This is a genomic window from Geobacter grbiciae, from assembly GCF_018531165.1.
In the GTDB taxonomy this organism is placed as follows: domain Bacteria; phylum Desulfobacterota; class Desulfuromonadia; order Geobacterales; family Geobacteraceae; genus Geobacter; species Geobacter metallireducens.
Map to the genome: position 1 here is coordinate 227043 of NZ_JAHDIW010000002.1, position 57671 is coordinate 284713.

At 56.9% G+C, this 57671-nt stretch carries 49 protein-coding genes, 8 tRNA genes and 1 pseudogene (2 of these 58 cut by a window edge); 3 read left to right on the plus strand and 55 right to left on the minus strand.

Annotated features, from left to right (window positions below):
* From KJB29_RS04450 to recC, 39 genes are all read right to left on the minus strand, one after another.
* Nucleotides 1–854: the 5' portion of a type II secretion system F family protein gene (locus KJB29_RS04450; RefSeq protein ID WP_215733562.1), read on the minus strand. 355 nt of this gene lie to the left of the window's left edge; only the first 854 of its 1209 coding nucleotides appear in the window; the start codon lies at nucleotides 852–854; its stop codon lies off the left edge, out of view.
* A 101-nt stretch (nucleotides 855–955) separates the two neighbouring features.
* Nucleotides 956–1384: a cytochrome C gene (locus tag KJB29_RS04455; protein WP_215733563.1), complete on the minus strand. Its 429-nt coding sequence runs from the start codon at nucleotides 1382–1384 to the stop codon at nucleotides 956–958.
* A 20-nt stretch (nucleotides 1385–1404) separates the two neighbouring features.
* A complete protein-coding gene (locus tag KJB29_RS04460) occupies nucleotides 1405–2508 on the minus strand; it encodes a cytochrome c3 family protein (protein ID WP_215733564.1) in 1104 nt (367 codons plus the stop codon).
* Nucleotides 2509–2518: 10 nt separating this feature from the next.
* Entirely contained in the window at nucleotides 2519–3283 is a 765-nt protein-coding gene (locus KJB29_RS04465; protein WP_215733565.1) for a cytochrome C, read from the minus strand.
* On the minus strand, nucleotides 3280–4086 hold the full coding sequence (locus tag KJB29_RS04470; protein ID WP_246560478.1) for a 6-bladed beta-propeller: 807 nt from the start codon (nucleotides 4084–4086) through the stop codon (nucleotides 3280–3282). The genes KJB29_RS04465 and KJB29_RS04470 overlap by 4 nt, the downstream gene beginning before the upstream one ends.
* 251 nt (nucleotides 4087–4337) lie before the next feature.
* Nucleotides 4338–4523: a hypothetical protein gene (locus KJB29_RS04475; protein ID WP_215733567.1), complete on the minus strand. Its 186-nt coding sequence runs from the start codon at nucleotides 4521–4523 to the stop codon at nucleotides 4338–4340.
* The gene (locus KJB29_RS04480) at nucleotides 4513–5253 is read right to left on the minus strand and encodes a polyprenol monophosphomannose synthase (protein WP_215733568.1); all 741 of its coding nucleotides are present in this window, start codon (nucleotides 5251–5253) and stop codon (nucleotides 4513–4515) included. Before KJB29_RS04480 ends, KJB29_RS04475 begins: the two co-directional genes overlap by 11 nt.
* Nucleotides 5254–5461: 208 nt before the next feature.
* A tRNA-Asp gene (locus KJB29_RS04485) sits at nucleotides 5462–5538 on the minus strand.
* Nucleotides 5539–5599: 61 nt separating this feature from the next.
* Nucleotides 5600–5675, minus strand: a tRNA-Val gene (locus KJB29_RS04490).
* Between the two features lie 7 nt (nucleotides 5676–5682).
* Nucleotides 5683–5759: transfer RNA gene (locus KJB29_RS04495), tRNA-Asp, on the minus strand.
* A gap of 124 nt (nucleotides 5760–5883) precedes the next feature.
* Nucleotides 5884–8301, minus strand: coding sequence for an endopeptidase La (gene lon / locus KJB29_RS04500; RefSeq protein WP_215733569.1), 2418 nt, complete (start codon nucleotides 8299–8301; stop codon nucleotides 5884–5886).
* 13 nt (nucleotides 8302–8314) lie between these two features.
* The gene (clpX, locus tag KJB29_RS04505; RefSeq protein ID WP_004511973.1) at nucleotides 8315–9568 is read right to left on the minus strand and encodes an ATP-dependent Clp protease ATP-binding subunit ClpX; all 1254 of its coding nucleotides are present in this window, start codon (nucleotides 9566–9568) and stop codon (nucleotides 8315–8317) included.
* A complete protein-coding gene (gene clpP / locus KJB29_RS04510; protein ID WP_004511972.1) occupies nucleotides 9565–10164 on the minus strand; it encodes an ATP-dependent Clp endopeptidase proteolytic subunit ClpP in 600 nt (199 codons plus the stop codon). Before clpP ends, clpX begins: the two co-directional genes overlap by 4 nt.
* A gap of 24 nt (nucleotides 10165–10188) precedes the next feature.
* The gene (gene tig, locus KJB29_RS04515; protein WP_215733570.1) at nucleotides 10189–11490 is read right to left on the minus strand and encodes a trigger factor; all 1302 of its coding nucleotides are present in this window, start codon (nucleotides 11488–11490) and stop codon (nucleotides 10189–10191) included.
* A 115-nt stretch (nucleotides 11491–11605) separates the two neighbouring features.
* Nucleotides 11606–11688, minus strand: a tRNA-Leu gene (locus KJB29_RS04520).
* A 59-nt stretch (nucleotides 11689–11747) separates the two neighbouring features.
* Nucleotides 11748–11824, minus strand: a tRNA-His gene (locus tag KJB29_RS04525).
* Between the two features lie 13 nt (nucleotides 11825–11837).
* Nucleotides 11838–11914, minus strand: a tRNA-Arg gene (locus KJB29_RS04530).
* 5 nt (nucleotides 11915–11919) lie between these two features.
* Nucleotides 11920–11997, minus strand: a tRNA-Pro gene (locus KJB29_RS04535).
* 54 nt (nucleotides 11998–12051) lie between these two features.
* On the minus strand, nucleotides 12052–12642 hold the full coding sequence (locus KJB29_RS04540) for an XTP/dITP diphosphatase (protein ID WP_215733571.1): 591 nt from the start codon (nucleotides 12640–12642) through the stop codon (nucleotides 12052–12054).
* Nucleotides 12639–13355 (minus strand): ribonuclease PH, encoded by a 717-nt coding sequence (rph, locus tag KJB29_RS04545; RefSeq protein WP_215733572.1) that lies wholly within the window; start codon nucleotides 13353–13355, stop codon nucleotides 12639–12641. The genes KJB29_RS04540 and rph overlap by 4 nt, the downstream gene beginning before the upstream one ends.
* Before the next feature lie 84 nt (nucleotides 13356–13439).
* Complete coding sequence (locus KJB29_RS04550) at nucleotides 13440–14522, minus strand: DHH family phosphoesterase (RefSeq protein WP_215733573.1); 1083 nt, start codon at nucleotides 14520–14522, stop codon at nucleotides 13440–13442.
* A 372-nt stretch (nucleotides 14523–14894) separates the two neighbouring features.
* Nucleotides 14895–15473: a ComEA family DNA-binding protein gene (locus tag KJB29_RS04555; RefSeq protein WP_215733574.1), complete on the minus strand. Its 579-nt coding sequence runs from the start codon at nucleotides 15471–15473 to the stop codon at nucleotides 14895–14897.
* Nucleotides 15470–17056 carry a citramalate synthase gene (cimA, locus tag KJB29_RS04560; protein WP_215733575.1) on the minus strand — a complete coding sequence of 529 codons (1587 nt, stop codon included), beginning with the start codon at nucleotides 17054–17056 and terminating at the stop codon, nucleotides 15470–15472. Before cimA ends, KJB29_RS04555 begins: the two co-directional genes overlap by 4 nt.
* 106 nt (nucleotides 17057–17162) lie before the next feature.
* Nucleotides 17163–18380, minus strand: coding sequence for an aspartate kinase (locus tag KJB29_RS04565; protein ID WP_004511964.1), 1218 nt, complete (start codon nucleotides 18378–18380; stop codon nucleotides 17163–17165).
* A gap of 57 nt (nucleotides 18381–18437) precedes the next feature.
* Nucleotides 18438–18920, minus strand: a complete 483-nt coding sequence (gene tsaE / locus KJB29_RS04570) for a tRNA (adenosine(37)-N6)-threonylcarbamoyltransferase complex ATPase subunit type 1 TsaE (protein ID WP_215733576.1) — start codon at nucleotides 18918–18920, stop codon at nucleotides 18438–18440.
* A gap of 6 nt (nucleotides 18921–18926) precedes the next feature.
* Nucleotides 18927–19376 carry a CBS domain-containing protein gene (locus tag KJB29_RS04575; RefSeq protein WP_004511962.1) on the minus strand — a complete coding sequence of 150 codons (450 nt, stop codon included), beginning with the start codon at nucleotides 19374–19376 and terminating at the stop codon, nucleotides 18927–18929.
* A gap of 20 nt (nucleotides 19377–19396) precedes the next feature.
* Nucleotides 19397–20941, minus strand: coding sequence for an NAD(P)H-hydrate dehydratase (locus KJB29_RS04580; RefSeq protein ID WP_215733577.1), 1545 nt, complete (start codon nucleotides 20939–20941; stop codon nucleotides 19397–19399).
* Nucleotides 20938–21318 carry a holo-[acyl-carrier-protein] synthase gene (locus tag KJB29_RS04585; protein WP_215733578.1) on the minus strand — a complete coding sequence of 127 codons (381 nt, stop codon included), beginning with the start codon at nucleotides 21316–21318 and terminating at the stop codon, nucleotides 20938–20940. The genes KJB29_RS04580 and KJB29_RS04585 overlap by 4 nt, the downstream gene beginning before the upstream one ends.
* 7 nt (nucleotides 21319–21325) lie before the next feature.
* Nucleotides 21326–22045: a pyridoxine 5'-phosphate synthase gene (locus KJB29_RS04590; protein WP_004511959.1), complete on the minus strand. Its 720-nt coding sequence runs from the start codon at nucleotides 22043–22045 to the stop codon at nucleotides 21326–21328.
* Nucleotides 22046–23401: a phosphoglucosamine mutase gene (glmM, locus tag KJB29_RS04595; protein WP_215733579.1), complete on the minus strand. Its 1356-nt coding sequence runs from the start codon at nucleotides 23399–23401 to the stop codon at nucleotides 22046–22048.
* A 23-nt stretch (nucleotides 23402–23424) separates the two neighbouring features.
* A complete protein-coding gene (locus KJB29_RS04600; RefSeq protein WP_246560356.1) occupies nucleotides 23425–23832 on the minus strand; it encodes a CdaR family protein in 408 nt (135 codons plus the stop codon).
* Nucleotides 23817–24584: a diadenylate cyclase CdaA gene (gene cdaA / locus KJB29_RS04605; RefSeq protein ID WP_215733580.1), complete on the minus strand. Its 768-nt coding sequence runs from the start codon at nucleotides 24582–24584 to the stop codon at nucleotides 23817–23819. The genes KJB29_RS04600 and cdaA overlap by 16 nt, the downstream gene beginning before the upstream one ends.
* A gap of 62 nt (nucleotides 24585–24646) precedes the next feature.
* Nucleotides 24647–25519: a dihydropteroate synthase gene (gene folP / locus KJB29_RS04610; RefSeq protein ID WP_215733581.1), complete on the minus strand. Its 873-nt coding sequence runs from the start codon at nucleotides 25517–25519 to the stop codon at nucleotides 24647–24649.
* On the minus strand, nucleotides 25519–27345 hold the full coding sequence (gene ftsH, locus KJB29_RS04615; RefSeq protein WP_215733582.1) for an ATP-dependent zinc metalloprotease FtsH: 1827 nt from the start codon (nucleotides 27343–27345) through the stop codon (nucleotides 25519–25521). Before ftsH ends, folP begins: the two co-directional genes overlap by 1 nt.
* Nucleotides 27346–27446: 101 nt before the next feature.
* A complete protein-coding gene (gene tilS, locus KJB29_RS04620) occupies nucleotides 27447–28877 on the minus strand; it encodes a tRNA lysidine(34) synthetase TilS (protein ID WP_246560371.1) in 1431 nt (476 codons plus the stop codon).
* A gap of 55 nt (nucleotides 28878–28932) precedes the next feature.
* Nucleotides 28933–29009, minus strand: a tRNA-Met gene (locus tag KJB29_RS04625).
* Nucleotides 29010–29081: 72 nt separating this feature from the next.
* The gene (gene recD / locus KJB29_RS04630) at nucleotides 29082–30860 is read right to left on the minus strand and encodes an exodeoxyribonuclease V subunit alpha (protein WP_215733584.1); all 1779 of its coding nucleotides are present in this window, start codon (nucleotides 30858–30860) and stop codon (nucleotides 29082–29084) included.
* Nucleotides 30850–34452, minus strand: coding sequence for an exodeoxyribonuclease V subunit beta (gene recB / locus KJB29_RS04635; RefSeq protein ID WP_215733585.1), 3603 nt, complete (start codon nucleotides 34450–34452; stop codon nucleotides 30850–30852). The genes recD and recB overlap by 11 nt, the downstream gene beginning before the upstream one ends.
* A gap of 3 nt (nucleotides 34453–34455) precedes the next feature.
* A complete protein-coding gene (recC, locus tag KJB29_RS04640; protein WP_215733586.1) occupies nucleotides 34456–37638 on the minus strand; it encodes an exodeoxyribonuclease V subunit gamma in 3183 nt (1060 codons plus the stop codon).
* A 237-nt stretch (nucleotides 37639–37875) separates the two neighbouring features.
* On the opposite strand from recC, the gene hisI reads away from it, so the two are divergent.
* Together hisI and hisG are read left to right on the plus strand one after the other, a co-directional pair.
* Nucleotides 37876–38253, plus strand: a complete 378-nt coding sequence (gene hisI / locus KJB29_RS04645) for a phosphoribosyl-AMP cyclohydrolase (protein ID WP_207163094.1) — start codon at nucleotides 37876–37878, stop codon at nucleotides 38251–38253.
* Nucleotides 38250–39125 (plus strand): ATP phosphoribosyltransferase, encoded by an 876-nt coding sequence (gene hisG / locus KJB29_RS04650; protein WP_004511946.1) that lies wholly within the window; start codon nucleotides 38250–38252, stop codon nucleotides 39123–39125. Before hisI ends, hisG begins: the two co-directional genes overlap by 4 nt.
* Before the next feature lie 61 nt (nucleotides 39126–39186).
* On the opposite strand, the gene KJB29_RS04655 is transcribed toward hisG, so the two are convergent.
* The 9 genes and pseudogenes from KJB29_RS04655 to bfr all read right to left on the minus strand — a co-directional run bounded on the left by KJB29_RS04655 (nucleotide 39187) and on the right by bfr (nucleotide 47077).
* The gene (locus tag KJB29_RS04655; protein WP_004511945.1) at nucleotides 39187–39981 is read right to left on the minus strand and encodes an ABC transporter ATP-binding protein; all 795 of its coding nucleotides are present in this window, start codon (nucleotides 39979–39981) and stop codon (nucleotides 39187–39189) included.
* On the minus strand, nucleotides 39978–40676 hold the full coding sequence (locus tag KJB29_RS04660; RefSeq protein ID WP_246560374.1) for an ABC transporter permease: 699 nt from the start codon (nucleotides 40674–40676) through the stop codon (nucleotides 39978–39980). The genes KJB29_RS04655 and KJB29_RS04660 overlap by 4 nt, the downstream gene beginning before the upstream one ends.
* Nucleotides 40677–40740: 64 nt before the next feature.
* Complete coding sequence (locus KJB29_RS04665) at nucleotides 40741–41706, minus strand: ABC transporter substrate-binding protein (RefSeq protein WP_004511943.1); 966 nt, start codon at nucleotides 41704–41706, stop codon at nucleotides 40741–40743.
* 17 nt (nucleotides 41707–41723) lie between these two features.
* On the minus strand, nucleotides 41724–43733 hold the full coding sequence (gene cooS / locus KJB29_RS04670) for an anaerobic carbon-monoxide dehydrogenase catalytic subunit (RefSeq protein ID WP_004511942.1): 2010 nt from the start codon (nucleotides 43731–43733) through the stop codon (nucleotides 41724–41726).
* Between the two features lie 171 nt (nucleotides 43734–43904).
* Entirely contained in the window at nucleotides 43905–44051 is a 147-nt protein-coding gene (locus KJB29_RS19255; RefSeq protein ID WP_081431810.1) for a DUF2292 domain-containing protein, read from the minus strand.
* Between the two features lie 47 nt (nucleotides 44052–44098).
* Nucleotides 44099–45130 (minus strand): sulfate/molybdate ABC transporter ATP-binding protein, encoded by a 1032-nt coding sequence (locus tag KJB29_RS04680; protein WP_004511941.1) that lies wholly within the window; start codon nucleotides 45128–45130, stop codon nucleotides 44099–44101.
* A 35-nt stretch (nucleotides 45131–45165) separates the two neighbouring features.
* A complete protein-coding gene (gene cysW, locus KJB29_RS04685; RefSeq protein ID WP_004511940.1) occupies nucleotides 45166–46002 on the minus strand; it encodes a sulfate ABC transporter permease subunit CysW in 837 nt (278 codons plus the stop codon).
* Nucleotides 46003–46050: 48 nt separating this feature from the next.
* A pseudogene (locus KJB29_RS04690) lies at nucleotides 46051–46296 on the minus strand (RrF2 family transcriptional regulator); the annotation flags it as partial.
* A 313-nt stretch (nucleotides 46297–46609) separates the two neighbouring features.
* Nucleotides 46610–47077 (minus strand): bacterioferritin, encoded by a 468-nt coding sequence (gene bfr / locus KJB29_RS04695; protein ID WP_004511936.1) that lies wholly within the window; start codon nucleotides 47075–47077, stop codon nucleotides 46610–46612.
* Nucleotides 47078–47307: 230 nt separating this feature from the next.
* On the opposite strand from bfr, the gene KJB29_RS04700 reads away from it, so the two are divergent.
* A complete protein-coding gene (locus KJB29_RS04700; RefSeq protein ID WP_004511935.1) occupies nucleotides 47308–47700 on the plus strand; it encodes a pyridoxamine 5'-phosphate oxidase family protein in 393 nt (130 codons plus the stop codon).
* Nucleotides 47701–47712: 12 nt separating this feature from the next.
* On the opposite strand, the gene KJB29_RS19500 is transcribed toward KJB29_RS04700, so the two are convergent.
* From KJB29_RS19500 to KJB29_RS04730, 7 genes are all read right to left on the minus strand, one after another.
* Nucleotides 47713–48783 (minus strand): adenosylcobalamin-dependent ribonucleoside-diphosphate reductase, encoded by a 1071-nt coding sequence (locus tag KJB29_RS19500; protein ID WP_337998870.1) that lies wholly within the window; start codon nucleotides 48781–48783, stop codon nucleotides 47713–47715.
* Complete coding sequence (locus tag KJB29_RS19505) at nucleotides 48711–49409, minus strand: ribonucleotide reductase N-terminal alpha domain-containing protein (RefSeq protein ID WP_004511933.1); 699 nt, start codon at nucleotides 49407–49409, stop codon at nucleotides 48711–48713. The genes KJB29_RS19500 and KJB29_RS19505 overlap by 73 nt, the downstream gene beginning before the upstream one ends.
* 179 nt (nucleotides 49410–49588) lie before the next feature.
* Nucleotides 49589–52132, minus strand: coding sequence for a bifunctional aconitate hydratase 2/2-methylisocitrate dehydratase (acnB, locus tag KJB29_RS04710; protein WP_215733587.1), 2544 nt, complete (start codon nucleotides 52130–52132; stop codon nucleotides 49589–49591).
* Between the two features lie 208 nt (nucleotides 52133–52340).
* A complete protein-coding gene (hisS, locus tag KJB29_RS04715; protein WP_215733588.1) occupies nucleotides 52341–53582 on the minus strand; it encodes a histidine--tRNA ligase in 1242 nt (413 codons plus the stop codon).
* A 42-nt stretch (nucleotides 53583–53624) separates the two neighbouring features.
* Nucleotides 53625–55004 (minus strand): GGDEF domain-containing response regulator, encoded by a 1380-nt coding sequence (locus KJB29_RS04720; RefSeq protein WP_215733589.1) that lies wholly within the window; start codon nucleotides 55002–55004, stop codon nucleotides 53625–53627.
* A gap of 81 nt (nucleotides 55005–55085) precedes the next feature.
* A complete protein-coding gene (locus KJB29_RS04725) occupies nucleotides 55086–57446 on the minus strand; it encodes a DNA internalization-related competence protein ComEC/Rec2 (RefSeq protein ID WP_246560526.1) in 2361 nt (786 codons plus the stop codon).
* Between the two features lie 44 nt (nucleotides 57447–57490).
* Nucleotides 57491–57671: the final stretch of a carbohydrate-binding protein gene (locus KJB29_RS04730; protein WP_215733591.1), read on the minus strand. It continues 1016 nt past the right edge of the window; 181 of the gene's 1197 nt are visible here — the last part of the coding sequence; the start codon falls outside the window, past its right edge — the gene reads right to left on this strand; the stop codon is at nucleotides 57491–57493.

Here is a 57671-nt window from a genome sequence, read left to right on the forward strand (position 1 = left end):
ATAGGAATACCGCTGCCGATGACCGTTGCGAGAGTGCGGGTAAAGGAAGCAACGGCAAACTTCGAGAAAACCTCACCAATAAAAGGGAGGCGAATCCTGAAATCGTCAACCCAGAAGCGCCCCCGCTCGGTTGCGGCCCATCGACGCAGGGCCATGACAACGGCACCGATCAATGCAATAACAAAGAGAATGTAGTGTTTGAGTGTTGAGGAGAACGAGATCAAAATCCTTGTGGGGAGCGGCAATTGCGAACCGGCATCGGCATAAACCTGGCTGAAGGTCGGGACCACGTACACCAGCAGGAAAGCAATCGCGATGGTTGCCACGGTAACAAGAATCGACGGATAGACGAGGGCTGAGACGAATCTTTTCCGCACTTCCTCTACCCTCTTCAGAAAAGCGATGTAACGCCTGATGGTAAGGGGAAGGTCTCCTGTCCGTTCGCCGGCCCTGACGGAAGCAACATAGAGATGGGGAAACGCCTTAGGATACTTTTCCAAGGCATCGGAAAGAGCCATGCCTCCTTTGACGTTCTCGCGGACTTCCTTGAGAATATCCGCGAGTTGCCCTCGATCAAAGCGCTCTAGAATGGTATCCAGTGCTTGTATGATTGGTAGGCCGGCCTTGATGAGAACCAGCAGTTCCTGGTTCAAGGTCAGAAGGGTCTTGTTGTCCACCCTCCTATTGCGTCCGCCCTTTTCCCACAAAAACTGCAACGGCTTTTTTTTTACTTCAAAGACAAAAAAACCCTGTTCCTCCAGACTGACGCGAAGGATTTCGGGATTTACCGCTTCAAATTCCTTGACAATGATTCTGCCTTCTGTGGAGCCAAGCTTGCAAGTGTAGAGGGCCATAGGTCTTTCTTAACACAACAGAATCAAAACATAAACAAAAAACCAAATAGATACGCAGTTTTAGCGTATTCTTAACATTCCGTGGCATCAACTATTGCAGTTCATTTTTCGTGACATGATAAACAGATTTTCGACAGGGGAAGACGCAGATGATAACGCTCCTGTTCCTGATGGTCAGGATTCTTAACGTGCATGGCATGGCAGGTGATGGCACAGGTAATGGTCCTGTCCTCAGCCAAAGGGAGACTTTCTCGGTTCATCTCCGGTTTCATGCCGATGCCGTGGCCGAACTCCATGCCGTGACACTGCCTGCAGAGAGCCACCGGGTTGGTGAGGAGCTGTCTTTTGGTTGCATTAGCAACGAAAAAACTTCCCAGTTTTTCCTTGGGAAGTACATGGCAGACCCCACAACTCTCGGGAGAAGCGTGGGGGTTGACTGCGCCATCCGGAACCTCTGGCGCGGCAATCCCTGTCCCTGAGAAAACAAGCACCGCAACGCAAGCCCCAATTCCCTGCTTCACGAATGACATCGCCTAGCACCTCTGTGGGTCTAGTAAACCTTGGGATTGTGATCGACACCATGACAGGAAAGGTAGCATTCGCCCCGGAATGTCGAAATACCCTTCTCTACAAACTTGAGTTGCCCCTGAGAGTTTGGTGACACTACTGATTTATTGAAGGTAATCAGATACTTATTATCCGGACTCCCGTGGGAGCTGTGACAGGTATAGCATGAAGTTCCTGAGTCGGCACCGCTTCCACCTCCTCTTCCTTGAATGTGCAGGGCATGGTAACGGAAGCTCTCGTTTCCGAGAATGCTCGTACGATCGTGACAACGGTAGCAGAGAGCATAGGTATAGGGTGTTTCCGACTGCTTGTCGCTTGTCGAATAATGGTCCACGAGGATATGTTCATACTGCGAACCATGGGGCCCTCGTGGGGACTCGGGATTCTCGCTGCCATGGCAGTCACCGCATGAAATTGTCGCTACATCACCCGCATTAATCTTCTTTTCTTTGTACGGCTTCAGAAGGCTGATGACCGCCGTATTCTTCCCCTCCCCCTCCACGGGATGAAAGGAAGGATTGGTCAGTGCAAACTCCATCCGTTTGTTTACTTGCCTCCCTGGCAGGTTGGCACTTTCACCGTGACACTTGTAACAAAGTTCATATTCCTTGTTTACGGACGAAATTACGTTACCTACCCGCTTTCCCCTGATTCCTGCGAACTTGTTCTCGCTGGTAACGTAATGGGGATTATGGCAATCAACGCACTCGGCGTGGCGTGGGATACGGGAGTCTGTCTCAGGAAGCACCTCGTTGCTTTGGTGAATTCCTCGGGCATCAAACGTCGGATGGTGATAAGTTTTGAGGAACTCCGCTTCAATATTCTTTCTGTTGCTTCCGGCGGGAGCAAAATTTTTCGGCATATTTTTATATGATTGCTTCAACCTTGAAGGGTCACCATGACAGATTATACAAGTTTCAGGACCACCGCCCGACTTGAAATTGAAGCTCAGGTGGCAGGTGGAACAACCGGTGGACACCTTATTGGTATCAAGGTGAACTGCATCTTTTGGATAGGATGCAGCGAAAAGCGCAGGTGACATAAACAAAAAAAACACCAATGTTAGTATAAGATTTTTTATCGCCATTGTTGCTTACTCATGGATTATTCGTGAAATTGTGACAGTTAGTGCACACCGAGTCGTGGGCATTTGTTGCGGACGTTCCGTCAAGAACCCAGAAAGGCGTGGTAGGATCGTTATACTGCGTCTGATGGGGATCATGACAGGTTATGCACTGCATCCTGTTTTCTCTATCCAGACGAATTTTAGCATTGGTTGGAAGTTGGTATGAATTACCAGGTCCCTCCAAGACATTGAGCCGATCACGGACAGAGGCGTTATACACAAATGAAACCGGATGGTGGGAATTGGTTATCTTTGTTCGGTTAAAAACATGGGTCCCCGACATAACCGTATTGACGTTGTTGTTCACCTCAATGGCGTCACCGTTCAAAACGGCTCCCAGTGCAGTGACGCCGTCGTGGCAACTTAGACAGAGGCGCGATGAACCATTGGGCTCAGACTTGTAATCGCTTGAGGTCTTCGCCGCAGGGTCGGTGTGGATGGCAAGAGTGTTGGATGAATAATGGCCGAAGGTCTGGGTGGTATCGTTACGGTTCCAAAGGACCGTTTGAGGTTTGGCGTTGTGGGGGGTGTGGCAGAAAATGCAGATTTGCTTGCCCCTTGGATCGGAAGCGTTCGTAGCTTTGTAGTTCACGCCGGTATTGCTGAACGAGAGGTTATGTTTGTTGCCGCCTTCCGTGAACTTGGGGCCTTGAGCACCAAAACCGGCGCCTGTGTCAAAAAAAACAACAATCAGAAACAATAAAACCGGAAAAAGGTTGTCTGTTTTAACCATCATGGCGGGCCTTGCCTCAGGTACTCAAATATCTGGATACGTTTGTTATACGTGTCGGCAACAAAGATCCTGTCATGCTTGTCTATGAATAATCCACTCGGGAGATAGAATTCGCCCGGCCCGTTACCGGGCTTCCCCACGAACAGGAGGAGTTTTCCTTCCTGGTCAAATATCTGAAAATTATCGAATGAAGCATCCACAGCATAAACATGAAGATCGCTGTCCACGGCCACCCCCCGCGGTCGCGCGAATGAACCGGGGGCATCGCCGACTTCGCCGAAACTCCTAAGGAAATTTCCATCACGATCATATTTTTTTATAGTGAAGTTCATGGAATCAGTTACGTAGGTGTTTCCTTCCCTATCCACCGCTACGTTGGACGGCAAGCTGAGTGGCTCGCCACTCCCGTCGCGGGGAAACTCCCCACGATAATGTCCATCCTTGTCAAACTTCTTCAATTTATGTGCCAACACATCAACCACATAAACATCACCGTTACCGGCAACAGCAATCCCGGCCGGCCTTTTGAACGTGGTCTCTCCGTTGCCAAACTCCCGAAGGTACTCTCCCTGGCGCGAAAAAACGTATACCCTGGCATTGATTGAATCAGACACCAGCACATTACCGTTCGAATCAAAGGCCACTCCAACGGGACTCGCGAGCGGTTCGTCCCCGGCTTGGCGGATGTAGAAAACTTCACGATTATTCAGATCGTAGCACTGTACTACCCGTGTAGAGGAATCCGCAACGCAGAGGAGGGAGCCACCGTCACCGGCTAATCCGTATGGCGTCATCAGGGGTATCATCACCCGCTCTTCCCCGGTAACGATTTGCCAAAGGCGCCCAACCTTACTCTGAATCGGCACAATCTGTTCCGGTCCGGTTATTTCGCGGAGGAATCGGATTCGGGGCGGATTAGGCGGCGGAGGCCAGACAAGGTCAACTGCAGGGTCATGGAGAGCAATGGGGCTGGTGCCTACTCCAGCACAACCCGGAAGGATGAGACCGAGCAAGAGATATAATAAGTACCGTACAGAACACGAATGAAGAACAGACTTCATGCCAGCATCATCCCCACAATCCAGATGGCAAAAAAGACGGCCATCGCTCCCCCCCACCCTGCAGCGGCCTTACCGTTCATTGTCCCGCGCTTTGGGAATGCCTTAACAATAAGAACCATAGTCGAGGCTATCCATCCCCACAAACCAACCTGACAGATAACTGCCCAGCCATCATGCAGCATGGCGGCCTCCCTTGCGAGTCAGCTTTTTGACCAATGAACCTAGCTTTAACTTCCAGACCATCAAGACGGCTTCCCGAACAATCTTCTTCGACATTTTGGAACTTCCCGCATGACGGTCAATGAAGATAATCGGAATCTCGCCGACACGGAAACCTCGCTCGACGCAACGGTAGTTCATCTCAATCTGGAACGAGTATCCGTCGGACCGTATCGTATCCAAGTCGACGGATTCTATCACTCGACGTCGGAAACACTTGAAGCCGCTGGTGCAATCTCGAAGCGCAAGCCCGGTTACAAATCGTGTGTAGACACTTGCGAAGTAGCTGAGCATCAGTCGTCTGATGGGCCAATTGACAACACTTACGCCGTTCAGATAGCGAGATCCGACCACAACGTCATACTTGTCCGTAGCGGCAAGGAGCGCTGGAATAGTTGCCGGGTCGTGGGAAAAGTCGGCATCCATTTCGATGATGAAATCGGCCCCATCCCTCAAAGCCACTCTGAATCCGTCACAATAGGCTGAGCCAAGCCCCATTTTACCAGAACGGCGGAGCACGTGGATACGTGGATTGTCACTACTCATCCGGGCAGCGATTTCTCCCGTGCCGTCCGGAGAATTATCATCCACCACCAGGACATGTATGTTGTCACGCTGAGCCAGTATCTTCTCCATAAGTGCAACGATATTGTCACTCTCGTTATAGGTTGGTACGACGACATATACCTTCACCTGATTTTCTCCCTCCACAAAATACGCTGGTTCAGATACGTTATTTCCATGCTGCCGCCGCTAGCAAACCGGACGCCCATACAAATAAATTTTGTCTGCAGGATAGAGAATTATGTTTCAGCAGGTCAACTGAATGAAAATAACACAGGATCTATATAAAAATAAGCAACAAAAAAAGGCCATGCGATGCATGACCTTTTTTTGCAGATGGCGGGGTCGACGGGGCTCGAACCCGCGGCCTCCGGCGTGACAGGCCGGCGTTATAACCAACTTAACTACGACCCCAAACTATTCAACTGTTTACTTCAGTAATGCCGTACTGAATAAGTCTCCTCACGACATTATGTGGTGGGCGAAGAGGGGATCGAACCCCCGACATCCAGCTTGTAAGGCTGGCGCTCTCCCAGCTGAGCTATTCGCCCTTATATTTGGCGGGGTCGACGGGGCTCGAACCCGCGGCCTCCGGCGTGACAGGCCGGCGTTATAACCAACTTAACTACGACCCCAAATATAAGTAAGAACAATGAACTAACCACTTAAAATAACGTCAGTTCCAACAACAAAGCCCTTACAAAACGGATTTTGTTTATACCAAACCACCATACATCCTGTCAACCATAATTTTATTTCTCAATGGGCAGTAACAATATTTGTTGCTTGACCTTCAGCGACAGTTACGCCGGAGGGAGCAACCACGGATAATGTGCCTTCAAGAAGAGCCCTTGACAGGACTTCATCCATATGGGAAACGGATGTAATAGTCATTCCCTCATATACTTCCTGGGGAATTTCATGAAGGTCTTTCTGATTATCCCCGGGGATTATTACTTCTTTAATCCCCCCGCGACGTGCGGCAAGAAGTTTTTCCTTGAGTCCGCCTATGGGAAGCACATTGCCCCTCAGGGTCACCTCTCCGGTCATGGCGATGTCCCGGCGAACACCTCTACCGGTCAAGGCCGAAGTAATTGCAGTTGCGATGGTAATTCCCGCAGACGGCCCATCTTTTGGAATCGCACCTTCAGGAACATGGATATGGATATCGATTGCCTGATAAAAATCCCGCTCAAGCCCAAGAATATGGGCACGTGATCTTACATAAGTCATGGCCGCCTGGGCCGATTCCTGCATTACCTCACCCAGCTTTCCGGTTATAGTAAGCTTCCCCTTTCCAGGAACAATTGCCACCTCGATGGTGAGGAGGTCTCCGCCGACTTCAGTCCACGCAAGGCCGGTAACGGCACCCGCTGAATCCTTTTCCTCGGCTGTTCCAATCCTGAATCGGGGAGGGCCCAGAAAATCCTTGAGGTGCTTGGGCTGGAGTGTAAATTTTTTCTTCTCACCTTTCACGATGCGGTGGGCAACCTTGCGGCATACCGAAGCTATCTCGCGCTCGAGGTTCCGCACCCCCGCCTCGCGTGAGTAAAATCTGATCATATCCAAAATTGCTTTCGAGGAAATACTCACCCTCTCCAGGGCAAGACCATTGGCCTCCATCTGTTTTTTCACGAGGTAACGTTCAGCAATTGTTAGCTTTTCATGCTCGGTGTACCCGTCGAGTCGGATAACCTCAAGCCTGTCGAGCAGCGGGCGTGGTATCCCATGGATTGAGTTGGCGGTAGCAATAAACATTACCCGTGAAAGATCATACTCAACATCGAGAAAATGATCGCTGAAATGGGCGTTCTGCTCGGGGTCAAGAACTTCAAGCATTGCAGATGCCGGGTCACCGCGGAAGTCAGAACTCATTTTATCGAGCTCATCCAGCAGAAATACGGGGTTATTGCTCCCCGCCTTCTTCAGGTTCTGGATAATCTTGCCGGGCATGGCCCCCACGTACGTGCGACGATGCCCGCGAATTTCAGCCTCGTCACGCATGCCCCCCAGCGACATCTTGACGAATTTTCGGCCAGTCGCTGTGGCAATAGAGCGCGCGAGGGATGTCTTCCCAACCCCGGGAGGGCCAACAAGACACAGAATCGGCCCCCTGATTTTCTTGACGAGCGTCTGTACGGACAGGAACTCAAGGATGCGTTCCTTGACCTTGACAAGACCATAATGATCCTCGTCGAGTATTCTCTCTGCGGCAACAATGTCGTGCTTTTCCCTGGAGAGCTTTCCCCACGGGAGTGTAGCAAGCCAGTCAACATAGTTTCTGACAACAGCCGCCTCGGCAGAAGCAGGGGACATGAGCTTGAGCTTTTTCAGTTCGGCCAATGCCTTTTGTTTTGCTTCCTTGGAGAGCTTGCCCTGTGAAACCTTTTCCTCGAGTTCTGCGATCTCCTGCTTGTAGTCGTCCTTTCCCCCAAGCTCCTTCTGGATCGCTCTCATCTGTTCATTGAGGTAGTATTCCTTCTGGTTCTTCTCCATCTGCTTCTTGACGCGGGTGCGAATCTTACTTTCGAGCTGCAGAATTTCGACCTCGGACTCCATGAATGCAAGGAGCCTTTCTAACCGATGACCCGAGTCAGCAAGAGCAAGAAGTTCCTGCCGATCACTCAGCTTGAGGTTGAGATGAGGCGCCAAGGTATCGGCAAGCCTGCCGGGGTCGGTAATATTGAGGGTCGCACTGACGGTTTCCTGCGGTATTCCCTTAGTCAGCTTCACGTAACTCTCAAAGGTAGAACGGGCGCTGCGGACAAGGGCTTCCATCTCAGAGGTTGTTTCTGACTCGCCAGGAAGAGACTGCACCTCGACAATAAAATGATTCGCTTCAGGGTGATATGACGCAATAACACCTCGCCTTTTCCCCTCAACGAGAACTTTCACGGTTCCGTCGGGGAGCTTGAGGAGTTGGATCACCTGAGAAACCGTACCAATCGAATAGATATCCTCTTCATTCGGTTCTTCGGTCTTGGCGTTTTTCTGGGTAGCGAGAAAGATCAGACGGTTATCGTTCATGGCTGCTTCCAGGGCAGAAATGGACTTCTCCCTTCCGACAAAAAGCGGAACAACCATGTGCGGGAACACAACAATATCTCTTAATGGTAAAAGAGGGAATCTTTCCAGATCCCCTCTCTTGAGCGGTTGACTACCTTGATTATCGTGCATCTAGTTCCTCAGATCAGGCGGATTCCGCCACACTTTCGTAGACTATGATCGGTTTTTCCCGGTTATAGATTACATCTTCGCTTATGACTACTTCCTTTACCATGGTTTGAGAAGGAATCTCGTACATGATATCGAGCATGGCATTTTCCAGAATGGATCGAAGCCCCCGGGCACCAGTCTTGCGCTTCAGAGCTTCACGCGCTATAGCAACGAGGGAACCATCGGTAAATTTGAGCTTCACGTGTTCCATCTCGAAGAGTTTCTGGTACTGCTTGACGAGAGCACTCTTCGGTTCCTTGAGAATCTGAACCATCGCTGCCTCGTCCAGTTCGTGAAGCGTGGCAAGCACCGGAAGACGCCCGATAAACTCGGGAATAAACCCGAACTTGAGAAGATCCTCCGGGGTAACGTCAGTAAGGAGTTCACCGGCCTTCTTCTCCACCTTGCTCTTGACGTCGGCACCAAAGCCAAGGGTCTTGACACCAATACGCTGCTGAATGATGTTATCAAGGCCGGCAAAGGCTCCACCGCAGATGAACAGAATGTTTGAGGTATCAACCTTGAGAAATTCCTGCTGGGGATGCTTTCGGCCACCCTTTGGAGGCACGCTGGCAACGGTGCCTTCAATTATTTTGAGCAACGCCTGCTGAACCCCTTCCCCCGAGACATCGCGGGTTATGGACGGAGAATCGGATTTGCGGGCAATCTTGTCTATTTCGTCAATATAGATAATGCCCTTCTGGGCACGCTCCACATCGTAATCGGCAGCCTGCAGGAGGTTAAGGATAATATTCTCAACATCCTCACCAACATACCCGGCTTCCGTAAGATTGGTGGCGTCAGCCATCGCGAACGGAACCCTGAGAATCCGCGCAAGGGTCTGGGCAAGAAGAGTCTTGCCTGAACCGGTGGGACCCAAGAGGAGTATGTTGCTTTTCTGCATCTCCACGTCGCTTGGCTTACCCATGGACTCGATACGCTTGTAGTGATTGTAGACAGCAACGGCAAGGATTTTCTTGGCCCGGTCCTGACCGATGACGTACTCATCAAGAACATCCTTGATTTCACGGGGCTTGGGTAGTTTCTTTACGTCCGGTCCCATGGCCTCTTCAAGCTTGCTTTCTTCGGCAATAATATCATTGCAGAGTTCGATGCATTCATCACAAATATAGACCGTCGGCCCTGCGATGAGCTTCTTCACCTCATCCTGACTCTTGCCACAGAAAGAACAGGTCAGATTTTCGCTGCTGTCGTTTCTTCTACTCACCGAGAACCTCCGCTGGTGGGTTTACGCGCTATAATTGCGTCAATAATACCATACGATTTTGCTTCTTCACCAGACATAAAATAATCACGCTCGGTGTCAGCTTCAACCTTCTCAAGAGCCTGCCCTGAATTTTCGGCGATGATCTCATTGAGCCTTTTTTTCATCTTCAAAATTTCCTGGGCGTGGATGTGAATATCGGTCGCCTGCCCCTGGAAACCGCCAAGCGGCTGATGGATCATGATCCGGGAATGGGTCAGGCTGAACCGTTTCCCCTTCTCGCCGCCGGAAAGGAGAAGAGCTCCCATTGAAGCGGCCTGGCCGACGCAAATCGTGGAGACGGGAGCCTTTATATACTGCATGGTATCGTATATCGCCATACCTGCAGTCACGACACCTCCCGGAGAGTTGATATAGAGGTGAATATCCTTGTCCGGATCCTCGGCCTCCAAGAAGAGAAGCTGGGCAATCACAAGATTTGCCACGTGATCGTCAATGGGGCCGCCAAGAAAAATGATCCGGTCCTTCAGAAGGCGCGAATAGATGTCGTAAGAGCGCTCTCCCCTGCCGGTTTGTTCGACCACGATCGGTACGAGCATATTCCCTCCGGAAACCATATGTTATTAGAGTTCGTCCTTGGCCACTTCCGTTACGACAGCATTCTCCAGAAGATACCCCAAGACTTTTTCCTCATTCAGATGAGCCACAAGATTTTCCTTGGCATTATGATTCTGTTCGTAGAAGTCCTTTACCCGATCAAAATCCTGTCCGGCCTCTTCGGCCATGGCACGAAGCTTAGCCTCGACATCAGGATCATCTACGGTGATTCCTTCCTTTTTAGCCACGGCTTCCAAGAGCAGCGACCCTTTGACCTGACTCTCGGCGGAATCACGATAATGGGTCTTGAAACTCTCATCGTCCATTCCCATCATCTCCAGGGAAAGGCGCTGTTGAGCAAGGCGGTTTTTCATATTCGACAGCATCATTTGAAGCTGCCGCTCCACCAGAGTCGACGGGACTTCAATCTCGTTTTTCCCGATTAGTGCCTTGACGATGCGGTCCTGCACATCAGCTTTGATCCTGGCAGTCTCCTGATCTTCGTGCAACTCGGCAAGCTTGGCTTTCAGTTGCTCAAGAGTCTCAAACTCACCGAACTGCATCGCGAACTCGTCGTCAAGCTCCGGGAGTTCCTTAACCTTTACCTCCTTGACCGTAACGGCGAAGCTAGCCACCTTTCCGGCAAGATCCTTGTTCCCGTACTCCTCCGGGAACGTTACCTCAACGGTTCTCTGCTCCCCGGCCTTGGCACCAACAAGCTGGTCCTCGAAACCAGGAATGAAACGTCCGGATCCAAGTTCGAGCTGATAGCTTTCGGCAGTTCCGCCCTCAAAGGGTATGCCGTCAATAGACCCGACAAAATCAATCACGACGAAATTGCCAGTCTCGGCGCATTTACCTTCCTCCAGCGGCTTGAGTTCGGCCATCCCTTCCCGCATCTCGTTGAGGCGAGCCTCCACGGGTGCAACATCGGAAACAAATCTTTCCCTCTTCACCTCGAGACCTTTGTAATCCTTGACATCAATCTCCGGAAAAACCTCAACCGTTGCTGAATATTTCAACGCTTCACCACGCTTCACTTCATCACTTTCGATGTGAGGATGGGAAACAGGAAATATTTTATGGTCGGCCAAGGCCTTGAAATAGGTTTCGTCGAAAAGGTTCTTGAGAACGTCACTCTCCATCATCGACCGGTAATTCTGTTCCACAAGGGAACGGGGTACCTTTCCCTTCCTGAACCCTTTGATGGCGGCACGCTTCTGAATCTGACCAAAAACCTTTTCTATCTCGGCAGAAACACGCTCCGCCGGAATTTCGAAAGAAATCTTTTTTTTCACGCTGCTGAGAGACTCGACAGTACTCGTCATCACTTATCCTTTCTTTTCTGGATTATTTGAATATCAGACAGAGTTGTTACTGAATGAAAGGCAGATTGAATTGAATTGAATATCTATCGGAGGGGAATCCTCTGCATGACTGGGATGGTGCGAGAGAGGGGAGTCGAACCCCTACGGTTGCCCGCTGGATCCTAAGTCCAGTGCGTCTGCCAATTCCGCCACTCTCGCAGATGTACGAACTACCCACATACGAAGAAGCCCCGTTTATCACGGGGCTTTGCATTAATTGGGGTGGCTAGTGGGATTTGAACCCACGAATGCATGAGTCACAGTCATGTGTGTTAGACCCCTTCACCATAGCCACCATAATTTGGGTTTGGCACGCCTGAGAGGATTCGAACCTCTGACCTACGGATTAGAAGTCCGTTGCTCTATCCAGCTGAGCTACAGGCGCAGAGATGGTCGGGGTGAGAGGATTCGAACCTCCGACCCCCTGCTCCCAAGGCAGGTGCGCTAGCCAGGCTGCGCTACACCCCGCAAGAAGTTGCATTAATAGCACACCCATTGAGGGCATGCAAGCTTTTTTCTACGTCACGCCTTAGATAATTTCCCCTTCAGCAACTCTAAAGCTTTGCCTCGGTGGCTGAGACGATTTTTTCTTTCCAGAGGCAACTCTGCGAGGGACGAACCTTCTTCCTCCACAAAGAACAGGGGATCATATCCAAACCCACCACCCCCTTGGGGAACTTCAAGGATAGATCCTCTGAGTTCTCCCGAGAAGGTGGTGCATGAACCATCAGGCAAACAGAGCGCTATAACGCAATGGAAGGCAGCTCCGCGTCTTTCAGGAGGGGTTCCCCGTAACTCTTCAAGGAGCTTTGCGTTATTCGTCTCATCAGTGGCACCAGTCCCTGCATAGCGGGCAGAATAAACGCCCGGCCTCCCACCGAGAGCATCGACGACAAGCCCTGAATCGTCTGCTAACGCAGGAAGTCCGGTTAAATGCGCTATTGCAGAAGCCTTCTTAATAGCATTCTGTTCAAACGTTACGCCGTCCTCCTCAATCTCTGGAAGATCGGGAAAATCAGCAAGAGAGTATATTCTGCAGTGAACTCCTTCCAGAATCTTTCCAATTTCCAGGAGCTTCCCCCTATTCCTCGTGGCGACAATCAAGTCAGTCATCGGGAAAGAACCTTATTCTGAATCGAGAAAAGCTTTCGTATTCCCTCCACTGCAGCGACACGCATGCCGTCCATCTGTTCAACGGTAAAGGGTTCCGACTCGGCAGTACCCTGTACTTCTACAAAACGGTCAGATGATGTCATGACAAAATTCATGTCGACTTCGGCCGCTGAATCTTCCACGTAATTCAGATCCAATAGAATGTTGCCATCCACGATTCCGACACTGACCGCCGCAACGGCTTCCTTGATGGGGAGCGACGGCAACACACCACGCTCCACAAGCAAGTGCAAGGCATCCACCAAAGCGACATAGGCTCCGGTTATGGAAGCAGTCCTGGTTCCTCCGTCAGCCTGAATAACATCACAGTCTATGAGGACACTTCTCTCCCCGAGAAGCGTCAAATCTGTGACGGCACGAAGCGAACGGCCGATCAGCCTCTGTATTTCATGGGTCCTTCCACCGATTTTTCCACGGGCAGCTTCGCGCGAAGAACGCGTGTGAGTCGAACGGGGAAGCATCGAATACTCGGCAGTCACCCAACCGGTCCCCTTCCCCCGGAGAAAGGGAGGGACACTCTCTTCCACCGATGCGGTACAGATGACCTTGGTGTCGCCAAACTCCACAAGCACAGCCCCTTCCGCATGCTTGATATAATGCCGAGTAATGTTTATGCCCCTGAGGCTCCCCGCCTCACGGCCGTCCGAACGCATATTTCACCTCTCTATGCTAAATTTTAAGCTGCGTACACTAAACGATAGGCTGGAGGATGTCAATCTGCATGACATGACGAGACCTTACACCTCACGTAGTGGATCGTTAAAATTTCGCTTTTCTCTGAGTTCCTGCAATGTTTGCGGTTTGGCGTCGACAATATGAAGCTCAGCCAGGAGTCTTTTGGCAAGGAGATCCTCGGCTTCGTGAATTGCCTCCGGTGAAGCGGGCACATTTTCAATCTTTCCCCCTGCCATCATGCCATGACCGCCAGCGTGCCCTCTTCCCTCAACCAAAACCCCAATAAGAATACCGGCATTCAGATCGTGCCGGATCGTGCGTAACGACAACAGCATCCCATCGCCGTACTGCCCCATTGCAAGCACTAATTCTATTCCTTCCAGCCTTAAGAAAAAATCTGCCATTTCGGCAACCATTTCGGGAAAATTCATCTGCGCGAGATTAGTTATCAGGAGCTTCCCGTAGATCTTGGTATTTTCGAGAGCCCTATTCACCATAAGATAATATTCGACAGGAAGTTTCGGATGAGTGATTTCGTAAAGAAATTTCTTGTTGGAAAGTGTAAACAGCTTGAGATAAGCGTCTCGGTCAGGCTTGTTCGCCTCCCTGCCGAGATCCTGAGTTTCTGATTTTATGGCGTAAAAAAGTGCTGTTGCCAGCTTGGTCCCCAGATAGACGCCTTGAGTCACGAGGTATTCGTAAAGTATGGTTGCCGTGACTCCGTAATCCTCTCGAATATCGACCCATCGGCACTTCTTGCTTGTTTCCCGCATCGGATGATGATCGACGAGAATATCAACACTGCTGTCGGCTGGCAGTGAGTTGTTCCCGGTCCCTGGCTGGGTGTCCAGCATGCAGACCACGGAGAACTCCCGGAAGTTGATAAGCCCTATGGGAGTCAGGGGAATTTCGAGTTCCTTCGCCATGGCAAGATTCTCGCTCCTACTAATCATGCCCGAAAAAGCGATTGTAGCCTCGCGATTGACCTTCATAACGAAGAGATGGCGAAGCGCTATGGCCGAAGCGAGACAGTCCGGGTCAGGATTATCATGGATCACTATCAGTATTCTGCCTCTACCCCTGACCCAGTCGAGCATTTCATCCGTGAAGCGCTTCGTATCCAGATTCTCTGACCCCAACCCCATAAAAGGACTCCTAAACGTGTCATCATTTTAGACAAAAAAAGAGAGGAAAGACCATGCTTTCCTCTCTTTGGATCCTCTTGGGATAACCTATTAGCCCAAGAAGAGGTTATGATTTCTCGCCCGATTGGCCAGAATTGTCGGGTCTATCACTTCGCCGCAGCAGGTGCATTTCCAAGCGTCGAACGATCTTACAAAATCATAAAACTTTTCAGCAAACATTCTCCCTTTGCACTTTGGACATTTCATTTGGAGCCCCCCCACTGCAGAGTTTGATGTGAGTGCAGTGAAGATTTCACCATATGTGCCAAACGGGTCAAACTCTAATGAATGACACTCTCAATCTTGTCCCGATCGATAATTATTATTGATAATTCAATGCGTTACAGTGTTTGAAAAATATCGCTCCAGCTTGTCCACAGTCACTTTCCCTATGCCTGAAACTCTCTCGAGTTCTCTAATAGACCTGAAACCGCCATTGTATTGACGGTCAAATACAATCCTTCGTGCGAGAGTTGGTCCGATCCCGGGAAGTAGCTCCCATTCTGATTCGGTCATTGTGGCTGGGTCAAGAGGAATACCTAGAAGTATCCTTTCAGCTGCAGGCATCATTTTTAACGAAATTTTGGCTGGTTCTGATGCATACGTTTCAAACATTATCCAGTCTCCATCTTTGAGACGAGTGGCAGGGTCGGACGATTTTGAAGCATTTGCCGCGAGTCCTCGATACGCCATATTTATGACGCTCTTTAAGACTGCATCTTCGGGAAGACAATAAACGCCTGACTTTCCTTGAATGCCGGTAACCTTAACCCTAACGCCATTGGAGCGGTCAAGAAAAAAGGCCGTGGATCCGCCCTCTGTGAGTGGCAATCCACGGCCTTTCGTGATTAAAACAGTACTTGCCAGAACTGCTAGGGTCCAGAGCGCAATGAGATGCGCCCGTTCCCTCATTTTTTGACGCCCTCCGCATCCTCTGTCCTGTGGAGTTTGTACTCAATACTGTCGATCAGAGCCTGATAGGAGGCATCGATGATGTTTTCCGAGACACCAACCGTCCCCCACCGCGCTTCCTTGTCGCCCGACTCGATGAGAACGCGAATGGATGAGGCTGTACCCTGCCCTGCCGGCAGGACGCGAACCTTGTAGTCAAGAAGCTTCACTTCCTTCAGTTTCGGATAGAACTTCTCCAGGGCCTTGCGAAGGGCATTGTCGAGAGCGTTGACTGGACCGTTGCCTTCAGCCGCAGTGTGCTCCACCTTGCCGCCAACCTTGACCATGATAGTCGCCTCGGAAAAAGGCTTCTGGTCTTCGTGGCGTTTCTCATCTATAACCCGGAAACCGATAACCGAGAAAAACTTCCGATGAGTACCGAGAGCACGCTTCATCAGCAATTCAAATGAAGCCTCGGCCCCCTCAAACTGGTACCCCCGGTTCTCCATCTCTTTGATGTTATCGAGGATTTCAAGGGTAACCGGATCCTTGCTGTCCATGTTGATATTGAATTCCTCGGCCTTGGCAAGGATATTGGAGCGGCCAGAGAGGTCGGAAATGAGCACCCGGGTCATGTTGCCGACCAGTTCAGGCCTCATGTGCTCATAGGTCTCGGGATGGCGCTGAATGGCGCTCACGTGGACCCCGCCCTTGTGGGCAAAGGCTGAATTACCCACATAGGGCTGATGTTTGTCAGGGGAAAGGTTCGCCAGTTCGTACACAAAACGGGAGAGATCCCGAAGTTTCTTCAATTGCTCATCACTCACGCAGTCAGCCTTCATCTTGAGCCTGAGGGCTGGCATGATGGAGCAGAGATTGGCGTTACCGCACCGCTCACCAAAACCGTTGATGGTGCCCTGAACCTGCACAATCCCCTCATTGACCGCATGGAGAGAGTTAGCGACCGCACACTCGGAGTCATTGTGTGTGTGAATGCCCAAGGGAGCTGAGATGTGCTTCCGAACCTCGCGGATAATCTCGGCAAGCTCGAACGGCATAGTGCCGCCGTTGGTGTCACAAAGCACAATGCAGTCGGCCTTGGCATCCTGAGCAGCCTTGAGGGTTTTGATGGCATAGTCGGGATTGGACTTGTAGCCGTCAAAGAAGTGCTCTGCGTCGTAGAAAACCTCGGGAACCCGGGTCTTCAGATATTCAAGAGAATCGAAGATCAGCTCGAGATTCTCCTCGTTGGAAATGCGCAATGCTTCCCGAACATGAAAATCCCAGGTTTTGCCGAAAATGGTGCAGACATCGGGCTCGGCCTGCACGAGGGTCTTCAGGTTGTGGTCTTTGTCAGGGGTTATCTTGGCGCGGCGGGTCGAACCAAAAGCGGCGATCTTCGCCTGGGAGAGCTTCTCCTTCTTGATGTCTTTGAAGAAGGCGACATCCTTGGGGTTGCTGCCGGGCCACCCCCCTTCAATGTAGTGGATTCCGATCTCGTCAAGCCTATTGGCGATGCGGATCTTGTCTTCAACGAGGAACGATATGTCCTCTGCCTGGGTGCCGTCACGAAGGGTGGTATCGTACAGTTTAACGAGACTCATTGATTCACCTTTGAAATGAAAGTGTTAGATACGCGTATAGCGTTTAGCATGCCGGCGTTGCCGGACACTAGACGCTATACACGAATACGCTGAAGTTAATCTGAAGCTATTTGCCGGAAAGGCCGAATGCCTCGTGGAGTACCCTCACGGCGAGCTCCGTGTACTTGGCGTCAATAACGACAGATACCTTGATCTCGGAGGTGGAAATCATCTGGATATTGATTCCTTCGTTGGCAAGGGTTTGGAACATCTTGGTGGCGACACCGGCATGGCTCCGCATGCCGACGCCGACGATGGAAACCTTGGAAATGCTTTCGTCGGCCGACACGCCCGTTGCCTTGATCTCAGTGGCAATTTCCTTGGTGATGGCAAGTGCCTTTTTGAAGTCGGCCTTGGTGACAGTAAAGGTGAAATCGGTAAGATCGCCACCACTCACGTTCTGGACGATCATATCGACCGAGATATTGGCATCGGAAAGGGACGACAAAATCTTGGCGGCAATCCCCGGTTTGTCCGGCACGCCCAGTACGGCAATCTTGGCTTCATTCTTGTCGTAGGCAATACCCGAAACGAGTACAGCTTCCATGTCCTTATCCTCCTTGGTGACCATAGTCCCTTGATTGTCATTGAAACTTGAGCGGACATGTATGTCCACATTGTATTTCTTGGCAAATTCGACTGAACGAATCTGGAGCACTTTCGCCCCAAGGCTTGCAAGCTCGAGCATCTCGTCGTAGGAAATCTTATCGATCTTACGGGCGTCCTCGCAGATGTTGGGGTCGGTGGTATAGACTCCGTCAACGTCGGTGTAAATTTCGCAGACATCGGCCTTCATGGCGGCAGCCATGGCCACGGCCGAGGTATCGGAACCGCCGCGCCCCAACGTGGTAACGTTGCCGTCCTTGTCGATCCCTTGGAAACCGGCCACGACAACGATGGTCCCGTCCTTGAGGTCAGCCCTCACCTTTGCGTCGGGAATCTCTTCAATGCGGGCCTTGCTGAAGACGCTATCGGTAATAATCGGCACCTGCCAGCCATGGTAGGATTTTGCTTTGTATCCCATGGATTTGAGACACATGGCGAGAAGGGCGATGGATACCTGTTCGCCCGAGGCAACCAGAACGTCATACTCGCGGTTATCGGGAAACTCGCACACCTCGTTGGCCAAGGCCACGAGCTTGTTGGTTTCGCCGGACATGGCCGAAACGACGACCACCATATCGTTGCCCGCGTCGTAGGTCTTGGCGACCCTCTTGGCAACATTGCGGATCCGTTCAATCGATCCCATTGAGGTGCCGCCGTATTTTTGGACCACCAGAGCCATCTACCGTTCCTCCTTTACGTATCGAGTCCTAATGAATACGCCGCTTCGCGTCGTCCCTTAATAGCAGGAATCCAAACGACGGTCAAAACATTTTTTTAATAATGCCTCATGGTTTGAGCCGTGGGGAATAAAGTCGATACGCCGCTCGGTATCGCTCAAATAATCAAATATAATATCAAGCCGTTCCGAAGGGATATCAGAACCAAGCCGTTCGGCCCACTCGACGAGGCAGACTTCATCCCCATGGAAGTACTCGTCAAAACCGAGTTCTGCTGCATCATCGACGCCACCAAGGCGGTAGAGATCGAAATGGTAAAGTCTGATTCGTCCCTGGTATTCATTCAGAAGGGTAAACGTAGGACTTGTAATGGGTACAGAGCTATCAATGCCCAGACCGGTGGCTACCCCCCGAACAAACTGGGTCTTGCCTGCGCCCAACTCTCCAGTGAGGGCGATAAAACTCCCCGGTTCCAGCAGCCGCCCAAGCCACTCACCCAGCAGGATGGTCTCTTCAACACTGTGCGAAGTAACTGAAACCACAACGCGCTACTTCACCATTGTTCTGATGAGGTCAATGCGGGAAACCATGCCAACGAGCCGTTTTCCCTCCACGACCGGCAAAGCGTGGAGCTTCTTGCTGCTCATGATATCGGCCACCTCGCTCACGGGGGTATCCGGCGTTACCATCTCCGCAGTGTCGGTATAGAGATCCCCGACAGTCTGGCCGGTCATCTTCTGGAGTTCCTTTTCGAATTTTTTCTCGCTCTCAAGGTAAATAACCCAGTCGAAAAGAGAGATGACCGTAGGTATGTGAAGGCTTTTATCCTGTTCGATAAGGTCCGATTCAGTGACGATGCCGATGAGGTTGCCGCTCTCATCCACTACCGGTACGCTGCCGACCCGATGTTTCGTGAATATCTCCGCCAACTCCCTGATTGTGGTTTCCCTTTTGACCGACACGACATCAGTCGTCATAATATCTCGCACTTTCAACATATTAACATCCTTTCCTTTAATTATAAGGTTAACGTTTTGAACGCCCAGGGGAGTCTTTCCTGAACGTCGACGGCCGACATGCCGATATCTCCCTTGTCGGCTGCCACCAAATCTGCAGCGTGACCATGAATGAACACGCCGAGCCGGCAGGCGTCAAAGGGTTCGTATCCCTGCCCCAAGAGAGATGCCAGGATGCCGGTAAGGACATCACCCATCCCCCCCGACGCCATACCAGGGTTACCGCTCCCGTTGATGGCGACCCGTCCATCCGGTGCAGCAATGACCGTACGGGCACCTTTCAGTATCATATACACGCCATTCTGTTCTGCAAACTCACGCGCCGCAGCAATCCGATCTGCCTCGATAATCACGGTGGAGGTGCCGGTAAGACGGGCCATTTCGCCCGGATGAGGGGTAAGAACGATGCAGTTGCTCCGTTTTCGCTGCAAGATGGCGGGGTCTTCGGACAGGGCGTTCAGACCATCGGCATCTATCACAAGAGGGGTCTCGATCTTGGTGACAAGGTGGCGGATAAGGCGTGCAGTGTCTAAATGCCACGAGATGCCTGGCCCCAACGCGACGACTGATTTACCGCCAATGGCTTCGAGCAGTGCCGGCGCAGAATCCTGCATCAGGCGCCCGGCACCGCCATCGGGAAGTGGCAGGGTCATGGCCTCGGTGGTTTTCATTTCCAGAATAGCGTTGAGGCTTTCGGGAACCGCCAAAGTCACCAGACCCGAGCCGGCACGAACCGCACTGTTTGCGGCCATTGCAGCGGCACCGGTCTTGCCGGTGGAGCCGGCAACAACAAGACAATGGCCGAAGCTTCCCTTATGGGCGCGACGATCCCGAGGACGAACCAGACGACAAGCCGTCCCATGGTCGACAAAATCGTACCCTTCGGCATCAGCGGCAACCTGAAGAGGGATGCCGATATCAACTACACGGAGATCGCCACAGAACTCGGTACCGGGATAAAGGACATGGCCAAGCTTGGCAAGGGCAAAGGTAACGGTTGCATCAGCCTTGACCGCGACGCCAAGAGTCCGGCCGGTCCCTGCGTCTATTCCCGAGGGAATGTCAACGGCCACGACCGGTTTTCCCGCAGCGTTCAGAAGGTTAATCGCCTCGGCAAAGCTACCCTGAACCTCACTCTTGAGACCCGTGCCAAAGAGGGCGTCTACGATCACCGATGCCCGTTCCAGGTGGGTGGCAAAAGGAGCGAGCCCAGCCGGAGGAGGCGAAAACATGACGGTCTCCGGATCAAGGCGATCCAGGTTAACCTTGGCATCACCGGCAATCTCTTCGCGCAGGGCAATGACGACGGTCTGAACTTCCCACCCTTCCTGCTGCAGAAGCCTGGCAATTACATATCCGTCGCCACCGTTGTTCCCCTTGCCGGCAACAACGAGCACCATCCGTCCCGCAGCCGGTCCGAATCGTTCAATAATGGCCGCAGCGCACCCCTGGCCGGCATTTTCCATGAGGTCAATGCCCGGTATGCCGAATTCCTCGATGGAGCGACGGTCCATCCGCTGCATGGTTTCGCCGGTAACAACCTTCATACCCGCTCCAGAACCACCATGGCGACGGCAAAATTCCCGTCATGGGAAAGGGATACAAATGTCTTCGAGAGATTCATCTCAGCGAATAGCTGTTGTGCCTTGCCGTAAAGTCGCAGGTCCGGCTTGCCGAGGGAGTCGTTGACAACCTCCACGTCATGCCAGGTCAATCCTTCGCGAAGCCCGAGGCCGCACGCCTTGAGAAAGGCCTCCTTGGCTGCGAAACGAAGGGCATAGTGCTGGGCACTGTGGGCCTTTCCCGCACAGTATTCCTGCTCATGAATGGTGAACAGGCGCTCGAACAGACGCGTATTCCTCTCTTCCAGAAAACGCTCGAAGCGGGTTATGTCGACGATATCAACGCCGGTGCCAAAAATCACGGATACCTCAGGCGTACTTAATGAGATCCACCATGTCGCGCACTGCCCGGTCGAGTCCCACAAGGACCGCCCGGGAGATGATGGAATGGCCGATGTTATACTCCTCGATGCCCCCCAGGGCCGCCACCTTCCTGATGTTGGTGTAATTAAGGCCATGACCGGCATTGATACCGAGACCGAGCTTGGCGCCAAGTTTAATGGCGTTCCCAATCCGCTCCAACTCGTCCTGCTCGGACTTCCAATCCTTTGCGTCGGCAAAGGCCCCGGTGTGTATCTCGATGTAGTCGGATCCAACCTTGCTGGAAGCCTTCACCTGGTCGGGGTCGGGATCAACAAAGAGGCTCACCGCGATGCCCCCATTCTGGAGCCTTTCCACCGCTTCAGCAATCCCCTGCATGGCAATTCGCACATCCAGTCCACCTTCGGTAGTGAGCTCCTGACGCTTTTCGGGAACGAGGGTGCACATGTCGGGCTTTACGGAGAGGGCTATGGCAACCATCTCTGCCGTTGCCGCCATCTCCAGATTGAGCTTGGTCTTCACGGTTTGGCGAAGGAGTTTCAGGTCCCGGTCCTGGATATGACGGCGGTCTTCCCGCAGGTGAATGGTAATCCCGTCGGCTCCGGCCAACTCCGCCAGAGCCGCGGCAGCCACGGGATCGGGTTCCACTCCTCCCCTCGCCTGCCTGATTGTTGCCACGTGGTCAATATTTACGCCAAGCTTTGCCACCTACTTCCCTCCGATCTTCTTCTCAACCAGGTCGGCAATCTCCTTGGCCCACCCGGTAATCTGGTATTTGTCCTGACCTTCCAGCATGATCCGCAACAGTGGCTCAGTGCCGGAATAGCGGATGAGGATGCGCCCCTCGTCCTTCAGTTTATCTTCTACCCCCCTGATGAGTGCCGCCACCTCGGGGATCGTCATGATATCCTTTTTCTCGGCAACCCGCACATTGACGAGGACCTGGGGAAGCGGAATCATCACCTCGGACAGCTCGGAGAGAGTCTTGCCGCTTCGACGCATGATGGCGAGGACTTGGAGGGCGGAGAGCATTCCGTCCCCCGTGGTGTTGTGATCAAGGAAGATCATGTGCCCTGATTGCTCGCCGCCGAGATTGTAGCCTCCCTTCAGCATCTCCTCCACCACGTAGCGGTCCCCGACTGCCGTCTTGATCACCTTACCCCCCGCCTTTTTCACGGCTATGTCGAGCCCCATATTGCTCATAACCGTTGCCACGAGGGTATTCTTGCGGAGCTTCTTGTGCTTGAGCATATCTGTGGCGCAGATGGCCATGATGTGGTCGCCGTCCACCTCGTTGCCGAACTCGTCCACAAAAATGACCCGGTCGGCGTCGCCGTCAAGGGCTATGCCCAGATCGGCCCGGTGCTCCTTGACTGCTTCGCTGATCACCTCGGGGTGAAGCGATCCGAAGCCGGCATTGATGTTAGTGCCGTTGGGCTTGATGCCGTAGGGAATGACCTCCGCCCCAAGCTCCTCCAGGACTGCCGGCGCCACCTTGTAGGCGGCCCCGTTGGCGCAGTCGAGGACGATCTTCATCCCTGTGAGATCGAGCTCCTTGGGGAAGGTATTCTTGAGAAAAACCACATAGCGCCCCACCGCATCGTCGATCCGGTAGGCCTTCCCCACCTCGGTGGCAATGGGGCGCAGGGAATCGATCTTCTTGGAGAAGATCAACTCCTCGATCTTGAGTTCCATCTCATCGGGGAGCTTGAAACCATCCCGGGAGAAGAACTTGATGCCGTTATCCTGAAAAGCGTTGTGGGATGCCGAGATGACCACTCCCGCGTCAGCCCGCATAGACGAGGTGATATTGGCAATGCCCGGGGTTGGCAGTGGCCCTACCACGAGCACGTCTACTCCCATGGAACAGATACCGGCCACCAGGGCGTTCTCCAGCATGTAACCGGAAAGACGGGTATCCTTGCCAATGACGATCCGGTGCCGCCGGTTGCCGTTCTTGAACAGATAGGCTGCGGCACGGCCGATCTGCATGGCCATTTCCGTCGTCATGGGATAAACGTTCGCCACGCCGCGAACGCCATCAGTACCGAAAAGCTTCTTCATATAACAACTCCTGGATAGCGAAATTACGGTTTCTGGACTGTTTTGGAACGGATCAGCCTTAATTCAACCGTTGCAGGAAAAAGACGGGTGATTGTTGCTTCCCGAGGGAGACCGAGCCTGCGTTCAAGACCCGTGAACAGCGTGGTTCCCTCGCCCACCCCCCGTGCGTCGAGCGGAATGATAATCCTTTCACTACGGAGCTTCAATAAAAGAATTTTCGGCCCGGCAACGGTTACTGAGGCCTCCGTGGGAACGGCGCTAGCCACAGAAAGGCCGGGAGGTAGGTTGCGCAGTTCCAGGGGCACCGTAAGTTCCAGTTCGGCGGTGCGTCCTCCGGATACGCCACCCCACACGATCACGGCCAGAATGAGGGAAAGAAGCTTGAGATCCCAGTTAATTGAGAAGTTGCTCCAGTTCATGACGACAGCCATTGGGGCTCGATGAGCCGCTTGAGAGCTTTACGGAGACTACCCCCATCGGGCATGGGCATAAGTTTGCCGCCAATAACCACAGACATTTGGCCTGTCTCCTCGGAAACCACGAGGGCCACGGCATCAACCACTTCAGTAAGCCCCAAGGCTGCTCGGTGTCGGGTGCCAAGGCTCTTGCTGATGGCTGGGTTCTGGGAGAGGGGGAGAAAACAGCCGGCCTTTGTCAGTTTACCACGCTGGATAACGACAGCACCGTCATGGATGGGCGAATAGGGGAGAAAAATTGAGGTTAGAATCTCGCTCGTTATCTTTGCATCGATCTCGGTTCCGGTCTGGAGGTGGGCCGAGACTCCCATCTCACGTTCGATCACGATAAGAGCACCATGCCGGCGGGCTGAAAGATCAGCCAGCGCCGTTGTAAGGCCGTCGATGGCCTCAGAGGCCTCTTCAACCTCATAATCCCCTTCCTTGCCACTCCTTCCCAGGCTGACCAGCGCACGACGCAGGTCATGCTGGAACACAATGACGAGTATGATGATGAAGGAGCCGAACAGAGACCTCAAAATCCAGTGAAGTGTGTCAAGGCCGACAAGACTGGTAAGAAAGTAAAGTGTGCCGAGAATGGCAAGTATGAGAAGAAGGCGTGCGGCTACCTTCCCCTTCAGGAGAAGGATAACCCGGTAGATAATGAAGGTGACGAGCGTGATGTCTACCAGATCTCGCCACCCGAAAAGCTGAAGGGAATCGGGCATCGTAGGCACCAGGCCGCTGGAAGTTCGGCGGCGTTACAAACACGGAAAGCTCGTTCAGTGAATCAATACGCGTGGGGGTGAAGCACGGCATGGGCCATATCCGCCACGTCGCGCATCTCACGTACTTCGTGGACCCGAATGATGGAGGCACCGTTGGCGACTGCAAGGGCCACCGTTGCCGCTGTGCCGAACAGGCGTTCATCCACATTGCGGCCGAGAATGGTACCGATAAACGACTTGCGAGAGGTTCCCACAAGTATGGGGAGTTGGAGACTGGCAACATCCCGAAGTTGCCTCAGTACCTCGAGGTTGCCCTGAACGCTCTTGGCGAAGCCAATTCCCGGATCAACAACAATCCGTTCCTTGGAAACTCCTGCGGCTTCCGCAATCAACACGGACTGACGAAGGAAATCAATCACCTCGGCGATCAGGTTGCCATAGGCGGTATCCCTCTGCATGGTGTCGGGTCTGCCGCGGGTATGCATCACCACCAGCCCGGCATCGGCTTCCGCCACTGTGGCAGCCATGGCCGGGTCAAAGGTAAGGCCGCTTATGTCGTTCACGATTTCGGCGCCGACGCGGAGCGCCTCACGAGCCACAACCGCCTTGTAGGTATCCACAGAAATCGGCACCGGAATGCGTCCTGCAAGCCGTTCGACCAGAGGAATGACCCGCCGAAGTTCCTCATCGGCATCCACCGGTGCAATATTGGGGCGGGTGCTCTCCCCCCCGATATCGACGATGTCCGCCCCCTGTTCAACCATCTGGTGAGCGCGCTCTTCGGCACGGTCAAGATCAAGGTAGCGGCTGCCGTCGGAAAAGGAGTCAGGGGTTACGTTCAGGATCCCCATGATGCAGGGACGCCGGGAGAGGTCAAGGGACCGCTTCGCTAACCTCCAGAAAGACGGAACCACTATTTCATCGGCTTTTCCCATCAGGAAGCGGGAATCTCCTCGGAAGCCGGAACCGTTCCCCTGACGGACCTGACGATCTGCTCCACTTCGTCGCCAGTCAGGTTTTCCTTCTCGATAAGCTCCAGGGAAAGCTTGTGGAGAATATCGATGTTGTCCCTGAGAAGCGTGGCTACGCGGCTGTAACTATCTTCGACGATCTTGCGGATCTCGCCGTCGATCTCCACGGCTGTGGCCTCGCTGTAGTTCTTGTGCATGGACATGTCGCGGCCCAGGAAGATCGACTCCTCCTTCTTGCCGAAGGACACGGGGCCCATCTTGTCGCTCATGCCCCATTCGCAGACCATCTTGCGGGCAAGATCCGTGGCCCGCTCGATATCGTTGCCCGCACCGGTGGTGAGGCTTCCGAAGATGATGTCCTCTGCGGCACGCCCCCCCATGAGAACGGCGATGCGATTGAGGAGTGCTTCCTTCGAGTAGCTGTGCTTGTCCTCGCTGGGGAGCTGCATGGTGATTCCCAAGGCCCGGCCGCGGGGGATGATGGAAACCTTGTGAACCGGATCGGAACCGGGGATGAGCTTTGCCACCAGGGTATGGCCCGCCTCGTGGTAGGCGGTGTTCTTCTTTTCGTCCTCGGAGATGACCATGCTCCGGCGCTCGACCCCCATGAGGACCTTGTCCTTGGCATCGTCGAAATCCTGCATATCCACAACACTCTTGTCCTTGCGCGCAGCAAGAAGCGCTGCCTCGTTCACCACGTTGGCCAGATCGGCGCCCGAAAAACCGGGGGTTCCGCGGGCAATGACATCGAGATTGACGTTGGGCCCCAAGGGGGTCTTTTTGGTATGAACCTTGAGAATCATCTCCCGCCCTTTCACGTCGGGCTGAGGAACAACAACCTGGCGGTCGAAGCGGCCGGGACGAAGGAGAGCCGGGTCGAGAACGTCGGGACGGTTGGTTGCGGCGATCAGAATGACCCCCTCGTTGGACTCGAAACCGTCCATTTCAACCAGAAGCTGGTTAAGGGTCTGTTCGCGCTCATCATGTCCGCCGCCGAGTCCTGCCCCGCGGTGGCGACCAACGGCGTCGATCTCGTCGATGAAGATGATGCACGGGGCATTCTTCTTCCCCTGGACGAAGAGGTCACGGACCCGGGATGCACCGACCCCCACGAACATCTCGACAAAGTCGGAACCGGAGATGGAGAAGAAGGGAACGCCGGCCTCGCCGGCCACGGCCCGGGCCAAAAGCGTCTTGCCGGTTCCCGGAGGACCGACCAGGAGCACACCTTTGGGGATACGACCGCCGAGCTTGGTGAACTTCTTCGGATCTTTCAGGAACTGGATAATCTCCTCCAGTTCTTCCTTGGCCTCGTCGACGCCTGCCACGTCCTCGAAGGTGATGCGTCCCTGGGCCTCGGTAAGGAGCTTCGCCCGGCTCTTGCCGAAGGCCATGGCCTTGCCGCCACCCCCCTGCATCTGACGCATGAAGAATATCCAGACACCTACCAGAAAGAGAAGTGGGAACCAGGAGATGAAAATGGAGAACCAGGAAACCTTCTCTTCCTCCGGCTTGGCTGAAATGCTGATCTTCTTCTCCAGAAGCTTGTCCGAAAGCGTGGCGTCCAAGGGCTTGTAGCTTCTGAACTCCTTGCCGTCGGCAAACTTGCCGATAATTTCATTTCCCTGAATGGTTACCGCATTCACCTTGCCCGCGTCGACGGCGGTGATGAAGTCGCTGTAGCTCAACCGCTCAGAGGTGGTGCGCGGTTTATTGAACAGGTTAAAGAGAAGAATCATCATCAAGCTGATCACAAGCCAGAGCGCCAGGTTTTTGTAGAACTGGTTCAAGGATAACCCCCGTGGATGTGTCCTACGGCCTTTCGGCCATTGTATGTGCGATGTATCTAACTAATTGAAAAAAGCTATCATAACCCATGGCCGTTGACAAGTCATTTAAGGGCAATTCCCGTGCTGGTTCGGACCTCTGCGAGCACGGTGCATACAGTCTTTTCAGTGACACGGGCATGGTGGCCGGTACGGTACCCGCAGACCCAGACAAGTTCACTGTTACTGAAAACCAGGGGAACGAGCCGCCGGCGTTCCCGCGGGACTTTCTCGTCGATGAAAATATCCTTGACCTTCTTGGTCCCCGTCATTCCGAGGGGGTTGATCCGGTCGCCGGGGCGAAACCCTCTCACCACCCACGGAAACGGCGCACAATCAAGGTCAAAGCATGCCCGCTCCGAAGGGAGCGTTCCCAAATCCGCAGGGAGCGAAACGACATCAATCACCATCTCTCCACCATCAGGCAGCGGGTAACATCCCGGCCCCTCGATGATGATTTCATCTTCCCACTCAGTACCAGAAACTCCCGCCGCCTTGAATGTCACTAGTCCGTAAGCACGAACAACCGCTGCCCCTCCGAGTACAGGGATGTGGAGGTTCGGTTTTGGTGATCGGACAAGACCATCTATCTGCAGTACGTGTTTGTAGCTAAGCCCCCGTAACGTTCCCATTGCGAGGGCAACGGCCCGGCGGTAGATACGGTAGCGCACTCCCCGCGGCTCACGGAGCAACCCGGCCACGTCAAGAATCACGCCTTCACCGGCGTGCTCCCGTACAGTCCGCTTCAGAGCCTCGTCAGCAACGGTTTCAAGCACCTCCTCATCTGCGGCAAGAAGATCGGCAGTCACCGCGAGGCGTCGGGAAATCTCAGGATTAAAACGAACGAGATGGGGGATGAGCTCGTGACGGATGCGATTACGGAGAAAGGCCGTGTCAGCGTTGGATGAGTCGATACGGAAGCGAAGCCCCCGGCCATGGAGGTACCCTTCAATCTCGGACCGTGAGAGCGTGAGGAGCGGACGCACGAACCGCCCGTCCCTGCGGGGGGCCATGGCAGAAAGCCCCGTGACGCCGGCCCCTCGAAGAAGCCTCAGCAGCAGGGTCTCGGCCTGGTCGTCGGCATGGTGGGCAAGGGCCACGGAGCGGGCGCCGTACTGCGTCGCTACCTGGTCGAAGAATTCATAACGGGCACGGCGACCAGCATCCTCCAGGGAGAGGCGCTCCCGGATACTCAAGGCCCGCACGTCAGCTTTTTCACCTGCGAAAGGAAGGCCGCGGGAGGCGGCGAGGTCGGCGACAAAGCGCTCGTCTCCGTCAGACTCGGCGCCACGCAGAGAATGGTTCAAGTGGGCGACGACAAGGTTCAAACGGAGGTCTGACAATGAGATGAGGATATCGAGAAGGGCAACAGAGTCGGCACCGCCGGAAACGGCAACAACAACCGTATCACCGGGAGTGAAAAGGGAATACTCAGTGGAAAAGGCAAGGACTTTTGCGTGGACCGATCTCACCGGCTCACTCCTGGAAGCTCTCATGCAAAGGGGATAAACTAAAAAACCCCTCTTAGTCCAAGAGGGGTCAGTCTAGTTATGGTGGCGGTGCAGGGACTTGAACCCCGGACACTACGGATATGAGCCGTATGCTCTAACCAGCTGAGCTACACCGCCGCAAAAGAGACGTGACAAATACCCCATCTTTTATTTGGTGTCAAGAAAAAACTCTCGCAATATCCCGGCCCCTTACTTGGTCAGAGCCTTCCGCAAACCCGACCTGCGCTCGACCCGGCGGGTCACGGCGGTATTGAACACCGCTTCTCCGCACCAGAGTCCAGCCGCCGCGCGGGCGCGGGTGATGCCGGTGTAGAGTAGTTCCCGGGTCAGCACCGGGTTCTCAACGGGGGGAATCACCATAAGTATCCTGTCGAACTCGCTCCCCTGGCTCTTGTGAACTGTCATGGCAAAGACCGTTTCGTGGGGCGGCAAGCGCAGAGGCGACACCTTCCGGACCCCTTCGGTTGCGGATGGAAAGAAAACGACGAGGGTATCGGGATTATCCGGGTCGGGAAGTGTAATCCCGACGTCGCCGTTGAAAAGCCTTAAGGCGTAATCGTTGACGGTTACCATAACCGGCCGTCCCCGGTACCAACGCCGGTTCGGAGAGATGATCCCCCTGCCGGCAAGTATCCGCTCGATGGCACTATTGAGGCCGGCAACGCCATACCGACCCTCCCGCACGGCGCAAAGCACCCGGAACCGGTCGAAGTCGGCCAGAACCGTTGCAGGATCGTCATGGGATAGGTAATCGCCATATCCCGAAATGACCTCGGGGGCAAGGGCCTGCTCCAGTGCTTCGACGGACGGGGTTTCGCGCCAGGCAACGCCGGAGGTGCCCCCTTCGCGAAGGAGCGCCAGAGCACTGTCCCCCTCCCCGTCGTTGATGGCGCGACTGAGGGCTCCGATGCCGCTGTCGGCGCCGAAGCGGTAGTTCTTGCGGAGGATGACGAGAGAATCGGCAAGGGGCAAGAGTGGTTTATCTCCTAAGCCATGTTCCAGACGCTCCCCCGTGGCCTCTTCAACATAGCGACGGAACTCCGGCGAATACAGAGGAGTATCGCCAGTGACGCAGATGTCGCCGAGGACGGCGCCGGCCTCCACCGAGGCGAGCTGGTCCCGGTCCCCCAGGAGGATTAGGCGGGCTTTGGGCGCCATGGCCTCCACAAGGCGGGCCATGAGGGGGAGTGCCACCATGGAGGCCTCATCTACCACCACCACGTCGTGGGGGAGCGGGTTCCCCCGGTTGTACCGGAAACGGTTTGCCCCCGGAATCACCCCCAGGAGCCGGTGGATGGTCGTCACATCATCAGGAATCCGGTCCTGCACCGGGGTCAAGCCGGCAAGCCCTTCCCTGGCCCCGCGGATCGCATCCTTGAGACGCGCGGCAGCCTTTCCCGTGGGCGCCGTTAGGGCGATGCCCAGCTCGTCGCCGCCGGATTGCTCCAGGAGCAGGGCGATGATCTTGACGACGGTTGAGGTCTTTCCGGTTCCCGGCCCGCCGGAGATGACCGTGAAGCCGCTGCGCAGTGCCGCTGCCGCCGCTATCCGCTGCCAGTCGGTCTCCCCATCGGTGGGAGGGCCGAAGAGCCGTACCAGCCCCGCTCCCAGCAAACGGCAATCCACCGGATAGGTACGCCCAGCGTTCTCTCTTATTTTTTCAGCAAGTTCGCTTTCATACTTCCAGTATCGATAGAGGTAGAGCCGGGTATCGTCAAGGATCAGCGGGGCAAACTCACCGGGGCTTCCCACCACGCCGGATGAGCGCAGGAGTTCGGTGCAGCAGCCGCCCTCCTCTTCCCCTTCCGCTTCAGCGGTGAGATCGACACAGATGTGTCCCTGGCCAACTGCATTGCTCACCCGGAGGGCCGCCCGCCGCAACTCATCGCTCCCGTTCCCGGCAAGGCGGCAGAGAAAATCGGCGAAGCGGAAATCTATGTCGCGGTAGTCGCTGGTTTCAGGCGCCATCATGGTGCTCCTTCAGTGCCACCAGGCACGAGGTAAGCTCGTCTATCAGCCCCTTCGGGGGGATATCGTGGTAGATGCCGCAGCCGGGACGCCCGGGCTCCACCCCCCTGAGAAAGACATACAGAGCACCGCCGAAGTTGGTCTCATACCGGTATCCGGGGACCCGCTGCGTCAGGTGGAGATTTAGGGCCACCGTGTAGAGGAGGTACTGGAGCGGATAGAGCTTACGCTCCATCTCCAGGCCCAGGTTCTCGCGGCCATAATCGTCAACCCGGTTGCCAAGATGGTTCGATTTCCAGTCGATCAGGTAATATTTTCCCCGGTGCTCAAAGACCATATCCATGAAGCCGCGCACCATCCCCTGCACTGGAGCAAAATCAAGCCGGGCGGCCACTTCCGCAAGGGTGGCACCATCGGGAAGTGCACCCCACCTGCGCAGCACCGCAGCCACCTGTTCTGATCCCACGAACCGGAGGGGGAAGAAGAATTCCATCTCCGAGCGCCAACTCTTTGGCGCCAGGTCGGCCAATCGGAAAGCACTTTCCCCTTTGTCCAAGGGGGCATCCAGGACGTTGCGAACCATGGCACACACCGCCCCGCGCCACTCTTCGCCGAAACCGTGGCGCGCCAGTTCCTGGGCCACGACGCTTCTCACCTTTGCGTCTTCGGCATCGGCAAAATCAAGGTTCTCGAAAACGGCATGGAGGACGATCCCTGCCTGAGATCCCCTGGGGAAGGCGAAGATAGTCCCCTCTGCCGGCAAAACCTCCTCGGCAACCGCTTCGGACTCGGCAGCGGCAACGTCGGGCTGGTCCCGGTCGGGCAGTTCCTCCTCGGGGCGGTGGCGGGCCGCAAAGGAGGTGAAGCTCGCAACCCGCCAGTCGCTCTCGATCTTTCTGCCGAAGGGGGGACAAACTGGAGTTGCCGCTCCCTCCGGCCCGGACCGAAAACTTGCGGCTACGGGCGCAGGGTCAACGGTAACGGCAATGGCCCCTCCCCCCTCCTCTTTCAGGCCATCAAGACGCTTCAGGAGCGCTTCGTCGGAGATGCCCTTCATCACCTCGCCAAGTGCCGCCTTAATGTCGCATTCGCGGCTGTCGGCGGGATGGTGGAGGAGATAGGCCAGGGCCGAGGTATCGGCGTAGCGGAACTTGCCCCAGACCAGGTAGCAGCGGTGCCTGGCCCGGGTGAGGGCCACGTAGAGAAGCCGGACGTTTTCGGCCAGGGCCTCGTTGCGCGCCTTCAGGCGGCGGGATGCATAGGCGTCGGAACCGAAATCGGCCACCATCCGGTAGCCGTCATGGCAGACGGCCGTGTCGTCGTCATCCCGGACGCCCCCCCAGGTGAAGGGGCAAAAGACGATGGGGTATTCGAGCCCCTTGCTAACGTGGACGGTAACGATCCGGACCGCCTTTTCGTCCGATTCGAGCCTGATCTGGTACTCCTCTTCGGGAGGGGGCGAATTTGCCCGCTCGCCGAACCAGGCGCACAGGGGGGCCACACCGAGACTCCCCTCCATGGCGGCTCCATGGATAACCTCACCGCAGTGGAGGACGTTGGTAAGACGCCGCTCCCCGTCCACAAATGGGAGAAGCCGCTCCCGCACCCCCTCCCGGGCCAGAAGGGTCCGGAACATGGTCATGAATCCACGTCCCTGCCAGAGATCGTGGTACTCCCGGAACGCTTCGAGGCGCTCCTCCCAGCCCCGCTCGTCCTCCAGGAGGCGGGCGATATCGTTGCCCGATATGCCAAGGACATTCGTGGCGAGGGCGGCCCGCACCCTGGTTTCGCTGGATGGTTCGGCGACGGCTTCCAATATCCGGCAGATTTCCCGGGCCTCTTCCGTGGCAAAGAGGCTCATGGCACTCTGTACCACCGACGGGATGCCGAGGCCCCGCAGCCCTTCCTGGACAAGGGCCGCTTCCTTGTGGCTCCGGACGATGACGGCAATGTCCTCGGGCACCACCCCCCTGACGTCGATGGTGGCCCGCCCCTGCCGGCCGTCGGCGAGAAGCCCGGCAATCTCAGCCCCAACCGCCGTCACGATTCGTTCCCTGGCCGGCCCCATGGAAATGCCGGCGCCGTCCTCCGGAGTCCGTGCCATGAACCAGAGCTGGAGGGGGGCCGGGTCGCGGCCGTCGAGGAGGAGTGGCTCCTCCCGCTTGGCCGCCGTCACCTCCGGGTAGCCGATGGCCTCCACCACAAAGGGAATGTCCCGCTTCTGCCGGAACAGGGCATTGATCCCCTCCACTATGGATGGGGTGGAGCGCCAGTTTTCCCCCATGGTGAAGCGGTTCTCCGCGGGGACGTCGTTCCGGGCCTCCAGGTAGGCGAAGATATCGGCCCCCCGGAAGCTGTAGATGGCCTGCTTAGGATCACCGATGAGAAAGAGGGGTGTGGCCGTATCCCGGTAGATCTCCCTGAAAATCCGGTACTGGACCGGGTCGGTATCCTGGAACTCGTCGATGAGGGCCGCCCGGTAGCGGCTTGCGAGCCGCTCGGCCAGATCAGCCCCGGTTGGCCCCTGGAGCGCCCGGTAGAGGTCCGTCAGGAGATCGTCGTAGGAGCGGACGGCCCGCTCCGCCTTGAGGAGGGAGAGCCGCTCCCGGGCAAAGGTAAAGAGGCTCCCCTTGAGGGCCAGGAATCGCTTCTCCACGATTAGGAACAGCCGGTCGCAGAGGTCGAAAAAAGGGTGTTCCGGCGGCTCGTTCTTTTTCAGGGCCTGGTCCTGAATAAAGGCGGTGGTGAACTTCTCGAACCCCGGGCAGAGATCCCACGGATTGTCTGAGGCAGTGTAGTCCGTCATCCCCTCCAGGAGGCCGGGGACTAGGTCGAGTCGATAGTTGTCCTTGGATCGGCTCAGCCCCTTGTGGGTAGTGATGATCTCCTCAATCTCCCCCCGTTTCGCCTCCCACAGGCGGGTCAGCTCGCCGTGGAGGGCCTCGCACTCACTGACAAGGGTCGCCACCTCATCGTCGTCGTAGAGGGGAACCACCAGCAGTTCAGGGTTGCCGAGCTTCCCCCGGAGGAAGCGGGCAAGCCCTTCGGGGGACCACTTGAGCCGCAGGGCGTGGGGAAGGAGCGGCGCCTCGGCCCCGAAGAAGGTTTGGCGCCAGAAGTCGTCCACGATCTCCTGGATGAGGGGATTCTGGTCGGCCAGAAGCTCCGTGTCGTAGAGGGAGCCGCTCTCGAAGGCGTTTTCCTGCAGAGCCCGGGAGCAGAAGCCGTGGATGGTGGAGATGGCGGCGCAGTCGAAGGTCCGCAGCGCCAGGTCGAGGCGCCGGAGGGCCTCGTCGGTTCCCGGCCACTCCTTACGGCCGGCGTCGCCCATCTTCAGCAGGAAGTCGTCCGTCGTTCCGGCACCGGCAAAAACGTCGCGAGCCTCCCGCAACCGCTCCCGAATCCGGGAGCGAAGCTCCTTGGTGGCCGCCTCCGTGAAGGTGACCACGAGGATCTCGTCGGGCTTAAGCCCCTGCTCCGCCACGAGCCGCAGGTAGAGGCAGGCGATGGCGTAGGTCTTGCCGGTGCCGGCGCTGGCCTCGATGAGGTTGCGACCCGATAGGTCGATGGTGAGGTTGTTATAGGTTTCCATCGCTTACTCCCCCTTGCCCTGCCGATGCTCGTTCAGGGGGCCGAATACTGCCCGGGCGATCCGCTCGAATTCCCCGTCGAGGGGGTCGATGCCGCCGAAGCAGAGGCGGTAGTAGGGGTCGTCCCCCTCGGGGAAGAACTCCCCTCCCCAAGCGGTGCGGGCGGCGGAAAGCTCTCCCTTTTTCCCATAGGCGGCCGCGGTGCGTGGAAAGAACCGGAGCGGCTCCCGGAGGCCCTGCCCGTAGAGGCCGAGGAGTGTCTCCAGGTGGGCCAGGGGCTCCGTTACCGGCGCCAGGCGCAGGTCAGCATCGGTTGCCACAAGTACGCTCTCGGACGGATACCCCCCACGATCGAGGGCGTTCAGTATCAGGTGCTCGATCCAGAGCCGCACCTGGTCCCGGCCCGAGAGCTTGCCAACCCGGAAGCGCAGGAGAGCATCGGGCCAGATGTCGCCCACGGTGCCGTTTATGCGGTAGGGGCCGATCGCCAGATCGACGGGGAGGGAATCCAGGGGAGCCTTCCCGCAGGTTAGCGCCCCGATCCGTCCGGCCAGCTCCCGCACCCCGTCGCCAAGCCCCCGGAACAGGAGCTCCCCCTGGCGGGCCGGCGGCAGTATCCCCCGGGCCCGGGCCAGGGCAAAGGTTTCCCTCGGTTCCCTCCCCTCCAGAGCCAGATCCAGCATCTCTTCCCTGAGCCGGTAAGCGTCGAGGGAATCAATGGCAAAAGGCTCCCGGTCCTCCAGGGGAGGCGGAAGCTCGTCGAGCCGGATGCCGAGCCGGGTCCGCGCGAAGTAGCGGGCCGGGTTATCGAAGAAGTAAAGAAGAGCTGAAAGGGAGACCGTCAGCAGCTCATCCGGAGGCTCCGGCAGGGGCTCGGTGATGAAGGGAGGCATCGGCACGGCCCCCTTCAGGCGCTGGGCCACGGCCCGGCAGTTCTCCTCCGAATAGCTGAAAAGCCTGCCGTCGCCGGTGAAGTAGACCGGGCTGAAGGGCTGGAGCCGGTGCCTGCTCACGAGTGTTTTCGGGAAGTCCGGAGTGCCGTCCGAGAAGCGGCGCCCCAGGTAGTCGAGAAACTCGTCCACGAGGACCGACGGAGGAAGCGTGCTGTTGTCCCGGATGCTCTGCCCCGTGTAGCTGATGATAAAATGCCGCCGGGCCGAGAGAAGGGCCTCCAGGAAGAGGTAACGGTCCTCGTCCCGCAGGGAGCGGTCTCCCCGCCGCCGGTCCCGGGCGATGAGGTCGAAGCCGGGGGGGGTGTTCCGGCGGGGGAATGCCCCGTCGTTCATGCCAAGGAGCGCGATGACCTTGAAGGGGATGCTCCGCATGGGGAGCATGGCGCAGAAGGTGACCCCGCCGGTCATGAAGCCGAGCCCCCGCACCTCCCGGTCGAGCCTTCCCCGGAGCCAGGCCCGGATCACCGGCAGCGCCACCGCGCCGCCGAATCCCGCCTCGTCCCGCACCGTCTCCAACTCGGTGAGAATGCCGTTCAGGGTGGCCAGGTCAAATGCCCCCTCCTCCCCTGGGGTGAAGAAATCGTCGAGAATCCGCCGGCAGAGCCGCACCCACTCCGTCAGGGTGCGGGGGCGGTTCAGTTCGTCCACCAAGGCGTGAAGCCCTTCCACGAAGCCCGCAAACCGTCCCAGGACCGTTGGCCCCTCCCCTTCCATGGCGTCGAAGGGGAGAATCCCCTCCACCATCCGGCCATCCTCTTCGGGCATGGCATACCCCAGGAGGAGCCGGTCCAGCCCGGCCCGCCAACTGTGCTCCCGGTAGGGGGGGAAGCCGGCGCGGCGCCGCTCCTCCCCATCCATTCCCCACCGGATGCGGGTCTCCTCCAGCCAGGTTCGGATCAGTTCCAGATGGCCGGCGTCGAGGCCGAACCGGCCGTGAACCGGGGGCGAGGCCAGGATCTCCGTGACCGCGGTCACCGGGAACCGCTTGCCGGGAAGGTCGAGAATCGCCAGGAAGGTTTCCACAAGTCCTCCTTCCCTCCGGATGCTCCGGTCGGCGATGGAGTAGGGAATCTTCAGCCGCGGGTCCCGGCACCCGTCGAAAACTGCGGAGATATAGGGGGCGTAGGTCTCGATGTCCGGCGTCATGACGAGGATGTCGCGGGGGGTGAGGTCGTCCGAGGAGGCAAAGAGGTTCAGGAGGGTGTCGTGAAGCACCTCCACCTCCCGCATGGGGCTGTGGCAGGATGAAATCAGGATGGAACGGTCCGCCGCGTCCACGGGACGTTGGTCGCCGTTGCTCCCCTCCAGGCGGAGGATGTCGTTCTGCACCATGCCGAGGAGTGTCGTGTCGGGGGCATCGCCGTAGAGATCGGTGTCGCCGCCGGCCGTGGCCCCCAGATCCACGAGGGTATCGGAAAACTCCTTCCCCAGGAGCCCCAGGGAGGCCAGGAGCGGGTTCCCCTCGATCCGCACCTCCCGCTCCTCCGGAGAGAGCCGGGCGATGATCCGCTCGGGGAGGATGTCGGCCCAGTACTCCCGGCAGGGGCCCATGAGAAAGAGATTCACCTCGGTGAAATCGGCGATGCGCCGGAAGACGTCCAGGTGGAACTGGGGTAAGTACGAGATGCCGAAGACGGTGATCCGCTCCGGGAACAGCGCCGTGTCCACCTCGCCCCGGGCCAGGCGCCGGAAGAATTCGCTCCGCACCGCCTCCCGGTGGAGCCCCCTCCCCTGCTCTGCCAAGGCCCTCCAGAGGATGGCCTGCCAGTGGCTCTCCCCTACTTTTTCCCAGCGGTTGATCATGTCGGGACGGAAGATGGTGTACTGGTCGAAGGTGTCGGCGATCTTTCCGGCAAGCTGGTAGAGTTTCAGCTCCCGCTGCCCCCCGGCCAGGTAACCCGCCAGGGGTGCGAAAGCGGGCTGCTCCAGAAAACCGGGGAGCAACTCCATTATCCGCCACGACAGCACCGCCGGGTCGAAGGGGGATGCGGCAGGGAGATCCGGCAGAGCCTTCCGGAACAAGTCCCAGACAAAGGCGTTGGGGAACGGATAAACACCATTTGCCCAGACACCGGTTTCCTTTGCCAGCTCCATGGAAAGCCAGCGCTGCATCCCCTTGCTCTGGACCACGATCACCTCCGGCGCCAGGTGGTCGGCCAGGGGACGCCGCAACACCTTGCCGAGCCGGTCTACGAGGTGCTCCATCCGGTTGCTGGAGTAGAGGAAAAGGGACATGGAGTGCTCCGCGAAAGAAATAATCTTATAGCTGCATCGTAGGAGGACAATGCGTCACAATACGTCTCGAACTTGCTTTGCCGTCACCAGGGACATCAGACTATACGCTTTTGCCGAGAAAAGAAAGGGAGGAGCCTACGGGGGGGCGTTTCTTCTGTTGACACTTTCTAAGGCGCCACGGTATTAAACACAAGTTGTTTTTCACGAACACTTTCCAGAGGAGGCGCGCAAAACATTATGATCCAGATCGATTTCCAGAAAATGGGCGGACTCATTCCCGCCATCATCCAGGACCACGAATCCGGCGAGGTTCTCATGGTGGCGTTCATGGACGAAAAAACCCTTAACCTGACCCTTGAGTCGGGCAAAACCTGGTTCTTCAGCCGCACCCGCAACAAGTACTGGATGAAGGGCGAGGAGTCGGGTAACACTCAAGAGGTTATCGAAGTCCTCACCGACTGCGACGCCGACTCCGTCGTCATCAAGGTGAAGCAGAACGGCCCGGCCGCCTGCCACACCGGCAACCGGAGCTGCTTCTACGTGCGGTGGGAAGATGGCCAGTGGGTCGAGCACTCCAACCCCCTCTTCGATCCGAAGGAGGTCTACAAGAAATGAGCAACCTCCTGAACCTCGGCATCCCCAAGGGAAGCCTCGAAAACGCCACCGTGGAACTCTTCAGGAAATCGGGATGGCAGATCAGCATCTCCTCCCGCAGCTACTTCCCCGGCGTTGACGACGACGAGCTGAACTGCAAGCTGATCCGCCCCCAGGAGATGGGGAAATACGTGGAGCGCGGCACCATAGACGCCGGCATCGCCGGCCGCGACTGGGTTCGGGAGAACGACTCCGACGTGGTGGAAGTCTGCGAGATGGTCTACTCCAAAGTCTCCCGCCGCCCGGCCCGCTGGGTACTGGTGGTCACCAAGGACTCGACGGTGCAGAAGCCCGAAGACCTCCACGGCGCCACCATCTCCACCGAGCTGGTCGGCTTCACCAAGCGCTACTTCGCCGAGCGTAACATCCCGGTGAACGTGGAGTTCTCCTGGGGGGCCACCGAGGCCAAGGTGGTGGATGGCCTCTGCGACGCCATCGTTGAGGTGACCGAAACCGGCTCCACCATCAAGGCCAACGGCCTGCGCATCGTCTGCGACCTCATGGAGTCGGTGCCGGTCCTCATCGCCAACAAGGCCGCCTGGGCCGATCCCTGGAAGCGCCAGAAGATCGAGACCATCGCCACGCTCCTCAAGGCGTCCCTGGCCGCCGAAGGGATGGTGGGTCTCAAGATGAACGCCCCCAACGACAAGGTCGAGGCCATCACGGAAATCCTTCCCAGCCTCAACCGTCCCACGGTTTCCCATCTCTACAAATCGGAGTGGGTCTCCATCGAGAGCGTGCTCCACGAGAAGGAAGTGCGGCGGATAGTGCCGCAACTCCTGGCCCTCGGTGCCCAGGGGATCATCGAGTACTCGCTGAACAAGGTGCTGTGATTCCTTTCTGGGAGGAACAGCCAGACCCGTTTGACGGTCAGCGGAACGGGCGCCGGCTGCGCTAAATGCTGTACGCAGCCTCGCCTGCCGCTTCCCGATGTACCAGGTGAAACTCTTCGAAGAGTTCTCGCCGGTAGGTGGCGAATTCCTCACTGGTCCGGTCACAGGGACGAGGGAGATAAACGGGAAGAATCTTGCTGACTCGACCGGGATCGGGGGCCATGAGAATAACCCGTCCGCCAAGGTAAATAGCCTCGTCGAGGTCATGGGTGACGAAGATCACCGTAGGCCGCTTCTCTTCCCACAGACGCAGGACCTCGTCCTGGAGGCGCAGGCGGGTAAAAGCGTCCAGCGCTGCGAATGGTTCGTCCATGAAGAGGACGGAAGGCTCCACCGCCAGGGCGCGTGCAATGGCGACCCGCTGCTTCATCCCTCCGGAAAGCTGGTGCGGAAAGCTCTGAAGAAAGGAGGAGAGCCCGACCAGTTTCAAGTATTCGGTGGCCCGCTCCTGGGCCTCTTTTTTCCCCACCCCCCTTGATTGCAGGGCGAAGAGAACGTTGCCCAGCACCGTCCGCCACGGGAAAAGACCGTAATCCTGAAAGATCATGATGTGGTCGGGGTCCGGACCCGTTACTGGCTGGCCGTCAATGGTTATGCTGCCTGACGAGGGTCGATCGAAACCGGCCATGAGATTGATCAGGGTTGTTTTGCCGCAGCCCGATGGTCCCACCAGACAGATAAACTCGCCAGCGCCAATCTCCAGGTCGAGCCGCTGCAAAGCCGTAATCTCTTTTCCTCCCGACGCAGGGAAACGTTTTTCAACGCCTTGAAGGTTAATTTTCACCGGCCGGCTCATGCCGCACCTCCCCATCGACGGCCAAGCCACAACTCGGCAAGCCGCATCACCCTGTTTATGAGAAGCCCCAGTAGCCCGACCACCAGCATACCGGCGAGAATCCAGTCGGTGCGCAGGAAATTACGAGCATCAATAATCATGAAGCCGAGCCCCGACTGGGCACCCAGCATCTCTCCGGCCACCAGATGGATCCAGCCGGTCCCCACCCCGATATGTAGCCCCACCATGATGCCTGGAAAGGCGGCAGGAACCACAACCCTGAGAAAGGTCGGCAACGGACGAGTGCCAAAATTGGCGGCCACCTTCAGATAGATGACCGGAACCTTCACCACCGCGCTTATGGTTGAGACAAGGATCGGAAAGAACACCGAGAGGAAAATAATGAAGACAGCCGGTGCATTGCCGATCCCGAACCAAAGAACCGCGAGGGGAAACCACGCAATGGGTGAAATCGGGCGAAGAAGCTGTATCAGGGGATCAACGGCGCAGCGGGCAAGCGGTTGGCGCCCGAGCAGCAGGCCAAGGGGGACCGCCGTTACCAGCGCCAGCAAATAGGCACTACCGAACCGGGCGAGACTCACGCCGATATGCCCCCAGAGAACCCCGTCGGCGGAGAGCTCAACCAGAGCCTTTACCACGTCTGTGGGGGCGGGAAATTGTTCCGGCGGGTAGAATCTGGCTACAACCTGCCACATTGCGATGAATGCCGCTGCTGATACAAGCGGTAATACCCGCTGTGCTGACTTGGGAGCCATCGATCTACCCTTTCCTCTTCGCAAAGCGGTCATCCAGATAGCCAGTCAGATCCACCTTGGCTTTCGCAACCCCAAACTTCACCATGTAGTCCTGAATGGCGACGAAATCTGCCCGTGAAGGAGCCAAATTTCGGAAAGTGAGGCGATCCTGAGGAGTAGTGAGGACTTTCTCTACGATCTCCGGGCGCTGGCCGAGAATCTTTACCGATCCCCTGGCCGCTTCGGCCGGCTTGGACTCAATGAAAGAAGCGGTACGGATAAGCCCCGTAACCAGTTCCTGTACCTCGGCAGGATAGCTCTGGATTATCTTTTCCTGCAGGTTAAGGGTGCAGCAGATGTGGTCTTTCCAGATATCCTTGGAGAGAACGAGGATCTTTCCCACCTTCTGGGCCTCGGCCTGGGCACCGAAAGGCTCGGCCACCATGAAGCCGTGGATCCGGCCGGTGGCGAGTGCAACCGGCATCTCGGGAGGCGCCATATCTATCACTTTCACGTCCCGCCCCGGCACCAGCCCCTTCTCGCTCAAGGCCTTGCGCAGCAGCAGGTTGTGAGTCGAAAAAGGACTCGGTATGGCGACGGTCTTGCCCCGCAAATCCGTGATACGGTTGATATCGGGTGAATTTTTTACCGTTATGGCGCTGCCATTACGGTGCCCCAGGAGCACCACTTTGATCGGTGCCCCCTTTTGGCGGAGCGCCAACCCCATGGGAGTGAGGAGGAAACCGCCGTCGATTTTCCCATTCTTCAGGGCTTCGGCGATCTCGGGCCATGAGGAAAACCTCACCGGCTTGATGCGGATGTTTTTGAACTGCTCCCTCTCGGCGGCAATCATGAGGAGGTGATCGGTGAGGGGGAGATAACCGATCTTAAGGGAAAGTGTGGCCCCGCCGGCCCAGGCGAAACGGCCGAAGGGAGTGGCAGCAGCAGCCAAAGCCAGGCCCGAGGTTTTGAGAAAGTCGCGTCTGTTCATGGGTATATCCTCCGTCTTTACGGATGTTCGTGATGATGTGGGTGCCCGTGGGCGTGGGCATGGGCGTGGCCCGCCTCCTGCTGGAGCGCCATGAGCCGGGCCGAGGCAGGCGGGCCGCAGGGGGCCCAGCCGAGCGCGGCACGACGCTCATCGAAGTCGGCGACGATCCGGCGGGCAAGGGCTACAGGGTCTCCATCCACCACCATGACCGATCCGAGGGTTTCCCGGGTGGCCTCGGCGAAAAAGCGGGCGACCTTGTCCGAGCCGGCCACTGGCGGGGCGATGCAGTGGTAGGAGTTAAGGCCAAGAAGGCGGAAGCCGAGGGCTGCGCCGAGCCCCTTCTCGTTGGACCACTCGGGGCTGGAAAAGGCGCAGGGGAGACGACGCAGGGGCTCGGCTGCGGTCAGGGCCAAGCCCTTGAACAGCGCTGAAGCCCGGGCGTTGTCGAGGCATTCGCCCATGTGCCAGACCGGCGGCAAGTTGAGGGGACCGAGCACGCTCTTTAACCCATCACCGGCCCCGGTCACCCCCTCGGGGAGGCAAAAGCCCATCTTCAGCAGGGCAAAGGCGGCACAACCGTTGGTCAGAAGCACCACGTCGTGGGCGATGAGTTCCTCGGCCACCTTCACCACCGCCTCCTCGTAGACCACCTTGGGATTGTTGCACCCCACGAGGTTCACCACGCCGCGGATGCGGCCGCTCTGCAGGTGTTCAAGGAGTCGGTCTGCCCCGCCAAAGGTGGCGGTGATATTCTCCACGGAGAAGCCCACCTCGGCGTCCATCCGGGCAGGGGGGATGAAGACCTTGCCTGCCTGTCGCTCGCCGAAGGCCTGGATGCCGCGCCGCACGATCCGCTGGGCCAACTGGTCGGCCTGGTCGAGGTTGGAGTGATGGTGGTCAAAGGCAATATGCTCGGCACCGGGAAGCCGGGCCGAGTCACTGGTGGTAACCACCCGGGTGTGGAAGCAGGCGGCAACGTCCATGATGCCGGGGAAAACGTCCTGGACATCGGCCACCCAAAGGTCAAGGGCGCCGGTTGCCAGCACCAGCTCCGCCCCCATGGCGTTTGAGAGGGGGGTAACGTCGCCGAACTTGGCCAAGGCCGAGTGGCCGGAGCAGCAGATGCCGTAGAGCCGAACGGTCTCGGCCCCCGCTTCTTTCGCCTCCTCAATCAGCTCCGTCCGCCGGGCTGCTGCAAGGATGGCAGCCACCAGCACCGGCGAATGGCCGTGGACGGCGATGTTCACGGTATTTTCGGTGATTGCTCCAACATTGGTTGAAACCCGGCTCCGCTTGGGGAGACCATAGAGACAGTCCATGGCGACGGCGGACCCCATCACGCTGCTCCAGGCAAAGGCAAGGCCGCAGCGGAGCACCTGGCGCATGACGTTTTCCCAATCGCCGTCGGTGCCGGTGGTGGTGCGGTGCAGGGCCTCGAACACCTCGTGGTAGGCCCCAACTGGGAGGATGTCGAGTTCCTTCCAGACAGAAAGACGCTCAGGAGTCGCCATGGCCTCCAGGGTCCGGTGCGGTCCGGGAATGGTCCGGCAGAGGTCCTCCAGGAGGATGAGGGCAATCTCACCCGCCATCTGGGGGATGGCTTTATTTTCATCAAAGATCCCGAACGCTTTGGCTGTGGCCACGACCTTTTCCGGGCCGAGGATCGGCAGGTCGAGAGCGCCTTCAGCCGCCCCTTTGAGGGCCAGCATCACCTCCCGTCCCCGGGCCCCGTGGGCCGCCACACCCGCCGCCGTCCAGCGGAGTATATTGCGGGCAACGATCAGGTGCGCATCGGCGCCGCAGACGCCCCGCTGGCTTTTCGGCGTAATCCGGCAGGGGCCCATGTGGCAGTTCTTGCAGCATGTTCCGGCCAGGCCGAAACCGCAGTGGGGCTTCTGGGCATCGAAACGATCGAAGGAGGTCTCAATGCCGGCCTGGTCCAGATGTTCCAGAATGGCTCGGACCGCTGGATCGGGGGTGCGGGCGATAACATCGCCCTTGGTTGGAAACGTGTTCTTCTTGCTCATGATCTGCTCTCTCTTGGCTCGATATATTAATCAAATCTGTTCTTGACTTTATTACTATAAGTTACACAAACAACATCAACAGATAAAGTGAACCGAAAAAATAAAGAATGGTTTTTAAATTGTCAACACATACTGTCAAAATTTCACATCTAGTTGCGTAATTTAGAGCAGTTACTTCAGCCAGACCTTTTCGCTCTTGTCGATCTTGATCACCTTCCCGTCCTGAATGACGAGGGTGACCGTGCCGAAGCGGATCTCCCACAGCGCCGCCCGGATTTTCTCCTCCCGGTCACTGCTCCACGGTTCTCCCTGATCGATAACCGCCGCGTTTGCCGTCTCTCAACTCCTTCTGATCGGTGGCGCCACTAAATCTGATAATCACCCACAAACCTCTGCATCTTCCGGGGCCGGGCGTAGACCGTTTCACCTATGCCGAGGGCGAGGCGCTCGGCCCCGTCCCGGGAGAGTTCCGCCTCCACCGTCTTGCCGGTGCCCCGCACGAGGAGCTCCACCCGCACCGCCGGACCCACCGCCTGGACATGACGCACCTCGGCCTCTACAGCAGCAACGGTGGGGGTGCGCTCCACCTCGATGTCGTGGGAGCGGACATACCCCACGGAAAGTTCCGGGGCCGCTGCCCGCGCCTGTCCCTGCTCCGCCCGGCAGTGGAAGAGGTTCACGCTGCCGAGGAAGTCGAAGACGAAAGGGTTGGCCGGCTGATCGTAGACCTCGGCCGGGGTCCCCACCTGCTCGATCCGCCCCTTGTTCATCACCACGATCCGGTCGGCCACTTCCAGGGCCTCCTCCTGGTCGTGGGTGACGAAGACGCTCGTGACATGGATCTCGTCATGGAGCCGCCGCAGCCACCTTCTGAGTTCCACCCGCACCTTGGCGTCCAAGGCGCCGAAGGGCTCGTCAAGGAGGAGCACCTTCGGCTCCACCGCCAGGGCCCGGGCCAGGGCCACCCGCTGTCGCTGGCCCCCCGAGAGCTGCGACGGGTAGCGGTCGGCAAGTCCTTCGAGTTGCACGAGGCGCAGGAGTTCAAAGACCCGCTCCCTGATCTCCTTCTTCGACGGCCGCTCCTTGCGCGGCTTTACGGTGAGGCCGAAGGCGACGTTCTCTGCCACAGTCATGTGCCGGAAGAGCGCATAGTGCTGGAAGACGAACCCCACTTGCCGCTCCCGCACGTGGCGGTCGGTGGTCTCCTCGCCGTCGAAGCGGATCGAGCCCGCATCGGGGGTCTCCAACCCGGCGATGATCCGCAGGAGGGTCGTCTTACCCGACCCCGAGGGGCCGAGGAGCGCCGTCAGTTCCCCCGACGGCACGGTGAGGTTCACGTCGTTCAGGGCGGTGAAGCTGCCAAAAGCTTTGTTGACACTGACAATCTCTATGCTCATGTCATGGTTCCTTTGTGATGGTCTTGGCGATCAGGTTAAGCGCTCTCGCGCATCCGCCACTCGACGAAACTCTTCGCCACCAGAGTGACCAGCGCCAGAAGCGCCAGGAGCGAGGCCACGGCAAAGGCGGCAACGTAGTTGTATTCGTTGTAGAGGATCTCCACGTGGAGGGGGATCGTGTTGGTCGCCCCCCGGATATGGCCGGAAACCACCGAGACGGCACCGAACTCCCCCATTGCCCGGGCGTTGCAGAGGATCACCCCGTAGAGGAGCCCCCACTTGATGTTGGGTATCGTCACCCGCCAGAACGCTTGGAAGCCGCTCGCGCCAAGGGTAATGGCCGCCTCCTCCTCGTCCTTCCCCTGGGCCTCCATGAGCGGAATCAGCTCCCGGGCTACGAAGGGGAAGGTGACGAAGACCGTGGCGAGGACGATCCCCGGCACGGCGAAGATGATCTTCAGGTCATGGGCCTGGAGCCACGGCCCGAGCCAACCCTGGAGCCCGAAGAGGAGCACGTAGATGAGCCCGGAAATGACCGGCGACACCGAGAACGGCAGGTCGATGAGGGTGATGAGGAGTTGCTTCCCCCGGAACTCGAACTTGGCGATGGCCCAGGCGGCCACCACCCCGAAGACCAGGTTCACCGGCACGCTCACCGCTGCGGTGACGAGAGTCAGCTTCACCGCCGCCAGGGCGTCGGGCTCGCGGATGGCGGAGAGATACGCGCCCCATCCCTTCTCCAGGGCTTGGACGAAAACCGCCGCCAAGGGGACGAAGAGGAAGAGGCCCAGGAAGAGGAACGCCGTGACGATGAGCAACCAGCGCACGAGAGCCGGCTCGGTGCGGGCTGATTTTGCAGAAATGCTGGACATGTCGTAGTCTCCCGATCAGGCCGCGTGGCGCCTGCTCCATTTCTGGAGGAGGTTCCTGATCACCTTACCCATGGTGATCTCCCGTGGTGGGTGGGCCAGGTAGTACCCGCCCCCCTTCCCCTTCTTGCTCTGGAGCACCCCGGCGTTCTTGAGCGCCAGCAGGATCAATTCCAGAAACTTCTTGGGAATCCGCTCTTCCCGGGCCAGGTCCGCAATGAGAATCGGGCCCCGGTCGTACTCCCGAGCCAGGTAAAGGAGCGCCTTGAGGGCGTATTTGGTCTTTTTGGAAATCATTTGTCTACAAATCCTATAGAGAATAAGTAAACTCTTTCCCGCGTTGCGTCAAGATAAATTTATGATGCGAAGAGGCTCTTGCAAAAATCCTGCGGGGCCGGCCTGAAGTGTTGTCACTCGCTAAAATTCCAAATATAAAGGGGTTAGCCTACACACTAACCCCTTGACCTTTTCAGAAAACTCACAAGCAGCACAGTGTGAGATTTCTCTATTTATTCCCGTGTTTCCCTTAGTAATTCCTTTTGAGGAAAGGGGGTACCGCCATTGTCGTAGAGCGGCAGCAGGATCTGGATGGAATGCATGCTGTTTCCGTTTAGTCGATCTGTTCGGAGAGATAGCACTGTGGCCCCATCTGCCGGAGCTGGTCGAGCTGGGCTTCAAGATTGTCTATATGTTCCTCTTCATCCTTCAGGATCGATTCCAGAAGCTCCCGTGTTCCGTTATCCCCGACCTCCACCGCCAGCCGGATGCTTTCGTTATACCCCTTGATGGCGGACTCTTCTGCAAGCCGGTCGTTTTCATGCATTTTGGGAACTTCTTCACCGATGTGCATCTTGTTAAGGTCACTCACGATCGGCCTTCCTTCCAGGAACAGGATCCGGGCAATAAGCTTTTCTGCATGCTTCATCTCGTCGATTGCGCGCTTGCGGATCATGGCGTGGAGCCGCTCATAGCCCCAGTTTTCGCACATTTCGGCATGCACGAAGTACTGGTTCACAGCCGTCAACTCTTCAGCCAGGCGTGCGTTCAGATGCTCGATGATCTTCTCGTTTCCTTTCATGTCTCGTCTCCCTTTCGATTCCGTAGTGTGTACCCGCAGCATTGCAATAACTACTGTCAAGTGAAGCAGAAGCAGCTCAAAGGTCAAGTGGTGTTCTCCACTTATCCGGATCGCCTGCTCATCACTGCGACGTAAAGAGACGCCTGTTCCTTGTAATCGCCTGATGGAGCCCTATACTTGTTCTTGCTGGAGCGGCTGGTGAGCGGAACCCGTACTAATAGAGGAACGCCATGATACCTGAGACGGTTCAAAAATTTGTAGAGGAGAGAGGCATTGCTTTCGTCGCATCAGCGACGCTTCAGGGAGTTCCCCATTTGGCTGCGGGGGAAAACCTGAAGGTCGAGGGATCCGATCGTATCGTCTTTGAATCGTGGTGTTGTCCGGAGACCCTCCGCAACGTAAAAGGAAACCCTAAGGTCTCCGTATCGGTAACGACCCCCGATGGCCGTAACGGCTACCAGTTTCTCGGCATAGTGGAAAAGGTCACCGATACGGCGATTCTTGACGGATTCGTGCCGGGGCTGGAGGTACCGGGGATGCCGCAAGTTGCGTCTCGCCTCGAAGTCAGGGTTGGGGCAATCCTCACGTTCTCGGTGGGTGTGCATACCGACAAGCCAATGTAGCCTGCCGGATGCTCAATCGGTATCGACGAATTTCACCAGAGTCCCTTTCTTACTCCCGTACCTGAAAACGGTTATCCCTTTTACCCCCTTCTCATAGGCAAGAAGGAAAGCTTTGGCCACATCTCCCCGTGTCGCCCTGGCGGGGAGATTGACCGTCTTGGAAACGGCATTGTCCGTGTACTCCTGGAAGGCAGCCTGCATCTCGATGTGATCTGCTGCGGGTATCTCCAGGGCGGTCTTGAAGAGCCTTCTGATATCGGCTGGAATGCCGGTTATACCGCGCAGATTACCCTGCTCCATAACCTTCTGCATGAGTTCGTCTGAGAACAAACCCCGTTCCTTGGCGACGTTCAAGAAATACCCATTGATTTCCGTAAGCTCGGTACCCAGAACATTCCTCTTATAGGCAAGGGCAAAAAGCGGTTCGATGCCGCTGGAACAGTCCGCGATGGTCGCCAGGGTCCCCGTGGGTGCAATGGTTGTAGTGGTAGCATTGCGTACCCGCGGACGGTCGGGAGCATCATAGACCGACCCTGCAAAATTAGGGAAGACGCCCCGCTCTTCGGCAAGCTCTGCCGACGCCTTCCGCGAGGTGTCCCTGACGAACTTCATCAGCGATCGGGCCAGGGCGAAGGATTGCGGATGATTGTACGGAAGCCCGAGCCGCAGGAGCAGGTCCGCCCACCCCATGACGCCGAGGCCGATCTTGCGGTTTCCCTTGTGCATCAGCTCGATGGCCGGCAAGGGATAAATGTTGGCATCGATGGTATCGTCGAGGAACCGCACGGCAGTTTTGATATCTTCAGCCAGGGAGGGAAAATCTATTCCCGGATCCTTGAGGTATCGTGCCACGTTCAGGGAGCCGAGGACGCATGCCTCATAAGGCAGGAGTGGTTGCTCGCCGCAGGGGTTTGTGCTCTCGAATGAGCCGATATGAGGGGTAGGATTTGCGCGGTTGATCCGGTCGATGAATACCAGACCCGGGTCTCCCGTTCCCCACGCGCTTTCGACTATTTCATCGAAAACCTCGTCGGCCTTGAGGTGCCAACTATCTTGCCTGAACGTGGGTTGACGATCTGGTATTCCCCTTTTGCGTGGAGCGCCTCCATGAAGGCATCGGTAACCGCCACGGAAATGTTGAAGTTGGCCAGCTCCTGAACATTCCGTTTCACCCGGATGAACTCCAGGATGTCGGGGTGATCGATGTGGAGTATCCCCATGTTCGCGCCCCGCCGCGCTCCTCCCTGCTTGATGATGTCGGTGGCCGTATTGAATATCTTCATGAAGGAAACCGGGCCGCTGGCAATGCCGCCGGTTGAGCGGACAATATCAGCCCTGGGGCGAAGCCGGGAAAAGGAAAAGCCGGTGCCGCCACCGCTCTGGAGGATCAACGCAGCGTTCTTCAGGGTATCGAAGATGCTCTGCATGGAATCTTCCAAAGGAAGAACGAAGCAGGCGGCTAGCTGCCCCATCGGCTTGCCGGCGTTCATGAGTGCAGAGGAGTTGGGGAGGAATCTCAGGGACGAGAGAAGAGTGAAAAAACGCTCTTCCCACTGGGCGGTATCACCGTCATAGAGCTTTTCAGTGTTGGCGACGGTTCGGGCGATCCGCTCGAACATCTCCTCTGGCGTTTCTATAATCTGCCCGTTTTCATCCTTCAGCAGGTAGCGGGCCTTCAAAACCTTTAGCGCATTTTCCGAGAGTTCCATGAAAGGAGTATACGGCGTTACGTGGGAAGCTCAACCTTGCCCTCTGTTCCAGTACAGTTCACGAAAGTTCAGGCACGCTTCCGCAAAATTCAAGACCCCCGCCCGGGCAAGCCCGAACGGGGGTCTCATGTCATGCTTTCAGCATCTCTGCCTCAAGCATTCTGTATCATGCGTTGAGGTTACTTGTACTCAGGCATCTCGTCGAACTGGAGATACTTGTAAACAACATCCTTCTTAGGTTCAACCTTCTCTTTGTATGCAGCCATAAACTCAGCAACAGTAGGCAGTTTGCCCAAGGTTGCAGTTACCGCGCCCAATTCGGCAGAACCGAGGAATACTTTAGCGCCATCACCGATCCGGTCGTCAAAGTTGCGGGTTGAAGTGGAGAACATATTGACACCATCGGGAACGCGGGCTTGGTTACCCATGCAGAGGGAGCAACCGGCAATTTCGATCCGGGCCCCGAAGGCGCTGTATACCGAGAAGTAAGCTTCGTCCTTAAGCTGCTTCTGATCCATGCGGGTCGGCGGGCAGATCCAGGTGCGGACGCTCGGGTTGAACTTAAGACCGCGCCAGATCTCGGCGGCAGCACGGAAGTGACCGATGTTGGTCATGCAGGAGCCGAGGAAGACGTCCTGGATCGGAGTGCCGGCAACATCGGAGAGGAGCTTCACGTCGTCCGGGTCATTGGGGCAGGCCAGGATCGGCTCAGTGATCTCGGCCAGGTCGATCTCGATGACGTCGGCGTAGGCGCCGGTCTCGACGGCGTTCTTGTCGGCTTCGAGGAGCTGCGGGTTCTTCAGCCACTCATTGACGGCGTCGATGCGATTCTGGAGGGTCTGGGCATCCTGGTAGCCGTCAGCAATCATCTTTTTCATGAGGGCTACGTTGGAGCGGAGGTAGGTGGCCACGCTCTCCTTGGAGAGCTGGATGCAGCCTGCGGCGGCGGAGCGCTCGGCAGCAGCGTCGGTCAGCTCGAAGGCCTGTTCCACGGTCAGGTCGGGAAGCCCTTCCATCTCGAGGATGCGGCCGTTGAAGATGTTGATCTTGTTCTTCTTGGGAACGGTCAGTTTGCCCTGCTTGATGGCCCAGTAGGGGATGGCGTTGACCGCGTCGCGAAGGGTGATGCCGGGGTTGAGCTTACCCTTGAAGCGAACCAGGACCGACTCGGGCATATCAAGCGGCATGAAGCCCATGGCACCGGCGAAGGCAACCAGTCCGGAACCGGCCGGGAAGCTGATGCCGATGGGGAAGCGGGTGTGGGAGTCGCCGCCGGTACCGACGGTATCCGGGAGGAGCAGACGATTCAGCCAGGAGTGGATAACGCCGTCACCCGGCTTGAGGGGTACGCCGCCCCGCTCGATGATGAAGCCGGGGAGGTTTTTGTGCATTTTCACATCGGCCGGCTTCGGATAAGCGGCGGTGTGGCAGAAGGACTGCATGAACATCGGCGACAGGAACTTGAGGCAGGCCAGTTCCTTGAGTTCGTCGGCGGTCATGGGGCCGGTGGTGTCCTGGGAACCGACAGTGGTCATCTTCGGCTCGCAGGCGGTGCCAGGGAGGATACCGGCCACGCCGCAGGCCTTGCCGACCATCTTTTGGGCAAGGGAGTAGCCCTGGCCGGCTTTGGGCGCGGGGTTCACCGGCTTGGTGAAGACATCGGTATCGCCGAGGCCGAGGGCCTTGCGGGCCTTCTCGGTGATAGCGCGGCCGATGATGAGCGGAATCCGGCCACCGGCGCGGAACTCGTCGGCCAGGGTGTTGGGGCTGATTTTGAAGGTGGAGATGACCTCGCCCTTATCGTTGGAGATCTCGCCTTTGGCGGTGTTGATGGTGATGACGTCGCCGTCGTTCATCTTGGTGACATCAGCCTTGAGGGGGAGCGCACCGGAATCCTGGGCGGTATTGAAGAAGATCGGGGCGATGACGCCGCCGATGATGACACCGGCAGTCTTCTTGTTGGGAACGGCGGGGATGTCCTGCCCCATGTGCCAGAGCACGCTGTTGCAGGCGGACTTGCGGGAAGAACCGGTACCGACCACGTCACCCACGAAGGCCACTTGGTGACCGGCGGCGCGCCAGTCAGCAATGTCTTTGAGGCGGTTCGGGAAGCGGGTCTTGCCCATGGCCAGGGCGTGAAGGGGGATATCGGGACGGCTCCAGGCGTCGCCGGCCGGGGAGAAGTCGTCGGTGTTGATCTCGCCTTCAACCTTGAAAACCTTGACCTTGATGGTCTCGGGAACGCCGGGGCGGTTGGTGAACCACTCGGCATTGGCCCAAGACTCCAGTACCTTCTTGGCGGCGGCATTGCTCTTGCTGAGTTCTACAACCTGATCGAAGCCATCATAGACCAGAGTCATGCCTGAAAGGGCACAGGTGGCTTCTTCGGCCAGTTCTGCATCCTTGAGGGCCTCAACCAGGGGACCCACGTTGTAGCCGCCGATCATGGTGCCGAGGATGCGGATGGCATCCACCTTGGAAACCAGCGGCGACTTCTTGGTACCCTTGACGATTTCGGCCAGGAAAGCAGCCTTGACCTTGGCGGCAGGATCGACGCCGGGGGAGACGCGCTCTTTCAACAGATTGAGAAGGAATTCCTCCTTACCTGCAGGGGGATTTTGCAGCAGGTTGCACAGGTCGGCAGTCTGCTCCGGGTTGAGGGGCAGCGCCGGAATACCCTGCGCCTTCCGTTCGGCTTCGTGGGCGAGATAGGCTTCGATCATATCCATTCCTCCTGTGATTTTACTTCTTGAATCAATCGTTATTTCGAGACGTTGAAATGATTGTGCGGCGGAAGAAAATGGATACTGTATACAATTTTTGCGGGGAATTGTCAATTGCTTAAGTGGGGCTTATGAGAAGGGGAAGAGGGGGCACAAAACAGCGCAGAAGGGGGAAGGAAAGTTCACCCTCACCTCCCCCCTGCGCTCGTTATTTTACCTGACCTGCAATGGCGGCCGGGTCCAGGAGGACATCGGACTGGGTGCCGGTGTCCATGGCTTTGAGTGTTGCTCTACCACTGGCCATCTCATCGCTTCCAATTATGAGGGTGAAGCGGGAGTTGAATTTATCGGAGCGGCGCATCTGGCTTTTGAGGCTCTTCCCCTCGTAGTCCATCTCCACTGAAACGCCAAGACGCTGGAGGCCGCACATGAGCCGAAAAGCTTCATCCTGGGCTTCAGTTCCAAGGGCGGCGATAAAGAGGTCGGGGCGCCGCGCGAACTCCTGCTGACCCAGCAGCAGAGCCACCCGCTCGACACCCATGGCAAAGCCGATGCCGGGAACGGCGGGACCGTCCAGATCGGCAATGAGCCCGTCGTAACGACCGCCGGCCGCCACGGCGCTCTGGGCGCCGAGGAGCCCCGTGACCAGCTCGAAAGTGGTACGGGTGTAATAGTCGAGGCCGCGCACCATCCTGTTATTGATGCTGTATGGGGTGCCCGCCCGCTCCAGGTGGCGGCGTGTGGCGGCAAAGTGGTCGTCGCAGCCGGCGCAGAGGTGGTCGAGCATGGCCGGAGCGTCGGCAGTCGCCTCCTTGCAGTGTGCAGATTTGCAGTCAAGCGCCCTGAGGGGGTTGGTTTCGTAGCGTCTCTTGCAGTCATCGCAGAGTCGGTCGAGCCGCTCACGGAGGAAGCTCTTCAGCGCCTCCCGATAGACCGGACGGCACTCGGGGCAGCCGAGAGAGTTTATCTGGAGGGTCGGCTCCGTAAGACCGAGTTCCGCAAAGAAATGGCAGAGCATGGTGAGAACCTGAGCGTCCACCTTGGGGTCGGTGACGCCGGTAACCTCGGCGCCGATCTGGTGGAATTGCCGGTAGCGCCCCTTTTGAGGGCGTTCGTACCGAAACATCGGTCCCATGTAGTAGAGTTTTGCCACCGGATCCTGGGCGTAAAGCTTATGCTCAATATATGCGCGCATCACGCTCGCGGTCCCCTCGGGGCGCATGGTTACGGCATTTTCTCCCTTGTCCACAAAGGAGTACATCTCCTTCTCCACGATGTCGGTGGTGTCGCCGATGGAGCGGCAAAAAAGTTCGGTTTTTTCAAGAATTGGAACGCGAATCTCGGCATAGCCGTAAAGACCGAAAACGCGGCGAGCGGTCGCCTCGATGTGCTGCCACCGCTCCACCTCGCCGGGAAGAATATCGTTAAAACCCTTGACGCCAGTAATCATGTACTTACCTACTCCTTAAACTTTAAATAACCAGCTAAATTATCAACGAATTGCAGTTGCCCTGAACACACAGTTTTTACCCTGCTCCTTCCCCTGGTACATGGCCTTGTCGGCCAGTTCGAGGAGTTCGAGCTTGGACTGGGTGTCGGCGGGATAACAGGCGTAGCCGAGGCTTGCAGTGAGCCGAATATTGAACCCTTCTGCAGCCAGGAATGTGTGCCCCTCAATGGAACGGCGGATCCGCTCGGCCACGGTGGCAGCCCCCTTCTCCCCCGTCTCCACGAGCATGACAGTAAATTCGTCGCCACCGTACCGGATTACGATATCCACTTCGCGTACGGATTTCTTGAGGAGCATCCCCATTTCGTTGAGGACTTGACTCCCCACCAGGTGGCCGTGGGTGTCGTTTACCCCCTTGAAGAAATCCAGATCGATGAAAATCATGGATACCGTAGAGCCGAAGCGGTCTGCCCGCTTGATCTCCCGATCGAGAGAGATATCCAGGTAGCGGTAATTGAAGAGCCCGGTCAGTTCATCGATATAGAGCATGTCCCTGGCGTTCGAGTAGCGGGAGGCGTTCTCAAAGGCAAGGGTTGACTGCTCAAGAAGAAACTGAATGCTCTTCTGCTTGTAGTCGAACGGAAGTTTCTGCCCGGGGTTATTGAAAATGACTACTATCCCCTGAACCTCTCCCTTGGAACGTATGACAAGAAGAAGCCCTTCCGAGAGCTCTAATCCGTCGAATTCCGCTCCCGACACAAGAGGGGTCGTATTGATCTTGTTGATAACCGCGCCATCATTGGTCTCGATACAGAAATTTTTCCGAATTGCCTCAGCAAGCTTCTGGGCTGCCTCCTCGCTGAACCCCTTGAATTCCTTAAGGGCAAGGTTATCGTCCTTATGATGGAACAGGCCAATGGCCCTGTCAGCACCGATCTCATTTGTCAGGGCGTCAAGGACCACCGCTGAAAGGCGTTCCATGTCGATGCAGTTGGCGATGTTCTGGCCGATCTGGAAGAGGTTCAGAAGTTCTTTCAGTTCGTAGTTCTCGTTGATGAGCCGACGCTGCTCGAAGCAGAGGGCAACGGTATGCTTGAACTCTTCATGATTGAAGGGTTTGAGAAGGTAATCACGGGCGCCGCTTTTGAGGGCCAACACGGCAGATTCAACATTTGCGTGCCCGGTCACAAGGATAACATCCACCGTGGGCATCTGCTGTTTTACCCTTGTCAGGAGTTCGATGCCACTCATGCCGGGAATGACCAACTCGGCGATGACAAGCTGATAATCGTTGGCGGAAAGAAGCTCCAGCGCCCGGGCACCGGAGGTCACCGTATCTACCTCGTATCCGTCTTCCTTGAGGAGATCCACATACATCTGCCGAAAGAAGCGATCATCTTCGACAACGAGGATTTTATCCATGGAGGGTAGCTCCTGAGGGTGCGAATTTGTGCAGTGTCCGCGCTTTAACCCTGAAAACTATCAGATAAAACGGGATGCTTGTCAATGAAAATGCCCGTCCGAGAAGGTTTTGACTGAATACCCACTCCCGTCGCTTGTCACCTCGATCGTCCCGTTCAGGTCGGTGCGACAGACCGAAACAGCGCGCTTCCTCAGACGTGCAATGGTTTCCGGCGACGGAAGGCCGAAGCTGTTGCGAGTTCCGGCTGAAATGAGCGCCAGACGAGGGGATGCCGCGTCGAGAAAGCGGGGCGTCGAAGAGTGACGGCTGCCGTGATGGGGCACCTTGAGGACCGTGCAGGCGAGTCTGTCCGGCTCGTACAAAAGCCGCTCCTCGGCATAACTGCCAATGTCACCGGTGAAGAGCATGCTGAACGTTCCATGCGTGAGCCTGAATACGAGGGAATCATCATTTTGGTCACTATCCGGCTCAGCAAGCGGGCGATGTGCCGGAGCCAGGGGCTCGATCCGAACGTTGCCGACAGAAAATGGGGAAGAGGAAGAAGTAATGTATCGAACCGGAACCCGGTGAGCGGCAAGAATCTCCCGGAGCTTTGCATGGTCGCCGACTGGTGTTGTGATGCCACTCTCCCAGAACTCACCGATGGGGAACAGGGTGGCAAGAGAAATAAGCCCTTTGATATGATCGGGATGGGGGTGAGTCAGAACAACCATGTCGAGCCGGTCGATCCCCATGCTCCAGAGTGCCGGGGCCAGAAGCTGCTTCCCCACATCCATTCCGCCTTCGTGGGGAGATCCGCCCCCATCCACGAGCATTCGTCTGCCGTCAGGGAACGTGACAAGGGTCGATTCCCCCTGCCCCACACTGAAAAAGGTGATCCTGAGGGTTTTCGATGAATCAGCCACCGCCGGCAGATGAAGCGCCAGCACAAGCCCCGCAGCCAGTGCACTCAGGAGATAATGGATTCGCTTTCCCTTGACGAGCGAGAGGGCCAGGAGGGCAAGGTAGAGAATGAAGAGGTCTGTGAGGGTCGCGTTTCGCACAGGGAGAGGCGGAATTTGGGCCACGGTCGCCATGATTCCGTCGGAAATTCTCACCAGCCACGCAGCGATTCCAAGGAGGAATTTGGCCGCCGCCGGGAAAAGGTAAATAAGCGGCAGAGCGGAAAACCCTGCCACTACTGCTCCGTACCCCAGCAGAGGAACCGCCACGAAATTTCCGACAAGCCCGGCGACCGATGCCCGGTGAAAGGTGTGGACCACCGGAAGAAGCGTGACCATGGTGGCGGCGACCGATACGGCTGCAAACAGCATTACCTTCTTCAGTGTGCCTTCCCGTAAATCGCCAAAAGGTTCCATGCAGAGGGGCGTCAGAACCAGTATCCCCCAGATGGCAAGAAACGAGAGCTGGAACGAGATATCGAAAAGGGCTTGGGGGTTGAACATCAGAATGCCGAATGCGGCTGCCGTCAATGTGTTGAGGGGATCGGTCTCCCGCTCAAGGAAAAGCGCCAGGGTTACAAGGGCGATCATCACTACCGAGCGGACCGTGGCCGGAGCCAGTCCGGCAATAAAGAGGTAAAAGATGACAGGAGGGAGCGTGGCCAGAAGGACGGTGCGCCGAAGGTTCAGGTGCAGGGTAAGAAATTCACACCGGACGAGGAGGTGAAAAAGGAGATAGTGGATGGTGAGGGCGATTACCCCAATATGGAAGCCAGAGATGGAGAGGATATGGTTAACCCCGGCGCGGGCGTAGATATCCTCGGTGTCTTCCGTAACGAAACCACGTTCTCCCACGAGGATAGCCCTGAGCAAGCCCCCCTCGGCCGGTGCACTGCTGCCAATGAAACCGCCCATCTCCGCGGCCAACCGGTCAAACCAACGCTGGACCGGATGTGCCACCGCTTCGCGGATCAGGAGTATGTCGTCGGCGCTCTTGATTGACGCCGTGGCGTAGATGTTACGGTAGGCAAGGTAGCGACGGTAGTCGAATTCTCCCGGAAGCCCGAAATTTGTCGGTTCGCGGACCCGGGCTTCGAGCCTCACCCGGTCGCCGGTCAGAATGGTCCCCCTCCCCTCCCGAACGTAAACCAAGAGACGACCGATGGCCGCAGTGCTTTTTTTGTCACGAATAATCCGGTCGACATCGAGAATGATTCTCATCCCCCCCTCCGAGGCTTCGGGTCGGGCTCCGACAATCCCTTCAACTATGACCGGTTTCGGATCGGTACTATACACAAGATGATGTGGTGGGTGTACAGGGGCGAGAAACGGGTGAAGTGCAGCACTCCCCCAGACGAAAAACAGAGCGATGAGGATTATCGTGAACGGGATGCGGCTTTTGAGGAAGACAGCCGCCAGAGCGGCCACAAGGAGTCCCGGAAGGAGCTGGTACGGGAGTACGATACCAAGATGGTGGGCAGAGGCAAGGCCACCCACCATGCCGAGGAGTGGAAGAAGAAGGGGCCTTCCGGTCACTCAGCCCCCTAACGTGTCGGACGAAGACGGCTCAAATCTTTCCGGAGCTGAGTTTCAAGCTCTACCCGCGGAACAGTTGCCGTCGGCTTTTTGTTCCCGAGCCCAATCGCTGCAAGATAATCGGCCGGAGAGGACGAGCGTGCGGTGAGTTCGACGACGTCGGCACCGCCACGGAGGGGGAGTTGGATT

Coding starts and splice junctions, on each gene's coding strand:
- KJB29_RS04455 (WP_215733563.1), bottom strand. CDS start 1,384: ATGTCATTCGTGAAGCAGGGAATTGGGGCTTGCGTTGCGGTGCTTGTT.
- KJB29_RS04460 (WP_215733564.1), bottom strand. CDS start 2,508: ATGGCGATAAAAAATCTTATACTAACATTGGTGTTTTTTTTGTTTATG.
- KJB29_RS04465 (WP_215733565.1), bottom strand. CDS start 3,283: ATGATGGTTAAAACAGACAACCTTTTTCCGGTTTTATTGTTTCTGATT.
- KJB29_RS04470 (WP_246560478.1), bottom strand. CDS start 4,086: ATGATACCCCTGATGACGCCATACGGATTAGCCGGTGACGGTGGCTCC.
- KJB29_RS04475 (WP_215733567.1), bottom strand. CDS start 4,523: ATGCTGCATGATGGCTGGGCAGTTATCTGTCAGGTTGGTTTGTGGGGA.
- lon (WP_215733569.1), bottom strand. CDS start 8,301: ATGCACGATAATCAAGGTAGTCAACCGCTCAAGAGAGGGGATCTGGAA.
- clpP (WP_004511972.1), bottom strand. CDS start 10,164: ATGCTCGTACCGATCGTGGTCGAACAAACCGGCAGGGGAGAGCGCTCT.
- tig (WP_215733570.1), bottom strand. CDS start 11,490: ATGACGAGTACTGTCGAGTCTCTCAGCAGCGTGAAAAAAAAGATTTCT.
- KJB29_RS04540 (WP_215733571.1), bottom strand. CDS start 12,642: ATGACTGACTTGATTGTCGCCACGAGGAATAGGGGGAAGCTCCTGGAA.
- rph (WP_215733572.1), bottom strand. CDS start 13,355: ATGCGTTCGGACGGCCGTGAGGCGGGGAGCCTCAGGGGCATAAACATT.
- KJB29_RS04550 (WP_215733573.1), bottom strand. CDS start 14,522: ATGGGGTTGGGGTCAGAGAATCTGGATACGAAGCGCTTCACGGATGAA.
- KJB29_RS04555 (WP_215733574.1), bottom strand. CDS start 15,473: ATGAGGGAACGGGCGCATCTCATTGCGCTCTGGACCCTAGCAGTTCTG.
- cimA (WP_215733575.1), bottom strand. CDS start 17,056: ATGAGTCTCGTTAAACTGTACGATACCACCCTTCGTGACGGCACCCAG.
- KJB29_RS04565 (WP_004511964.1), bottom strand. CDS start 18,380: ATGGCTCTGGTGGTCCAAAAATACGGCGGCACCTCAATGGGATCGATT.
- KJB29_RS04575 (WP_004511962.1), bottom strand. CDS start 19,376: ATGTTGAAAGTGCGAGATATTATGACGACTGATGTCGTGTCGGTCAAA.
- KJB29_RS04580 (WP_215733577.1), bottom strand. CDS start 20,941: ATGAAGGTTGTTACCGGCGAAACCATGCAGCGGATGGACCGTCGCTCC.
- glmM (WP_215733579.1), bottom strand. CDS start 23,401: ATGAAGAAGCTTTTCGGTACTGATGGCGTTCGCGGCGTGGCGAACGTT.
- KJB29_RS04600 (WP_246560356.1), bottom strand. CDS start 23,832: ATGGCTGTCGTCATGAACTGGAGCAACTTCTCAATTAACTGGGATCTC.
- cdaA (WP_215733580.1), bottom strand. CDS start 24,584: ATGCCCGATTCCCTTCAGCTTTTCGGGTGGCGAGATCTGGTAGACATC.
- folP (WP_215733581.1), bottom strand. CDS start 25,519: ATGGGAAAAGCCGATGAAATAGTGGTTCCGTCTTTCTGGAGGTTAGCG.
- tilS (WP_246560371.1), bottom strand. CDS start 28,877: ATGAGAGCTTCCAGGAGTGAGCCGGTGAGATCGGTCCACGCAAAAGTC.
- recD (WP_215733584.1), bottom strand. CDS start 30,860: ATGGCGCCTGAAACCAGCGACTACCGCGACATAGATTTCCGCTTCGCC.
- recB (WP_215733585.1), bottom strand. CDS start 34,452: ATGGAAACCTATAACAACCTCACCATCGACCTATCGGGTCGCAACCTC.
- recC (WP_215733586.1), bottom strand. CDS start 37,638: ATGTCCCTTTTCCTCTACTCCAGCAACCGGATGGAGCACCTCGTAGAC.
- hisI (WP_207163094.1), top strand. CDS start 37,876: ATGATCCAGATCGATTTCCAGAAAATGGGCGGACTCATTCCCGCCATC.
- hisG (WP_004511946.1), top strand. CDS start 38,250: ATGAGCAACCTCCTGAACCTCGGCATCCCCAAGGGAAGCCTCGAAAAC.
- KJB29_RS04655 (WP_004511945.1), bottom strand. CDS start 39,981: ATGAGCCGGCCGGTGAAAATTAACCTTCAAGGCGTTGAAAAACGTTTC.
- KJB29_RS04660 (WP_246560374.1), bottom strand. CDS start 40,676: ATGTGGCAGGTTGTAGCCAGATTCTACCCGCCGGAACAATTTCCCGCC.
- KJB29_RS04665 (WP_004511943.1), bottom strand. CDS start 41,706: ATGAACAGACGCGACTTTCTCAAAACCTCGGGCCTGGCTTTGGCTGCT.
- cooS (WP_004511942.1), bottom strand. CDS start 43,733: ATGAGCAAGAAGAACACGTTTCCAACCAAGGGCGATGTTATCGCCCGC.
- KJB29_RS04680 (WP_004511941.1), bottom strand. CDS start 45,130: ATGAGCATAGAGATTGTCAGTGTCAACAAAGCTTTTGGCAGCTTCACC.
- cysW (WP_004511940.1), bottom strand. CDS start 46,002: ATGTCCAGCATTTCTGCAAAATCAGCCCGCACCGAGCCGGCTCTCGTG.
- bfr (WP_004511936.1), bottom strand. CDS start 47,077: ATGAAAGGAAACGAGAAGATCATCGAGCATCTGAACGCACGCCTGGCT.
- KJB29_RS04700 (WP_004511935.1), top strand. CDS start 47,308: ATGATACCTGAGACGGTTCAAAAATTTGTAGAGGAGAGAGGCATTGCT.
- KJB29_RS19505 (WP_004511933.1), bottom strand. CDS start 49,409: ATGGAACTCTCGGAAAATGCGCTAAAGGTTTTGAAGGCCCGCTACCTG.
- acnB (WP_215733587.1), bottom strand. CDS start 52,132: ATGATCGAAGCCTATCTCGCCCACGAAGCCGAACGGAAGGCGCAGGGT.
- hisS (WP_215733588.1), bottom strand. CDS start 53,582: ATGATTACTGGCGTCAAGGGTTTTAACGATATTCTTCCCGGCGAGGTG.
- KJB29_RS04720 (WP_215733589.1), bottom strand. CDS start 55,004: ATGGATAAAATCCTCGTTGTCGAAGATGATCGCTTCTTTCGGCAGATG.
- KJB29_RS04725 (WP_246560526.1), bottom strand. CDS start 57,446: ATGGTGGGTGGCCTTGCCTCTGCCCACCATCTTGGTATCGTACTCCCG.